64 protein-coding genes and 1 pseudogene (1 of these 65 running past the window's edge) are annotated in these 57,671 nt (G+C 29.4%); 10 read left to right on the forward strand and 55 right to left on the reverse strand.

Features of this window, described 5'->3' with window-relative positions; translation table 11 throughout:
- Window positions 1-208: 208 nt before the first annotated feature.
- The 13 genes from RR409_RS05960 to RR409_RS06020 form a co-directional block, all read right to left on the reverse strand.
- Complete coding sequence (locus RR409_RS05960; protein WP_332556818.1) at window positions 209-2,002, reverse strand: hypothetical protein; 1,794 nt, start codon at window positions 2,000-2,002, stop codon at window positions 209-211.
- 14 nt (window positions 2,003-2,016) lie between these two features.
- The gene (locus RR409_RS05965; RefSeq protein WP_332556819.1) at window positions 2,017-5,097 is read right to left on the reverse strand and encodes a hypothetical protein; all 3,081 of its coding nucleotides are present in this window, start codon (window positions 5,095-5,097) and stop codon (window positions 2,017-2,019) included.
- Between the two features lie 236 nt (window positions 5,098-5,333).
- Window positions 5,334-5,804, reverse strand: coding sequence for a hypothetical protein (locus tag RR409_RS05970; RefSeq protein ID WP_332556820.1), 471 nt, complete (start codon window positions 5,802-5,804; stop codon window positions 5,334-5,336).
- 57 nt (window positions 5,805-5,861) lie between these two features.
- Complete coding sequence (locus tag RR409_RS05975) at window positions 5,862-6,236, reverse strand: hypothetical protein (protein WP_332556821.1); 375 nt, start codon at window positions 6,234-6,236, stop codon at window positions 5,862-5,864.
- 201 nt (window positions 6,237-6,437) lie between these two features.
- On the reverse strand, window positions 6,438-7,085 hold the full coding sequence (locus tag RR409_RS05980) for an ATP-binding protein (protein ID WP_332556965.1): 648 nt from the start codon (window positions 7,083-7,085) through the stop codon (window positions 6,438-6,440).
- Window positions 7,086-7,113: 28 nt separating this feature from the next.
- Window positions 7,114-8,088, reverse strand: a complete 975-nt coding sequence (locus tag RR409_RS05985) for a phage replisome organizer N-terminal domain-containing protein (RefSeq protein ID WP_332556822.1) — start codon at window positions 8,086-8,088, stop codon at window positions 7,114-7,116.
- A gap of 327 nt (window positions 8,089-8,415) precedes the next feature.
- Window positions 8,416-9,309, reverse strand: a complete 894-nt coding sequence (locus RR409_RS05990) for a recombinase RecT (RefSeq protein ID WP_332556823.1) — start codon at window positions 9,307-9,309, stop codon at window positions 8,416-8,418.
- A 22-nt stretch (window positions 9,310-9,331) separates the two neighbouring features.
- The gene (locus RR409_RS05995; protein ID WP_332556824.1) at window positions 9,332-10,396 is read right to left on the reverse strand and encodes a YqaJ viral recombinase family protein; all 1,065 of its coding nucleotides are present in this window, start codon (window positions 10,394-10,396) and stop codon (window positions 9,332-9,334) included.
- 3 nt (window positions 10,397-10,399) lie between these two features.
- Window positions 10,400-10,573: a hypothetical protein gene (locus tag RR409_RS06000; protein ID WP_332556825.1), complete on the reverse strand. Its 174-nt coding sequence runs from the start codon at window positions 10,571-10,573 to the stop codon at window positions 10,400-10,402.
- A 141-nt stretch (window positions 10,574-10,714) separates the two neighbouring features.
- Window positions 10,715-10,873 (reverse strand): hypothetical protein, encoded by a 159-nt coding sequence (locus RR409_RS06005; RefSeq protein WP_332556826.1) that lies wholly within the window; start codon window positions 10,871-10,873, stop codon window positions 10,715-10,717.
- A gap of 118 nt (window positions 10,874-10,991) precedes the next feature.
- On the reverse strand, window positions 10,992-11,117 hold the full coding sequence (locus tag RR409_RS06010) for a hypothetical protein (RefSeq protein ID WP_332556827.1): 126 nt from the start codon (window positions 11,115-11,117) through the stop codon (window positions 10,992-10,994).
- Window positions 11,095-11,925, reverse strand: a complete 831-nt coding sequence (locus tag RR409_RS06015) for a phage antirepressor KilAC domain-containing protein (protein ID WP_332556828.1) — start codon at window positions 11,923-11,925, stop codon at window positions 11,095-11,097. The genes RR409_RS06010 and RR409_RS06015 overlap by 23 nt, the downstream gene beginning before the upstream one ends.
- 38 nt (window positions 11,926-11,963) lie before the next feature.
- The gene (locus tag RR409_RS06020) at window positions 11,964-12,188 is read right to left on the reverse strand and encodes a helix-turn-helix transcriptional regulator (protein ID WP_332556829.1); all 225 of its coding nucleotides are present in this window, start codon (window positions 12,186-12,188) and stop codon (window positions 11,964-11,966) included.
- 210 nt (window positions 12,189-12,398) lie between these two features.
- Here RR409_RS06020 and RR409_RS06025 point away from each other — a divergent pair, with 210 nt between their 5' ends.
- The 6 genes and pseudogenes from RR409_RS06025 to RR409_RS06050 form a co-directional block, all read left to right on the forward strand.
- Window positions 12,399-12,878, forward strand: a complete 480-nt coding sequence (locus RR409_RS06025; protein ID WP_332556830.1) for a helix-turn-helix transcriptional regulator — start codon at window positions 12,399-12,401, stop codon at window positions 12,876-12,878.
- 21 nt (window positions 12,879-12,899) lie between these two features.
- Window positions 12,900-13,358, forward strand: a complete 459-nt coding sequence (locus RR409_RS06030; RefSeq protein WP_332556831.1) for an ImmA/IrrE family metallo-endopeptidase — start codon at window positions 12,900-12,902, stop codon at window positions 13,356-13,358.
- Window positions 13,359-13,429: 71 nt separating this feature from the next.
- Window positions 13,430-13,615 carry a hypothetical protein gene (locus RR409_RS06035; RefSeq protein WP_332556832.1) on the forward strand — a complete coding sequence of 62 codons (186 nt, stop codon included), beginning with the start codon at window positions 13,430-13,432 and terminating at the stop codon, window positions 13,613-13,615.
- 277 nt (window positions 13,616-13,892) lie between these two features.
- Window positions 13,893-14,111: a hypothetical protein gene (locus RR409_RS06040; RefSeq protein ID WP_332556833.1), complete on the forward strand. Its 219-nt coding sequence runs from the start codon at window positions 13,893-13,895 to the stop codon at window positions 14,109-14,111.
- A gap of 334 nt (window positions 14,112-14,445) precedes the next feature.
- Entirely contained in the window at window positions 14,446-16,065 is a 1,620-nt protein-coding gene (locus RR409_RS06045; RefSeq protein ID WP_332556834.1) for a recombinase family protein, read from the forward strand.
- 51 nt (window positions 16,066-16,116) lie between these two features.
- Window positions 16,117-16,401: pseudogene (locus RR409_RS06050) on the forward strand (hypothetical protein); the annotation flags it as partial.
- Window positions 16,402-16,455: 54 nt separating this feature from the next.
- Here RR409_RS06050 and RR409_RS06055 read toward each other — a convergent pair.
- On the reverse strand, window positions 16,456-17,478 hold the full coding sequence (locus RR409_RS06055) for a homoserine dehydrogenase (protein WP_332556835.1): 1,023 nt from the start codon (window positions 17,476-17,478) through the stop codon (window positions 16,456-16,458).
- Window position 17,479: 1 nt separating this feature from the next.
- On the reverse strand, window positions 17,480-18,583 hold the full coding sequence (locus tag RR409_RS06060) for an iron-containing alcohol dehydrogenase family protein (RefSeq protein ID WP_332556836.1): 1,104 nt from the start codon (window positions 18,581-18,583) through the stop codon (window positions 17,480-17,482).
- Window positions 18,584-18,739: 156 nt separating this feature from the next.
- On the opposite strand from RR409_RS06060, the gene RR409_RS06065 reads away from it, so the two are divergent.
- Window positions 18,740-18,898, forward strand: coding sequence for a hypothetical protein (locus RR409_RS06065; protein ID WP_332556837.1), 159 nt, complete (start codon window positions 18,740-18,742; stop codon window positions 18,896-18,898).
- Between the two features lie 56 nt (window positions 18,899-18,954).
- Here the strand turns inward: RR409_RS06065 and RR409_RS06070 are convergent, their stop codons facing one another.
- Window positions 18,955-20,064: a D-alanyl-D-alanine carboxypeptidase family protein gene (locus RR409_RS06070; RefSeq protein ID WP_332556838.1), complete on the reverse strand. Its 1,110-nt coding sequence runs from the start codon at window positions 20,062-20,064 to the stop codon at window positions 18,955-18,957.
- Between the two features lie 210 nt (window positions 20,065-20,274).
- On the opposite strand from RR409_RS06070, the gene RR409_RS06075 reads away from it, so the two are divergent.
- Both RR409_RS06075 and ytfJ read left to right on the forward strand, forming a co-directional pair.
- On the forward strand, window positions 20,275-20,865 hold the full coding sequence (locus RR409_RS06075; protein ID WP_332556839.1) for a DUF2953 domain-containing protein: 591 nt from the start codon (window positions 20,275-20,277) through the stop codon (window positions 20,863-20,865).
- Entirely contained in the window at window positions 20,858-21,325 is a 468-nt protein-coding gene (gene ytfJ, locus RR409_RS06080; protein ID WP_332556840.1) for a GerW family sporulation protein, read from the forward strand. The genes RR409_RS06075 and ytfJ overlap by 8 nt, the downstream gene beginning before the upstream one ends.
- Window positions 21,326-21,365: 40 nt before the next feature.
- Here the strand turns inward: ytfJ and scpB are convergent, their stop codons facing one another.
- From scpB to dapF, 39 genes are all read right to left on the reverse strand, one after another.
- Window positions 21,366-21,962 (reverse strand): SMC-Scp complex subunit ScpB, encoded by a 597-nt coding sequence (gene scpB / locus RR409_RS06085; RefSeq protein ID WP_332556841.1) that lies wholly within the window; start codon window positions 21,960-21,962, stop codon window positions 21,366-21,368.
- Window positions 21,955-22,704: a segregation/condensation protein A gene (locus RR409_RS06090; RefSeq protein WP_332556842.1), complete on the reverse strand. Its 750-nt coding sequence runs from the start codon at window positions 22,702-22,704 to the stop codon at window positions 21,955-21,957. Before RR409_RS06090 ends, scpB begins: the two co-directional genes overlap by 8 nt.
- A 329-nt stretch (window positions 22,705-23,033) precedes the next feature.
- A complete protein-coding gene (locus RR409_RS06095) occupies window positions 23,034-24,233 on the reverse strand; it encodes a D-alanyl-D-alanine carboxypeptidase family protein (RefSeq protein ID WP_332556843.1) in 1,200 nt (399 codons plus the stop codon).
- Window positions 24,234-24,337: 104 nt separating this feature from the next.
- Window positions 24,338-25,642 carry a pyrimidine-nucleoside phosphorylase gene (locus RR409_RS06100; RefSeq protein WP_332556966.1) on the reverse strand — a complete coding sequence of 435 codons (1,305 nt, stop codon included), beginning with the start codon at window positions 25,640-25,642 and terminating at the stop codon, window positions 24,338-24,340.
- 63 nt (window positions 25,643-25,705) lie between these two features.
- Window positions 25,706-26,524 carry a purine-nucleoside phosphorylase gene (locus RR409_RS06105; RefSeq protein ID WP_332556844.1) on the reverse strand — a complete coding sequence of 273 codons (819 nt, stop codon included), beginning with the start codon at window positions 26,522-26,524 and terminating at the stop codon, window positions 25,706-25,708.
- A 115-nt stretch (window positions 26,525-26,639) separates the two neighbouring features.
- On the reverse strand, window positions 26,640-27,458 hold the full coding sequence (locus RR409_RS06110; protein ID WP_332556845.1) for a purine-nucleoside phosphorylase: 819 nt from the start codon (window positions 27,456-27,458) through the stop codon (window positions 26,640-26,642).
- A gap of 31 nt (window positions 27,459-27,489) precedes the next feature.
- Entirely contained in the window at window positions 27,490-28,665 is a 1,176-nt protein-coding gene (locus RR409_RS06115) for a phosphopentomutase (RefSeq protein WP_332556846.1), read from the reverse strand.
- A 467-nt stretch (window positions 28,666-29,132) separates the two neighbouring features.
- Window positions 29,133-29,774, reverse strand: coding sequence for a stage II sporulation protein M (spoIIM, locus tag RR409_RS06120; protein WP_332556847.1), 642 nt, complete (start codon window positions 29,772-29,774; stop codon window positions 29,133-29,135).
- A gap of 260 nt (window positions 29,775-30,034) precedes the next feature.
- Window positions 30,035-30,850, reverse strand: coding sequence for a sporulation transcription factor Spo0A (gene spo0A / locus RR409_RS06125; protein ID WP_332556848.1), 816 nt, complete (start codon window positions 30,848-30,850; stop codon window positions 30,035-30,037).
- 208 nt (window positions 30,851-31,058) lie between these two features.
- Window positions 31,059-32,237, reverse strand: coding sequence for a SpoIVB peptidase (spoIVB, locus tag RR409_RS06130; RefSeq protein WP_332556967.1), 1,179 nt, complete (start codon window positions 32,235-32,237; stop codon window positions 31,059-31,061).
- A 511-nt stretch (window positions 32,238-32,748) separates the two neighbouring features.
- The gene (gene recN / locus RR409_RS06135) at window positions 32,749-34,446 is read right to left on the reverse strand and encodes a DNA repair protein RecN (RefSeq protein WP_332556849.1); all 1,698 of its coding nucleotides are present in this window, start codon (window positions 34,444-34,446) and stop codon (window positions 32,749-32,751) included.
- Window positions 34,447-34,457: 11 nt separating this feature from the next.
- Window positions 34,458-34,910, reverse strand: a complete 453-nt coding sequence (locus RR409_RS06140; RefSeq protein WP_332556850.1) for an arginine repressor — start codon at window positions 34,908-34,910, stop codon at window positions 34,458-34,460.
- A gap of 3 nt (window positions 34,911-34,913) precedes the next feature.
- Window positions 34,914-35,768: an NAD(+)/NADH kinase gene (locus tag RR409_RS06145; RefSeq protein ID WP_332556851.1), complete on the reverse strand. Its 855-nt coding sequence runs from the start codon at window positions 35,766-35,768 to the stop codon at window positions 34,914-34,916.
- Window positions 35,765-36,589, reverse strand: a complete 825-nt coding sequence (locus RR409_RS06150; RefSeq protein WP_332556852.1) for a TlyA family RNA methyltransferase — start codon at window positions 36,587-36,589, stop codon at window positions 35,765-35,767. Before RR409_RS06150 ends, RR409_RS06145 begins: the two co-directional genes overlap by 4 nt.
- Window positions 36,590-36,602: 13 nt before the next feature.
- Window positions 36,603-38,468: a 1-deoxy-D-xylulose-5-phosphate synthase gene (dxs, locus tag RR409_RS06155; protein WP_332556853.1), complete on the reverse strand. Its 1,866-nt coding sequence runs from the start codon at window positions 38,466-38,468 to the stop codon at window positions 36,603-36,605.
- 99 nt (window positions 38,469-38,567) lie between these two features.
- Entirely contained in the window at window positions 38,568-39,434 is an 867-nt protein-coding gene (locus tag RR409_RS06160) for a farnesyl diphosphate synthase (RefSeq protein WP_332556854.1), read from the reverse strand.
- 26 nt (window positions 39,435-39,460) lie between these two features.
- On the reverse strand, window positions 39,461-39,676 hold the full coding sequence (locus RR409_RS06165; protein WP_332556855.1) for an exodeoxyribonuclease VII small subunit: 216 nt from the start codon (window positions 39,674-39,676) through the stop codon (window positions 39,461-39,463).
- A 1-nt stretch (window position 39,677) separates the two neighbouring features.
- Complete coding sequence (gene xseA / locus RR409_RS06170) at window positions 39,678-40,880, reverse strand: exodeoxyribonuclease VII large subunit (protein WP_332556856.1); 1,203 nt, start codon at window positions 40,878-40,880, stop codon at window positions 39,678-39,680.
- A gap of 151 nt (window positions 40,881-41,031) precedes the next feature.
- Window positions 41,032-41,430: a transcription antitermination factor NusB gene (gene nusB, locus RR409_RS06175; protein ID WP_332556857.1), complete on the reverse strand. Its 399-nt coding sequence runs from the start codon at window positions 41,428-41,430 to the stop codon at window positions 41,032-41,034.
- A gap of 429 nt (window positions 41,431-41,859) precedes the next feature.
- Window positions 41,860-42,246, reverse strand: coding sequence for an Asp23/Gls24 family envelope stress response protein (locus RR409_RS06180; protein ID WP_332556858.1), 387 nt, complete (start codon window positions 42,244-42,246; stop codon window positions 41,860-41,862).
- A 74-nt stretch (window positions 42,247-42,320) separates the two neighbouring features.
- The gene (locus tag RR409_RS06185) at window positions 42,321-42,806 is read right to left on the reverse strand and encodes a SpoIIIAH-like family protein (protein WP_332556859.1); all 486 of its coding nucleotides are present in this window, start codon (window positions 42,804-42,806) and stop codon (window positions 42,321-42,323) included.
- A 40-nt stretch (window positions 42,807-42,846) separates the two neighbouring features.
- Window positions 42,847-43,533: a stage III sporulation protein AG gene (spoIIIAG, locus tag RR409_RS06190; RefSeq protein ID WP_332556860.1), complete on the reverse strand. Its 687-nt coding sequence runs from the start codon at window positions 43,531-43,533 to the stop codon at window positions 42,847-42,849.
- 38 nt (window positions 43,534-43,571) lie between these two features.
- The gene (spoIIIAF, locus tag RR409_RS06195) at window positions 43,572-44,180 is read right to left on the reverse strand and encodes a stage III sporulation protein AF (protein ID WP_332556861.1); all 609 of its coding nucleotides are present in this window, start codon (window positions 44,178-44,180) and stop codon (window positions 43,572-43,574) included.
- A gap of 56 nt (window positions 44,181-44,236) precedes the next feature.
- Window positions 44,237-45,385, reverse strand: a complete 1,149-nt coding sequence (gene spoIIIAE, locus RR409_RS06200; protein WP_332556862.1) for a stage III sporulation protein AE — start codon at window positions 45,383-45,385, stop codon at window positions 44,237-44,239.
- Window positions 45,386-45,394: 9 nt separating this feature from the next.
- Window positions 45,395-45,778, reverse strand: a complete 384-nt coding sequence (gene spoIIIAD / locus RR409_RS06205) for a stage III sporulation protein AD (RefSeq protein ID WP_332556863.1) — start codon at window positions 45,776-45,778, stop codon at window positions 45,395-45,397.
- A 9-nt stretch (window positions 45,779-45,787) separates the two neighbouring features.
- The gene (gene spoIIIAC / locus RR409_RS06210) at window positions 45,788-45,985 is read right to left on the reverse strand and encodes a stage III sporulation protein AC (RefSeq protein ID WP_332556864.1); all 198 of its coding nucleotides are present in this window, start codon (window positions 45,983-45,985) and stop codon (window positions 45,788-45,790) included.
- A 10-nt stretch (window positions 45,986-45,995) separates the two neighbouring features.
- The gene (gene spoIIIAB, locus RR409_RS06215; RefSeq protein WP_332556865.1) at window positions 45,996-46,514 is read right to left on the reverse strand and encodes a stage III sporulation protein SpoIIIAB; all 519 of its coding nucleotides are present in this window, start codon (window positions 46,512-46,514) and stop codon (window positions 45,996-45,998) included.
- The gene (gene spoIIIAA, locus RR409_RS06220) at window positions 46,511-47,434 is read right to left on the reverse strand and encodes a stage III sporulation protein AA (RefSeq protein ID WP_332556866.1); all 924 of its coding nucleotides are present in this window, start codon (window positions 47,432-47,434) and stop codon (window positions 46,511-46,513) included. The genes spoIIIAB and spoIIIAA overlap by 4 nt, the downstream gene beginning before the upstream one ends.
- 349 nt (window positions 47,435-47,783) lie before the next feature.
- On the reverse strand, window positions 47,784-48,341 hold the full coding sequence (gene efp / locus RR409_RS06225) for an elongation factor P (protein ID WP_332556867.1): 558 nt from the start codon (window positions 48,339-48,341) through the stop codon (window positions 47,784-47,786).
- A 320-nt stretch (window positions 48,342-48,661) separates the two neighbouring features.
- Window positions 48,662-49,051, reverse strand: coding sequence for a hypothetical protein (locus RR409_RS06230; protein WP_332556868.1), 390 nt, complete (start codon window positions 49,049-49,051; stop codon window positions 48,662-48,664).
- Complete coding sequence (locus RR409_RS06235; protein WP_332556869.1) at window positions 49,038-49,487, reverse strand: hypothetical protein; 450 nt, start codon at window positions 49,485-49,487, stop codon at window positions 49,038-49,040. The genes RR409_RS06230 and RR409_RS06235 overlap by 14 nt, the downstream gene beginning before the upstream one ends.
- Before the next feature lie 3 nt (window positions 49,488-49,490).
- Entirely contained in the window at window positions 49,491-50,156 is a 666-nt protein-coding gene (locus RR409_RS06240) for a hypothetical protein (RefSeq protein ID WP_332556870.1), read from the reverse strand.
- 122 nt (window positions 50,157-50,278) lie between these two features.
- Window positions 50,279-50,719 carry a hypothetical protein gene (locus RR409_RS06245; protein ID WP_332556871.1) on the reverse strand — a complete coding sequence of 147 codons (441 nt, stop codon included), beginning with the start codon at window positions 50,717-50,719 and terminating at the stop codon, window positions 50,279-50,281.
- Window positions 50,691-51,176 (reverse strand): hypothetical protein, encoded by a 486-nt coding sequence (locus RR409_RS06250; protein WP_332556872.1) that lies wholly within the window; start codon window positions 51,174-51,176, stop codon window positions 50,691-50,693. Before RR409_RS06250 ends, RR409_RS06245 begins: the two co-directional genes overlap by 29 nt.
- A complete protein-coding gene (locus RR409_RS06255; protein ID WP_332556873.1) occupies window positions 51,151-51,594 on the reverse strand; it encodes a prepilin-type N-terminal cleavage/methylation domain-containing protein in 444 nt (147 codons plus the stop codon). The genes RR409_RS06250 and RR409_RS06255 overlap by 26 nt, the downstream gene beginning before the upstream one ends.
- Entirely contained in the window at window positions 51,575-52,018 is a 444-nt protein-coding gene (locus tag RR409_RS06260) for a prepilin-type N-terminal cleavage/methylation domain-containing protein (RefSeq protein ID WP_332556874.1), read from the reverse strand. The genes RR409_RS06255 and RR409_RS06260 overlap by 20 nt, the downstream gene beginning before the upstream one ends.
- Window positions 52,018-53,217, reverse strand: a complete 1,200-nt coding sequence (locus RR409_RS06265; protein ID WP_332556875.1) for a type II secretion system F family protein — start codon at window positions 53,215-53,217, stop codon at window positions 52,018-52,020. Before RR409_RS06265 ends, RR409_RS06260 begins: the two co-directional genes overlap by 1 nt.
- Window positions 53,207-54,751: a GspE/PulE family protein gene (locus tag RR409_RS06270; protein ID WP_332556876.1), complete on the reverse strand. Its 1,545-nt coding sequence runs from the start codon at window positions 54,749-54,751 to the stop codon at window positions 53,207-53,209. Before RR409_RS06270 ends, RR409_RS06265 begins: the two co-directional genes overlap by 11 nt.
- Window positions 54,752-55,133: 382 nt before the next feature.
- The gene (dapF, locus tag RR409_RS06275) at window positions 55,134-55,967 is read right to left on the reverse strand and encodes a diaminopimelate epimerase (protein WP_332556877.1); all 834 of its coding nucleotides are present in this window, start codon (window positions 55,965-55,967) and stop codon (window positions 55,134-55,136) included.
- 462 nt (window positions 55,968-56,429) lie between these two features.
- On the opposite strand from dapF, the gene RR409_RS06280 reads away from it, so the two are divergent.
- Window positions 56,430-57,671, forward strand: the 5' portion of a protein-coding gene (locus RR409_RS06280; RefSeq protein WP_332556878.1) for an NFACT RNA binding domain-containing protein. The gene runs 504 nt beyond the window's last position; only the first 1,242 of its 1,746 coding nucleotides appear in the window; the start codon lies at window positions 56,430-56,432; its stop codon lies off the right edge, out of view.

A 57,671-nucleotide genomic window follows, 5' to 3' on the forward strand; every position in this document is an offset into this window, starting at 1 on the left:
TTTCAGTCAGCACTAAAAATACTTTCATATCTCAAAAGGAAATTTTAGACAAGCTGTTCAACTGCTGGTTTCTTAACCTTAAGAAAACCTTGTAATGCAGCTCAAAAGCTTGTCTAAAATGATTTGCTTAAACTTTTCATTGTATTTTCAAATCGCAATTACTTCAGGATACAAATACAATATACCTTCATGGGAGACTTCTTTTCTATCAAATCAGATAAAAAAGTTCTTTTAAAACTTCATTTTGTATACACTCATCTATATTAGGATTTAAAGTAAAAACCTTTATCGATGGTGTCAATTGGTTATTTCTTTCTTCAAATCTGCTATTATAGAAATTAAATAAATATTTTTGTTGATTTTGTGTTTCCTTGCCATTGATAATCCAAATCTTATTAATTACGTCATTAGGATTAATAGTACTAATAGAAAGGGCATAATTATAAGCAATTCTCTTAATACTATGGTCAAAAACAGAGTTTACACTAGACCATTTTGCATCTAGTATTAGAAAGTTAGAAAAGCCATTTTCACTTATTTTAATAACATAATCCGGTGTATAATATTGTCCTCTTTCTCCATCAAAACTAATGTCATTATTTCTAAATAATCCTATATTATTATCATAGTGAACATGTTCATTGTAAATAACAGGTTGATAATATACTTTTAAGCTTGTTTGTCCTTTTTCAAATGTAAAAGTATTTTCATGTTTTGTGTTTATATATTTAGTGCTTTTTCTGAATTTGTAATTAAATTTAACAGATTCCTTCAAACTATATTGATTTTTTGCAATATAATTATTAATTCTCAATAGGGTATAGTATTCATATATTTCACTAGCCTCAGAAAAAGTTAAAATCATTTTTTCATTACGAAGATCATAATTACCACCTTCATACCAATCTCTTATTACCTTATATATTTTCCTATAATGTTGTACTCTCATAAATATATCTGATGGTTTAGGAATATAATTTAAAGATACTTCATCACACTTTAAAATCTGCCTATACATAAAATAAAGTTGCTGAATTTTTACCCTTGTGCTCTCCAATTTATCTTTATATTTTTCTAAGACTTTATTTATCTCCTTATATATTTCATTAGATGAAGAACTATATTCCGTTCTAATAGAGTAGCCTTGCTGTCTATATATATTGCTTTCAATATCATTAATTTTGTTGGACAGCGAATTGTAAATACTCTTTAAAAACCCTAAAATAATTTTATTTTCATATATATTATAGGAAATCTTGTTTTTATTTACTAAAGTTTTTTTAGGCTGCAAGTTTAATTTATTATACACAATACCTGTATTATAATTTACAGGTACTAGGTTTTGTGGATTACTAAGTATATGTTGTATTGTTTGTTTATTTACTTCTTTAACCTTTTCAAAATCGTCTACTACAAAATCATCTTCGATCCTGTACTTAGTATTGGATTTAAAATACTTAAAATTACTTTCATATTCAAATAATATACTTTCTAATATTGAAATTTCAGTATCAGTATTTTTATTTTCACTTTTTTTAACATCAGCGAAATCTTTTACATTTGAATCCTCATTAAATAGGTACTTTTGTGAGTTATTAGATATATAGGACACCATTTTTCTGATAAGCTCACTAGAGATATTATCTCTGATTGCCACATCTAAATATTTTGAATAAAACTCATAACTAGTAGTTGCAGTTTTAATATTAATAGTAAAGCTCACATATCCAAAATAATTTAAGAAAATTCGTTTATCCAAATATTCCGGTGCCTGAAAAAATATTTTTCCATTATTATAGAAACATTCTCTTAACGTATCATTTATATATATTTTTATATCTTCAATTTCCTCACTAAAAATTATCGTTGCATCATATTCCATGTCACTGTAAACTACTCCACCAATTGAACTATTAAGTAATAAATTCTTTTCAGTAGTTTCTGTTAATAATATACTTAAGTCACCAGCAAATTTAGTTTGTAATATTAATCTACATTCCATTTAAATAACCTTCTTTAGGAGAAAAATTGATAATACTGCATATTAGTATCACCTTTTTTTATTATATTACTTACTATATTTTTACACTTAACCATATTATTCTTATCAAAATTCTCCTCTAAATCTTTGAGAAAATTCTTATATTCTTCTCCATAGCCATTAATCTTAGGTAGCAATTTTTGTGCAACCGCATAGTCTAATGCAACAAATTCAGGTGATGAAGTACTTTCTGTTTCTTTAAATAAAACACATCCTACTTTTAAATATTTTTTAATCATATTGTCTATTCGTGGACTTATACTTATATTGTTTTTGTTAAATTTTTCGTAAATCCCCCTTAACTCTTCGTACATTTTGCTTGAAAAATCTGCTTCCTCTTTTAAATAAGATAAAAAGGAGAAACTTTCTTCTAAATCTTGAAACATGATAATATCTTCAGAATTTTGTTCATACATAGTATCAATAATTGAATTTGAATTATAGTCATTGCTTTCTAGTAATATTATCCAAGCTCTATCTAGCAACCTTGGTGATAGTGCTTCAGTCGTGTGATCATAGTTTATTGTTGCTAAAAATCTTAAAGTCCTTGGTATGTTATAGATGTAATCATCACCTAAGTTTATACATCTATTCTTTTTATCAAGATCGCAAACATTCATAAAGTCTGCCCAATAATGTTCCATCGAGCTTAAATTTGCTTCATCTAATAAAATATAATAAGGAAAATCATTTATTTCTCTTTTATATTCTTGATGTAGTATGTTAAATGTTCTAAAAAGTAATCCGTTATTTTTATCAAATGATTTAGTTAATGGGTTGTAATAACCTATTAAATCTCTTTTAGAAGTCCAACCATTTTCAACTGAGATTTCAGTAAAACGATTATAATTAGCATCATTGTTTGATAATCCTAATATATTTGCAATAATATTACAAGCTGAGGTCTTCCCCACTCCTGGCTCTCCTGCAAATACAGTTAAGAACCCTTGATTTATGCATATCATCATATTTATAACATCGTTCTTACTATAATTTCTAAACTTCTTAAACTTATCAAATATATAGTCTATGAGGGTTACTTCTTTAAATGTTTTAACCCCTAAAACCTTTTCCACATTTTTTCTTGATGCAATTTGATTTTCAAAGCTCTCTGTATATCTTTTTTTGCTCCATTTTGCCGCTGATTCTAAAATTTCATTAGCAATTATTCCATCAAAAGCAACATCAGAATACTTGCTTATACTAGTAACATCATCTAGTTTTTCTTTAATCTCTTTCTGTATAGATTGACTTTTTCTACTAAACACATCGTATTCTTCTTGTACTTTCTTTGCATCGTCTTCGATTGCTTCCTTTCTTAAAATTAGTCCCTCTATATCATTGGCCAAATTATATTTTTTAGTTAACTCATTAATATTTTTTTCTATTCTTTCTCTTTTATCTTCTAATTCTTTTATTTCTGATTTCTTTTTTTCCATCAATTTTTCTTCGTTTTTACTACTACTATTTTCTATTTCTTGCAAAAGATTTTCTAACTCTTCCTTTTTGTTTTCTAATTCCTTATTTTTACTATCTATTTTAGCTTGTACTAACTCAACATTTTGTAATTTTCTTAAAATCTCGTTTTGCTCTAATATTTTTTCTGATATTTTATTTCTTGTTTCTTTATCATCTAATAATAAATTTATAAGATCAATTAAATAGTTATCAATAAATTCTTCTGTTTTTTCAGTATGAGTTATAAAATCCTTAATTCGTTGCCTTCTTTCCCCTGGAAGAATATTATTAACCATAGAAGTAATATTTTTTCTTATTTTTTCAACTTCTTCCTTTGAATACTGTATATTTTTTGTTATGATAGCCCCTCTGAGTTTATCGATTAGTTTTTCATTACTTATTGTATCTATACTCTCTTTGCTTAATTCTTGTTTATTATGAAAATATACAGCTTTCACATAAGAATTACTATAATCATAAGGATTTTCTATTTCAATAATGCTCATATAATTTTCATTATCTTTTAAAGAATACTTATCTATAATATAATCGGCACTTCTTTTGTTGACAAAATAGCCACCCCTTCTAATGTTAGGTTCATATTCAAAGGGACCATAAATATACCTATTATCTTTAATATAGACTTTATCTTTTATAGGTTTGTTTTTTATTTCAAATTCTTCATTACATAGTAATTCATCTAAATTTACATTATCCTTAAATAATTCAGCTACTTCATATATTCCTTCACTGTTAATATCATATATATCATTATTACTAATTAGTTTATTGCCATCAATTTTAAATTTAGTCTTACTTCCAGTTTCCTCTAAATCTTCTTCATTGAATTTACATATCCATAAGGGACTGTCTATATCAAACCTTTTACTGTCAAATCCTGACCATGGATTTACATTTATGTTTCCATAATCCGGATAATCGCTTCGATCCACTTTGGTTAACTTGCTACCTTCAAATTTATATAATGGATATATATTATAAAAATTATTTTTTTGTTCTACAGTAACTATAAATTTATTCATGTTCTTTTCATCTTTTATCATATTATCATCCTTATTATTCCTTATTTTACTTATACTATCACCATCATTGCTAGAAAAATTATTATTAGTTGTTCCATTAACATCTGTTGTCTGTATTATGTTACTTTCTACGTTTAAATTAATAATTTCATCTTTTATTTCCTCGTCAATGGTTATTTCGCTTTTCATATTACCCTTTTGTTTAATTATTTCTATAACTTTTTCTCCAAGATTTTTGTATTCCATAGAATCTCTAGTAACTAGATAAATAATTTGCTCAATAGTTTTTTCTTTGTTATTAATATCAATAAGTGCCTCAATCTGCGTTATATCCTTATCTTGAAACTCTTTTTCTACATTTGATTTATCCGATAACGTTTTCAAAGGATTTAATACCTCATTAGCATTCTTTAACAGATTAGGTATCATCATTGGTTTAGGATATTTTTTTATACTTCTAAATCCTGATATCTTTATATTTAATATTTTGCATATATCCTGCAGTCGTTCCTCATTTAACTGATTTATTATCCAACTTATTGTGTCTTTGTCCACTTATACTACCTCCTAATTTACTATTTATATTTATATCAAACACTAGTGTTCTGATATGAGCGTAATAATTAATATATTTCTACACAATAATGTAAATTCCTTTGCTACTATAGTAATATTATTAATTTAACATCAACCCTAATAATACCTTTATAACAATTTTATTGATTTTTTAAGTACTATTTTAAATTTAAATAAAAAAGAAAGATAATTAGCAATCTTTCTTTTTTATTTATCTAGATTTTAATATTATGTTTTTTAAACAATTTATTAAAAAAATCTCCCAAATAGTCCTTTAATTCTATGTCATTCCTATTATTTATATCTTGATTCATAAATTTATAAATTTCATATCCTTCTAAAACTAAATCTCTTTCGATTTTCCTCTCATTTGTTATTCTAACAAAATCCGTATTATAATAATTCCCATTAACATTAGAGTAATGTTCAGGTCCATCAATCTCAAATAATATTACCTTTCCATTCAAAACCATTCCAAAATCTATTCTATGAATTACTGTTCTTAATCCGCCACTCTCTTTTATTGTTTTAACCCTATTTTTCAATGCAAGTTGTGGTAGTAAATTCGGATACTTTCCTTCATAAAATACCTTCTTATTGCTATATAAATCCTGTATATAACCCATGTAAGCGTCATAAAATCGCTTTTCTATATCAGTTGAAAATTGTAAAATTCTATCATACAAATTCTTACAATAGCTCTTACAAAAGCACTTGCACAGATCATCCCAAGTTATTGTAGTCTATGAGTCTTTGTTATAAATTAGATATTTATTTATATCTTCTACAACTGTTATTTCATTGTAACTAACGTCCAATGTAGTATCTATTTTATCACCTGCTGCAAATATTACTCTATTAATTGGCCTTATACTTCCGCTAACAAACCTTTGAAATTCATCGAATGATTCTTTTTGCATACCTCCATACTCGTAAAAATCTTTAACAAAATTTTTGATGACTTCAACTGAGTTATTAAAATCTTTATTTTCTTTAATTATTTCTTTTACAGTCTTGTCTTTGTTTTCTATCTTGAAAAACTGGCATAATTTTGCTCTTATTCCACTTTCGCTTTGAAATATTTGTATCATCTTATTGTATAGCTCTAAAAACTTCATTTAAGTCCATCCCCCATTTACTTGTTATAATTATCTGTTATTTAACTCGTCTTAAGTATATTCATATTTTCATCGATAATTACCAACAATCATACAGCATGTAAAAATTTCCATATTTTTTACTTTTTTAATATATTTATTACTTTTAAAAATCATCTATTCTGTTTGAATAAAAATTATACTTCCTTATGAACTACTAAACTATCTCAACCTCCAATTCCCCTCCCTTCCCCTCTCTATCTCCACCACATAGTCCTTACACATCTCATATATCCTGGACCCCACTGCTTCATCAAAACTCAATAAATTCTCCACCACAAATTCTGTGCTTATTATCAGTGGAAGATGATTAAGATATCTATAATTCAATATCTCAAACATGATATTTAAATCAGATTCAGTGATTTTCCCTTTAAACAAGTCATCTATTAAAAGAACTTCACAGGTTTGGTACTTTGCTATAGTTTTTCTATAGTATTCATCATCCATCATGTTTTGTTTAATTCTAGTGATTACATCACGATAAGGCATATAAACTACCTTTATGTTTTTCTTTAAAAGGTTTAAAGCTAATGCTACGGATAGGTGGGTTTTGCCCCCACCCACCTGTCCACAAAGTAATATGCTGTTTTTTCTACTGTTTTTAATGTTTTTAAATTCTTTAAAGTACGAAATAGCAGTGTCTTTTGCCCTCCTTGAACTTTCGTTCCAGACTTCAAAGCTGGTGAAGGTTTGCTTGGATATCTCAGGATTTATCCCTGCAGCTATCCATCCGTTTTTAATTTTTTCTAGCTCCCTACATTCACAGCTTACTGCTAATGGCGAATATCTCTCCTGTTGCACTAAAATCCATCCAGTATCGCAACAAGTACTGCATTTATAGGAGCTCTGACTCAATTTCCTTTCGTTCTTCGTCACTGAGCTGTCTAGGCCCTTGTGGCTTAAATCCCATATACTCTGTTGTATTCTTGCCCCTACCGCTAACACTGCTTCCATTTTTTATTCCTTCCCCTTCCTTTGGATACCCTTCTTTAGCCCAATTTCTTAGTATTCCGTTTATATAAATCATGGTTGGTTTATTCTTTTCTAGTGCTCTATTTATGGCTTTTTTAACATTTTCATATCCATGTTTTGATATAGCTACCTTTATTGCACCAAAGTTTAACCCTCCAATAAGTCCAGTTGTATTTTCAAAGTATTTAAGAAGATCAACAGACATACTGTGTAGTTGTTGTTTTATTTCTATATCTTTTGGTGTTACTTTAGCATCTTTTTCTTGCTCTATTTTTAACTCTTTTTCTCTTATCTCTGTCTCTCTCTCTAACTCTTTATCTCTATCTCTTTCTCTATCTCTATTCTCTATCTCTGGTGGACGTTTCACCAAAAATGTCCCATAATTACTTGGAGAAATGTCCGGACATTCCTCGGACATTTGTCCTTGATCCAATGGAGTTTTTTGTCCAAGCATTAGCTTTTCTTCTTCTATCTGCTCTCTATAAAGCCTCTTTCTATCAGCTTCAGAGCTGGATTTTCCTATAAAGCTTTGAATACTCATCATGTACATTGTGCCATCATCAAGTCTTTCTATTAACTTCATAGATGACAAAACTTTCAGCCCACTTCTCACTACATCTATATTTAAATTTGTAATTGTTGCAATCATATTTTCATCATAAGGAATGAAATCATTAAATCTTAGGGCTCCATTAAACTTTAGTGATTTAAGATAAAGTTTAATTAAAAGGTTGGAATAAAAAATTCCGTTAGGTAAGCTCTCTAATATCTTAATTTCCTCTGTATCAAAGAAATTGTCTTTTAACTTTAAATAGTAATATCTCTTGTTATCTGACATCCCTGTTCCTCCCCACGTATTTTCTTAAGCCCTCCCAGGTGGGCTTTATTTCTTTAAGGCTGCAGTATTTTATAAAGGAAAAAAGAATTTTAATGTTCACTGCCGCATCTCCTTAACTTTCTTAATAGCCTGTGATATATTAATGGTAAGAGCTTTGCCGAGCTCTTACCAATTTTAATAGTTTAACAACTTACTGAAAGCTTAGTGTTTCTTCTCCTTTATTCAATTCCTCAAAATAGAATTTGGGAAGCTAATCACTTTTAGAAGATGTTAAACATAATGATTTTTCATTTTTAATCTTGAGAGTACCCTTTGCCGAGGGTACTTTTACTTTTCATCCTTTTCTTCTTGAATATCTACTACCTGAGTTTCATTTACTACATAGGATTTATCTATATATGCATCCCCAAAGTTTGCAACATTAGGTTCCTTAACCACCATGGCACTATTATCTCTTTGAAGTCCTTCCATAATAGTTTGATTTTCTTGTTGCTCTATGGACACTGGCATATACTTAATAAGTTTTAGTATCACAGTTTTAAGTGCCATGCTCACATAGTGATCCTTCCAAGGTCCAAAAACTTCCCCTTGTTTATTCTTAGATTTAGTAAATTTATCTCTATGTTTTTCCATCTGACTTCTAGTCATTACCACAAACCCTGTACCCCCATCTTTTAGCTTATAGCAGCCATAGAAGTGAGTTATTTTTGCTTCATCATCTTCTCCACTAGGTATATGAATAAGCTTTTCCTCTAAGCCATAGCTATACTCGAACTTATCTCCTTCATAAACCTCATGGGCACTTATGGTGGACACTGCTCCAGTTCTTCTAATAAGGTCCAATGCACCCTTATAACCTACTTGAAATTGAGCTTCCATCTTCCCACTTTTGTTATTCCAAAAGGGAACTATATAAGCATGACCTAGTAAATTTGGCTCAAGTCCTAGAGTTGCACAGTTTACTATGGCTCCCACAATGGTTTCTGGAGTGCAGCTTAAAAGTTGTGGATTTCTGCTTGCTGCATTAAGTCCTATCCTGCAAAGTCTTTCAGGGGTTACATGCTTTGGCACCAAACTCTGAATTGCCTTAAACTGGTGCTGCAGCTGCTTTGTTAATACACCCTGAAAAGACATATCATTTTGTGGAGTTACTTGTTGTGTTTGTATCTGTTGCTGAAGGGCATTTTTAACACTTGTTGTAGTTGCTTTTGTTGTTGTCATAATTAATTTTCCTCCTTTGATTTCACTTAATTTCAAACTTTCTAAATGTAGAAGTTTTTGTACATTCTTCATATATTGATGGATATTTTTCCTTTAAAGTTTTACTGTCCACTGATGTCCTTCCTTGTGTCTTCCATATGACTTTTTTATCTAGAGCTATGCCAATTTCATTATCCTTTAGTAAATCTTTTAATTTGTTTTCATACTCTCCTAGTTTCAATTCAAGATCCTTTGCATGACCTTTCAGTTCTTCTCTCTTTTCAATTAGCTCTATAGCCTCCTCTGGAAGAATTATTTCCGCATTTGGTTTGCTTGTAGGGTATAAGGTTTTCAATAATTCTGTTGAAGCATATGTACCTTCTATCATAGGTGGATTCTTAGCTAAAACATGATTTTTCCAGAAACTTTTTGCAAGATTCTTTACCATTTCTATAAGGTCATCATCCCTCTGAACATATTTTTGTACATACTTATTACCACCTATAAGAGCAGCAAAATAACCATAGCTGACTCCTGTAACAAACATATACCATTGAAGTTGAACCATATATTGCACCGGAACTTCTTCACCTTCCCATAGGTTTTTAACATATTCAGATGCTGTCTTAATTTCAAGGATTCCTTTTTCTCCCTCACTGTTAGTAATAAGCCTATCTGCATTTCCTATTGCCCACCCATACTCAGGATGTTTTAGTATTGCATTAACTTTACTTACCTTCATACCATTCCTACTTTGAAACTCTTTAGCAATAACATCTTCCATCACTCTTCCCCAGTACATCATTTCGTTATCTTCAACTGGTTCAAGGTGCCCAACTTTATCTAAATAAACCTTCATTGGTGTTGAATATTTACTGACCCCTGCTATTCCTCCAACATCAGTTCCAGTGATACCTAATTTTCTAGCTTCTAGCCACTGCTCATGAGTTAAATCCTTTGTACTAACTAAGATGTCACACTGTAGGCCGTAGTATCTCTTTACAAATTTTTGTCCATCTGTAATTCCACTTCTTCTCTCCTGAGGCATCAGTTGTGGGGTAAGCTGAAAGGCAATTAGTGGATCCTTAGCATAAGCTACACTTTCCAAATCCTATCCCTCCAATTTTTCTAATTCTGCATCTAGCTCTGCAATCTTAGCTTCTAAATCTGCAATTTCCATCTTAATTTCATCAATCCTGGTTTCATTTTCTATAGGGCAAAGTGTGCTGTTTAATGTGCAATCACCAGTAATTTGATTTTCATGGACGCATCCAACTTGGCACATAATCTTTTCCTCCAATTTCATTTTTTGGTACTATTCTCAAACCTCTTGCATAGAATATATTGAGAAAGTATTTTTCATTTTTTAAAAAGTAGTTTTAAATTAAAGGCTTTACAGCCTGTTTATCAGATGTTGGTTAGTAGTTTAATTAGCTTCCTTTAACTTCTCTATAAGTATATCTAACTGCCTCGGAGATAGTTTCTCTGCTAGTATACAAGCCTGTTCTCTAGCAATTCTTTTGCTTAGCTCTTCTAAATCAACTTCATGAAGATTACTTATTGTTACAGCTTTAATTTTAGACATGATTACTACCTCCTTTTTCCATTCATAATATTCAAAACCTTATAATTCTGTGACATTTATTCTAAAATATATGGATAAAACTCAACACCATTCAATACTTCAACAATGCTAATTTCTTTTAAAAATTCTTCTCTTCTGTTTTTATACACTGCTCAAAGAGTTTATTCCAATCATTGACTATTACCGCAGTTGTGCAAGGCATATTAACTCTGTAGATTTCATCACCTAGTACACGCCACTTCATCCAAAGCAGTTTCTTCTCCTCTCTCTATTAAAGGTAAAATTCCTTCCTGCTTTAAAATCTCATAAATGAACAATCTTCCTTTTTGAGTCCACTTGGTATTCATTTTCACTGCTTTTGTGCCATCTTTATGTGTAATTGGTATGGTTTCAGAATGTGTATATCCCTTACCATGATGATGGCTATATAAAAGCCATTGACCACTTTGCTTATACTGAACTTTAAAATAATGTAGGGTTTCATTCATTTCTGTTCCACTGATCCCATAATCCTTAGCTATTTGGGTTATAGTTACAAGACCCTTATTCTTTAAGATAGAATCTGTATAGTCTGCCTTTGGTTTAAGCTCTCCCAGTAGTTGATCCTTCTTCTTATTCTCTAATTGCAGGACTTTCTTTTCTTCTCTCTCCTTTTTAAGCTCCGTTAAAATCTTAATCATGGTATCTGGATTTAAAAGCACCTCTTCTAGCTTCTCAGGAGTCATGTATGTTCCATGTTTTCTAATGCTCGGTAGTACTTCTACTGCTAACCAGTGTTGGAATCTTTCAGCTATTTCATTACTAGCTTTAAATGCTAGTTTGTAAACTGCTGATTCTGTAATGAAATCACCTCTCCCTACTTCTTTGGGAAACTTTAAATATTCATTTACTCTTGACCATCTGATATTTTTATAGGTTCTGCCATGTTTGGCAGAAGTACTTATGAACCCTAAGCTTCTCGCAACTCTTTCCGCATCAAATAAAACTTCTCCATTATCTAACTTAAGAGCCACTTCAAATAAACCTTCTTTAAAAATCTGTATATTGCTCACTTTGCATCCTCCTACTAAAAATGTATAAATTGGTTAAACTAAGCTATGATACTTTGTTTTGTGCTACGCAGATCATTTTCTGGGAATAGTTCGCTTAAGGGAACCTCTATTGTATTAGCAATAATTCGTGCATTTTCAAGGCTTGGCATTGAGTTGCCATTCATAATCTCATAAAAGGAAGATTTTGAAAGACCAGTTTTTGTTATCACATGAGTTATTTTCAAGCCTTTTTCTTTTATAACTTGCCTTATGTTATTATTCATAATGTCACCTCCTTTACATAAATATTACCACTATACCGAACGTATAGCAAAACTTATTTTACCTCATAACCGAACTTTATTTACCTTTATACCGCACCGCGTAGTATTATCTACGTTTTTCTTAAAAATGCTCTAATTTTCGTGTTTACTTCACCGAACCATATGATATAATATGAGTATGGTTTACCGTACCGAATGGAGGAATTAAATATGTCACTAGGTCAAACTATTAAGAATATTAGAAATTCCAAAGGTTTTTCTATTATGAAGGTTAAAGAATTGACAGGATTATCTAAATCTACTATTAGTGATTTAGAAAACGATAAAAGCAGTCCAACAGCAGATACACTGCAAAAGTTAGCAACAGCACTAGAAGTACCTGTAGAAGAGTTCTTTAAAGAAGGAAATGATACTGAAGATATATCAAAAGAAGATAACGCAGTAACTCCAAATACTAATGCAGAACCTTCGCCCTTGCATTTAACCATCAAAGAGCAAGAACAAATAGGTGAAGAAGGCCAAAAAATACTGAGAGAATTTGCTCTTTCTTTATCCAAGGAAAAGAACAATTTAAAAGAAGAGGATTATATGGTATTAGGTGCAAGTATAATGTCTGCACTAGAAACTATAAAGATTAAAAACAAAGTGAAATATTCATCTAAAAAATACAAAAATAATGAGGAGAAATAAGGGGTAAAGGGGTTTATATTTTTGTATATTGAGAAAAATATTGAGAAAACTGTGAATAGACTTATAAAGAAGAATAAAACAAGTAACCCTGAGGAATTAATCAGAAGTATGAAAAATGTAGATTTTGCATATGAACCTCTTACTGAAAATCTCCATGGTTATTACTTCTATATTAGTGAAAAGAGACAAATTGTGAGAGTAGATGAATTTTTGAATTATTTTTCAAAGCAATATGTTTTATTTCATGAACTAGCACACATTATATCAAAACATAGAGGTACCATACTATTCGATTGTCTTAATACTGTGAGTAATCTAAAAGAAGAATACGAAGCGGATTTAATAGCTACCTATATGTTTGTGCGCCACAATGAAATTACTGCTTCTAATGTAGATGACTTTGTGCTTCCTAAAAGAGCTTCTGAATTAGTACATAAGTTTATTTTAGATACAGGTAATCAGCATAAAAATTTCAAATAGTTATATTGGGGACAAGCAGTCATGATTAAAACTTTAAATTAATACACTAATAGATAAATAGATGGATATAAATGGATAATGATAAAATATTTGATTTAATTAGTAAGATGTACTGTGAGATGCAAGAAGGTTTTAAAAAAGTAAATAAGAGACTAGATAAAATTGAATCTAAGCTGGAAAATAACACAGTGCTACTTGAAAATGCAAATGCTAACATAAAAACATTAGCTGAAGTGCAAGGAGCATTTTCTGAATAGCTAGACAGAGCCAAAGATTAAGATGGTAAAACTCTTGGTGAAAGATTAGATGTTATAGAACTTGCAGTTACAAGTACTACTAAATTAGTTGCAAATATTGCTGACACTGTAGAAGTTCTCAAAGTAACTACTGGTAAAAATGAAATAGATATAAAAATATTAAAGAAAAGTAGAATTAGTTCCACGGCTAAATATGGATATATAAATAATTGGCACACTGGTTGTGTTAATTTTTTTAAACGTCAAAGAACATACATTCGATAAGGAGATGGATATAATGAATAAGAAAAAAGATAATAAATTAGATGGATTAAAAAAAGTAGATTATGAAACCACAATTAACTTTGTTAATAATATGGCTAAACTCGGTGAGGGAAATCATATTCTAGAATGCCCAGTATGTAGTAATGATGTGCTTGCCAGCACCATAATGAGCTATGGATCTTTACATGGTAGAGCTAAATGCACAAAATGTGATTTTACAATTCTGCTATGATTATCTCACAAAAACTAGCTATATTAGTTGCAATATTATTTGCACATTATAAGATAATTTTAAGCAACTTATATTAAAAAGAATGCAAAATAGAACTATATTTTTATGTAGTATATTTATTGCATTCTATATATTACAAAAATCTATAACTTAAAACACAATATGTAGTAGCATTTTCATACTTACTTCTACTACATGTAGGATAAAAATCTCACATAATACTTTTTGTGGTTTAATCATGCTATAGAAAGTCTAAAAAAGCTCTTTTAAATTGGAATATTATTCTCGTAGTTTTAATAATAACTTAGTATTAGAATTAAATTGAGGTGATACTGTGAAAGCGGCAATTTATTCAAGGAAGTCAAAGTTCACTGGCAAAGGTGATTCTGTTGAAAATCAAATACAAATATGTAAGGAATATGCTAAGTTACATTTCGATAATATAACTAATGATAGTTTTGAAATATATGAAGATGAAGGGTTTAGTGGTGGTAATACCAATAGACCTATGTTTCAGCAGTTTTTAGAAGATATTAAATTAAAGAAATTTGATATTCTTATGTGTTATAGGCTAGATCGTATTTCTCGTAATGTTGCTGATTTCTCTGCCACACTAGAAACACTGCAGAAATACAATGTGGAATTTGTATCAATAAAAGAGCAATTTGATACGTCTACCCCTATGGGACGTGCTATGGTATATATCTCTTCAGTTTTTGCACAGCTTGAAAGAGAAACTATTGCTGAGCGAGTTAGAGACAATATGCTTGAACTTGCTAAAACAGGCAGATGGCTTGGAGGACAAACTCCCCTTGGGTTTAATTCTGAACAAATTACTTATTTAGATGCTGAATTCAAAGAGAGAAGTATGTATAAATTAGCACCAGATACTGAAGAACTTGAAATTGTTAAGTTGATATATAGTAAATATTTAGAATTTCAGTCATTGAGAAAAGTCCATACTTATTTACTAAAAAACAATATTAAAACTAAACAAGGCAAGGACTGGCTTGCAAGCTCTTTATCAAATGTACTTACATCCCCTGTTTACGTTAAAGCTACCTCTGAGGTTTTTACTTACCTTGAAAGTAGAGGAATTAATACTGTTGGAACCCCAAACAACATTAATGGAATTTTGACATACAATAAGAAAAAGGGTAGAAGCCAACATAGAGATGAAGAAGAATGGATTGCTTCTATAGCAAAACATGAAGGTGTTATAGATGGTGATACCTGGTTGAAGGTACAATATATGCTTGAGGAAAACAAATCAAAAGCGCCTCGTTTAGGTAAAACACATAATGTTTTACTTACAGGCATACTCAGGTGTGAAAAATGTGGCTCAAATATGGGCGTAGTTCACGGCAGGAAGGATTCTAATGGTAATAAGATCTATTACTATGCCTGCACAATGAAACAGGATTCTAGGGGCACAAGGTGCAATAATGAGAATGTTAGAGCTGATGAATTAGAAGAAATGGTTATTAGCAAACTAAAACTTCTCTATAGCAACCGTGGTGAGTTAGTTAAAGAGCTTAATGGTAGAAAAAAGTTAATCAGTATAAATAAAGATAAAGAAACCTTAATTGCGAATACTAAGAATTCTATTGTTGAAATAGAAACTTCTATAAATAACCTAATTGAGCAATTAGCCACTACCTCCCCTGCTGTTTCAAAATATATTATTGCAGATGTTGAAAGAAGAACTGAGCAACTGGAAAAACTAAAAATTAATCTGTTAGAACTTCAGAAAGAAACTATTGAGCAAGAAGAAGAATTAGTTAATATTAATTTACTTATACAAGGACTAAAGGATATCAGCATGTATATTGATACCGCAGATCAAGATACGAAAAAGAAGCTGCTAAGTATATGTTTAGATCAAGTAACCTGGAATAGTGAAACTGGAATAGTTGATTTTAACCTTTGGAATGAAGGTAGTAAAAAAAAATAAAACTTCTCCCTCCAAAAATTGGAAAAGTGTTGCAGTTTGTAATGTCGAGCAGAAGCAATATCAACGGGTTCTCTTGCAGGTCACAATGCTGTTAGAAGTCAATTAGGCATGCCTTTATTGATTCTTCCACGATTATTAGTAATCGGTGATATCATTGCATATGCTAATGAAAAAGTTATGACAAAGGATGGTCGAAGAAATAGATACACTTTTGCTGGTGCAGAATATTTTCAAAGAATGAAAGACTTAAACCTATATTCATTAGACAATGAAGAAATTCATAATAGAGTTAAAAAGTTAAACTTAGATAATATTTTTAATCAAAAATTATTATAGAAATTATAAGAGAGTTAAGGCAGGTTCCTAACTCTCTCATTTTTATTAATTTGGTTAATTTATTTTGTTCTTCATATTAACAATATCCCTAAGCAGGGACGCCGCTGCCGGAATAGTACCCGAAGCACCACCCATAATAGTTATATCTCCTAAAGTATCAGTAGTATATTTTACTGCTTTATTTTTTCCATCTACATTGAAAAATGAATCGTCACTATAAATTTTTTGTAGTGAAACTGAAAGTTCCCATTTTTTGTAAACCTGTTTAGCTCTACCAACAAGTTTGTATTTATAATTCTGAAGCTTTCCACTTTGAATTTGCTCTTTTGTAATATCTTTAATTCCACTTATTTTTACATCCTTAAGATCTTTGTTATCATTTAATATAGAATTATAAATAATAACTAGTTTAGTTGCAGTATCGTATCCCTCTATATCCAATGACGGATTGCTTTCTGCTATACCTAAAGCTTGTGCTTTTTTAAGTGATTCTTCAAAACTCAAGTTATTTTCTTCCATTTCGTTGATAATATAGTTTGATGTGCCATTGAATATTCCTTGAATTTCTAACACCTCTGAACCCGCAATATCAAAAATTCCAGCATTTATAGCTGGCAGTGCGCCACCTGTTGTACACCCTATATATAAATCACAGCTATTTTCCTTTGCTAAAGCCTTTAATTTGTTATGTTCCAAAAGAATAGGTCCCTTATCTCCAGTAACTACATTTATTCCCTTTGAAAGCAATTTAGTAATGTAGGCTAATCCTGGTTCTCCAGTGTATATATTTGTTGGTGTAATTATTATTGCAGTATCTACACCTCCATTTTCAATAACATAGTCAATATCAATTTCTGATGAAAAAGAAGGTGAATCTTCTAAATTTTTATTGCCATCTATAATACTCATTAATTCATCAATAGGAAATCCACCTGGATTATAAATACATCCTTTAGAAGAAAAAATTGAAATAACTTCCAAGGAAATGCCCTTATTTTTAAGGAATTTTTTTTTATTATTTAGCAATCGAATAAAGGCTCTGCCAATATTGCCAAATCCCATTAATACTACTCTCATTTTAGACCCTAATTAAACTAGTTCTATATATATCTAAAATATCATCTCTTGTCACTTTAGATGGATGATTCCTTAGCTTTGACTCATTACTAGCCATATACGATGCATACTCATAGATTTCTTCATCTGTTATTGCTATAGGTTCTCCTATACAATCCATTAAAAAGTCTCCAAATTGATTTAAATTGTTAAACCCAATTAGTTCCAAAATAGTTTTTACCTTCAGTTTATCTTTACAAAAATTCATATAAGATTTTAAAAATACTCCGTTTGCTTTGCCATGAGGAACACCTTTATTGTAAGTTAAAGCATAGCCCATACCGTGAGGAAGTGAAGTTCCAGATTGAGAAATAACCATTCCTCCAATACACGATGCTATCAAGAGCTTTTCACGGGTTTCAAAATCGAGTTTTTCATTTTTTACTTCATTTATACATTGCCCCATGAGCTTTAACCCGCTTTCAGCTAACCCATCACTATAAATATTAGCATTAGCAGATAAATACCCTTCTATTAGGTGCGATAGTGCATCTACTGATGTATTTATAGTTACATCTACAGGTGTATTCATTAAGTATGTTGCATCTAAAAAACAGATTACTGGAAATACCTTTTGCACTATACCACGTTTAGTTTTTACTTCATGGTCTGTAACTATTGCATAAGGTGTCACTTCAGTTCCAGTTCCTGCAGTGGTAGGAATAGCTACTATGGGTACTGATAATAACATAGGTGATGCAAACAAGTCTTTCCTTGTTGCCTCTATATTTTTCATTAGAACTCCTGCTGCTTTGCAAGCATCTATTGGAGAACCTCCTCCTACACCGATAATAAAATCAACTTCCTTATCCCTACCCAAACAAGAAATTTTTTCTACAGTTTCTACTGAAGGGTTTTCTTCTACTTCATCAAATAAAAAGTAAGTAATCCCCACTTCTTGAAGTAGTTCAACTAAATCCGCCAAAGACCCATTATGTTTTGAAGAGCTTTTACCAGTAACAATTAGTGCTTTTTTGCCTAAGGCTGATACTGCTATACCATGATTTTTTAAGGCGTCCTTTTCTGCAATAATTTTCGTCGGCATATAAAATATAGGATTATTCATAATAATTCCTCCGTTTTTAAACTTATTATCCTTAATATAACATTTGCATATACATTTCTCAATATTATTACTTTTATTTCCATGGAAATGAAATGTAAACAGTTTGGAGTATAATTTTTCTTAAAAAGATAACTCTATTACAAGGAGGTGAATAATATGGCTCAGAACAAGCAAAAACAACAAAATAAATTACAAGGAATGAATAATCAAAAACCTACATCTAATCAACAGTCTTATATTAGTGATGAAAGCAAAACCATCCATGGTGGAGCAAAGGATACTGAACCAAACACAAAAGAAAATCAACTTAGATAACTAAAAAGAGCTATTTCATAGCTCTTTTTCTTGATACATTTTCATTTTTAATATTTTTAATCAAGAATTTTCTTAATAAAGTCGGTAACCTTTTTATTATTAACACTATTGCTAGCCTTCATTGGGTATTTCATAAGTACTTCTTTGTCACTACTTATAACTAAAATTCCAATTTCATCTCCTTCTTTTACAGGTGCTTTTATAGCATATTTAGGTACTCTTACTTCCTTGTTTATACTTCCATCATTTTTCACAGGAACAATTATGTCCTTATCAATTTTTAGCTGAACTTTACTTCTATTATTCTCTACATAAACTTCCCCTAATATATCATCTTTAGAAACAACTTTTTTAAAGGTATAATTTTCCTTAACGTAATCATAGATTTTTTTTGTTTGATTCCATCTATCGTTACAATTTAAAGTTACAATTATTATATCGCTATTATCATATTTAATAGAACTTACTAAACATTTTCCAGCATTACCAGTATATCCTGTCTTAACTCCATTTGCTTCTGGTATTTGATATATAATCTTATTTATATTTTGAAAACTTCTTGTGAATCCATTTTCATTTCCTTCAACTAATTTTGCAGAAACTATTTCATTAAACTCTTTTATTTCCTTTGCTTTCATAGTTGCTATTGCTAAATCATATGAAGAGGAATAATGATAAACACTATCAAGCCCATGAGGAGACTCAAAATGACTATCCATAAGTCCTATTTCAAAAGCATACTCATTCATTAAAGCACAAAACTTTTCAATAGACCCACACATACCTTCTGCAATTGCTATCGCACAATCATTACCAGATTTTAACATTAATCCATATAATAATTCTTTTAGAGTAACTTTTTCCCCACTTTTATAGCCTACCTTTGATCCTCGAATTGTAGCTGCATTTTTAGATATTTGAATTTCTTGATTTAAATTTCCGTACTTAAGTGCAACTAAGCAAGTTATTATTTTAGTTGTACTAGCCATTGGAATAACTTTGTGAGCATTTTGTTCAAAAAGTACAACACCTGTATTACTGTCTATGGCAATTGCTGAAACTGCATTTACTCTAAGTGACTTCCCGTAAACTATAGGGGAAAAAACTGTTACTATCATGGTAACAATGATAAACATTGAGAATAGTTTTAAAAATTTATTTTTCATAATTTCACTCCTAACACTAGATTTTTAATGACATTTCAGAAGGATATATTACTTACTTATTGACATATTCATATGTAAAAATCATTTCCTTCTTGAAGTGGTGGAATAAAATAAATTTATGCGTTATTTTAAAACAGTAATTAGTAGAAATTGTATATTAAAACTTTAAATGGATAGAATTATAAATACAAAATTTATGGAGGGATTACGTTGAAAATTTTCTTAATAGTGTTAACTATAACATCATTGATATTATTATTACCTATTCCTCTTAAAATAACACTATCTTATTCTGGTAAAAAAGCACACATTAAAATATATAATAAGGAAATCAATATTACTAAAAGAGTGAAAAAAAAGATAAAAAAGACAACTGTAAAAGTAACAGATAAGATTGAAGAAGATGTTATACACAAAGATTTTTTTAACCCACATAACATTAAAAAAATCTTGAAAATTCTTAAAAGAAATAAATTTAAATTTAATTACAAAAGTAATATATCAATTACTTACTCCTTGGAAGACGCTGCTCATACAGCAATTATGTATGGATTTTTAAATCAGTTACTGAGTTATTTACATGGATTTTTAGCTATGTTTTTAAATGTAAAAGATTATAAATACAATATAAATCCGCAATACAACAAATACTACTTAAATTTCGAAATAACTAGTATAGTTTTTGTAAATTTAGGAAAACTTATATATATATGTATTATTATTCTTCATGCTCTAAAATTTGGTCCAAAAAAATTAAAATTACCAAAGGTTCAATATAAGGAGGAAATGCAAAATGGATAATCATCATCCAATAGAAAACTTAATGAGAAGCACCATGGAAAGTATCAAAGATATGATTGATGTTAATACGGTGGTAGGCGAACCTGTCACTGCCTATGATGGAACAGTGATAATACCAATTTCAAAGGTTTCCTTTGGATTTGCATCTGGAGGAACAGAATTTGAAAATACAAGAGATTTAGACAAGTGTGATAGACATCCTTTTGGTGGAGGTTCAGGTGCTGGTATTTCTATACGACCTGTAGGATTTTTAGTCGTAAAGGGTGATTCTATAAGAATGTTACCTGTAGACCAAACCAATACTTATGACAAAATTGTTGATACTGTACCTCAAATTATTGATATGTTCAAAGATATGTTTAAATCAAAAGATGATGAATGTTGTGTTGAGAATGAAAATGAAAAAAAGGAACCTTGTGTTGATAAAGTTCCTTTTGATCCTTGTGATCCTCCTGAATAAGTTTCATAGTAAAAAAGATTGCCTATCATGGCAATCTTTTTTATATTAAATTAATTTCATCTTCTAATTCAATATCCTTAATAAAGTTATCCAAAGAAGGCAATTGTTCTATATTATTAAAATTAAAATGTTTTAAAAATTCTTCTGTAGTACCATACAGATTCGGCCTTCCCACTACATCCTTTTTCCCACTTTCCTTAATTAAACTTTTTTCAATTAAGGTAGTTATGGCTCTATCACTTTTAACACCTCTTATCTCTTCTATTTCAATTCTTGTGATAGGTTGTTTATAAGCAATAATCGCCAGGGTTTCTAATGATGCCCTTGATAATGATTGTCTAATATTTGTTTTAAGTAACTTTTGTATCTGATCACTATTTTTAGGCTTTGTGACCATTTGATATTCACTATTAATATTTACTATTCTAAGTCCCCTGCTTCTATCTTCATCATAAATTTTAATCATTTCATCTAAAAGCTGTTCAGTAAAATTAACTGTACATTCAATTATCGATGCAATTGTATTAATGTATAATGGATCTCCTGTTGCAAACAATAAAGATTCTATTATAGAATAATAAGTTTTTCTTATCGAAATTTCATCAAGTTCTAATTGTTCTAGAGTGACACTATTCATCTTGTTCTATCCTTTCTATATAAATGTCCTTAAAATTCCCTTCCTGAATAACCTTTATATCCCTTAACTTTATGAGTTCAAGTAATGCTAGAAAAGTTACAATAATCTCTGTTTTACTACTATAATTTTTTAACATAGAAGTAAAATGAACTTTAGAGGTAACTTTTATTAAAGATTTAATTTCTACCATTTTATCTTCTATTTTATAGGTTTCCATTTTTATTTTATCTTCAATATTAGTCTCAGTATTTATTTTACTCATATAATTGTTTATTAAATCGTTATATATATTATATAAATCAAGCATTGTAATATCCTTTAGTATATCTACTGTAGTATCCTTGTTACTCTGCTTTTCTTCAATGATCTCAGGCTTTTTAGTAAACATTATTCCTACTTCTTTTTCTCTTTCAAGTAAGAATTCTGCAGCTAATTTAAATCTTTTATATAATAAAAGTTTATCTAATAGTTCTTGTGCTATATCTTTTTCATCCTCATCATCTTCCGTTTTAGGTTTGGGTAAAAGAAGCTTGGACTTAATTTCAATTAAAGTAGCAGCAATAACAATAAATTCAGAAGTTATATCTAAATCCATGTTCTTCATTTGCTTAAGAAAATCTAGATATTGGTTAGTTATTTCCAAGATTCTTATATTATATATATCCATTTCATTTTTTTTAATTAAATGCAATAATAAATCAAAAGGTCCTTCAAAGTTGGTTATCTTAATACTAAGTGACATAATTTGCTCCTTGTTATATGAATTTGAAAAGTCCATCAATTGTTATGAATAAAAATCAACAACTAACTTTAATTATGAAAGGAATTTATTTATCTTAATAATTATCATAACTTATTTTAAGGCATCTGAAATGAAATAACAAGTCAAAGATGTGGTAGACATTTGCATTGAACAAAAGCAAGTTGAATACGATTCAAGCTATGGATATGCAAAACTCCTTTATTACCTGATAAAACTAGCATACCACTGACTAATTTATATGATTATCTAATCTGAAATTATCTAGACATAGAAAAAAGCCTATTAAATAGGCTTTTTTCTTTAAATTACTATATTGCATGATCGAAGATTTCTATAAATATATTTTTTAGGTTATTCAAAAATTGAGATTGTTTTACTTCTCTATCACTATAAAGTTCTGTTTTATTAACAAGTGTATCCCCAATATATAGTTCGCATATTCCAACTATATCTCCTTCTTTAATACTCTTTAAGTTTGGATCTATGGTCACTTTTTTATTTATTTGTTCTTCAGTACCCTTTTCAATTGTAATTCTGATATCATCTTTTGCTTTAGCTATATAGAATTTATCTCCACTTTTATTAAGAGGGACTTTCTGAACTTCTTCATCTTTTCCTACTAATTTCTTACTTTCAAATTTAGCAAACCCGTAATCCATAAGTTTACTAGCATCAGCATTTCTTTGTTTATAGCTTGGTGCTCCCATAATTACTGCTAACATTCTTACATCATTTCTGAGTGATGTAGCAGATATACAGTACATTGCTTCCTGGGTAAATCCAGTTTTTAAACCGTCACAGCCCTTATAAAATCTTACTAATTTATTATGATTAACAAGCTCTATAGGACTTTGTCTTCCTTCGCTTATAGTTTCCATATAAATAGATGAATATTTGAGTATAGTTGGGTGTTTTAAAAGTTCCATTGACATTATAGCAATATCATTGGCGGTAGATAAGTGCCCATCAGCACTTAATCCAGTGCAATTTTTAAATGAAGTATCCATCATTCCTAAAGCTTTAGCTTTCTCATTCATTTTAACAACAAAAGCTTCTTCACTACCCTCTAAAAACTCACCCATGGCAACTGCAGCATCATTACCAGACGCTATAGCAATACCTTTAAGTATTTCTTCAACGGTTCTTACCTCACCAGTATCAAGAATCATACTGCTTCCACCCATTGACTTAACTTTTTCACTACATACGATTTTATCACTAAGCTTAATTTTTCCACTATCTAAGGCTTCCATAGCAAGAAGCATAGTCATTATTTTTGTTACAGATGCTGGAGCAAATTTTTCTTTTGAATTCTTTTCATATAGAACTTTTCCAGTGGTTGGCTCAATCAACAAAACAGATCTTGCTTGTGGTTCAAAGCCAATAGTCCCTTGTGCCCCATTTTTCTTGTTATCTTCGGGAGCTAATGCCTTTACTGGCAACACAAAGAATTGCAATGAAAATACTATTGATAATAATAAACTAAATATTGCACTATTTTTTCTCATAACTTACCTCCATAAAACTTTTTTATAGAGCTATTTTTACCAACAATCTCAAAATTTATCCAAAAAAAAATTAAAAGGTCAGATAAGAAATCTGACCCAAACTTTTATTCTACTATATTGTGTATTAGTGGAATGTTATTAACAAAGTCCAAAGAAATTACATAGTTGTTTAAAACATCTTGTTTTGCTTTTTCTATATTGCTTTCGTCATTACTATGTATATATGCTAATATATCACCTTTTGAGACTTTATCTCCTCTTTTTTTATTTAAAACAATTCCTACCGCTAGATCTATTATGCTTTCCTTAGTAGCTCTTCCTGCCCCAAGTTCCATTGCAATTAATCCTATACTTTCAGCATGAATTTTTTCTACATATCCTTCTTCATCTGAAATTACAGGAATAACATATTTTGCTTTTGGCAGCAAGTTCGTATCATCTATGCAACTAGCATCACCCTGTTGTGCTATAACAAATTCCTTTAATTTGCTTATTGCAGCTCCTGAGCTAATTGTGTTTTGGAGCATTTCCCTAGCTATTTCTACATTATCAGCCACTCCAGCCATAGTAACCATATAACTACCTAAAGTTAAGCAAAGCTCTAGTAAATCTTCTGGACCATTTCCTTTTAAAGCATTTATTGCCTCTTCAACTTCCAAAGCATTTCCTATGGCAAGACCGAGAGGTTGGTCCATATCAGAAATTATGGCTACAGTTCTACGTCCAACATTGGTACCAATACTAACCATCTCAGATGCAAGTTCATGTGCCGCTTCAGGGGTTTTCATGAAGGCCCCTTCACCAACCTTAACATCAAGCACAATACAATCTGCACCAGATGCGATTTTTTTGCTCATAATACTCGATGCTATTAAGGATACATTATCAACTGTAGCAGTAACATCTCTTAATGCATAAAGCTTCTTATCTGCTGGAGCCAACTCTCCTGTCTGGCCACCAACTGCAATTTTAATATGGTTAACATTATCGATAAATTGCTTTCTTGGTATTTCTACTGAAAATCCTTTAAAGGATTCCAATTTATCTATAGTTCCACCTGTATGACCAAGCCCTCTTCCTGACATTTTTGCAACAGGTACTCCCAGTGCTGCAACCATTGGTCCTAATACTAAGGTAGTAGTATCTCCAACGCCTCCAGTACTATGCTTATCTACCTTTACACCATTTATTTCACTTAAATCTAAAGTATCCCCTGAATTAACCATAGCCATAGTTAAATCAGCAGTTTCTCTTCCATTCATTTTTTGGAAGAAAATCGCCATTAATAATGCAGATACTTGATAATCAGGTATTTCCCCATTGGAGTATTTATCAACAAAATAATTTATTTCTTCTGTTGTTAATTCATTTCCATTTCTCTTTTTAATGATTAAATCATACATTCTCATAAGTATTGTTTTTAGTAGAACTAAAAACACCCACCTCCTATCTAAACACAAAATCAAGTTATATTACAAATTACTTATTATTTCTTTCACAAGTGATATAAACTTAGTCATAGCTTTATTAGCTGTTTCAACAACTCTTAAATGGTCAAGTGGTTCTAAACTATCTGCAATTGCCATATCAGTTATGCAAGAAATGCCTAAAATTTTCATCGACATATGATTAGCAACTATTACTTCAGGTACTGTTGACATTCCAACAGCATCTCCACCGATAAGTCTTAGCATTTTTAATTCTGCTGGTGTCTCGTAAGTTGGTCCTGAAACTGGACAGTAAACGCCTTGTTGTACTTTTATATTTAATTTTTCTGCAGCTTTTAAAGCTGCTTCTCTTAAGTCTTTACTATAGGCACAAGACATATCTGGGAATCTTGGTCCTAACTCTTCAAAGTTCTGTCCAATCAACGGATTATCTCCTATCATATTAATATGATCTGTAATAATCATTAAATCTCCTGGTTCAAAATTAGGATTCATTCCCCCTGCGGCATTAGTAACGATAATTTGATTTATTCCAAGTGCCTTAATCACCCTAACTGGGAAAGTAACTGTTTGCATATCATATCCTTCATAGTAATGAAATCTGCCGTTCATAGCAAGTACTCTCTTGCCACATAAATCCCCAATTATCATTTCTCCTGCGTGACCTTTTACAGTAGATTGTGGAAATCCAGGAATATCCGAATACTTAATAACTTTTTTATTTTCTATATCATTGACAATGCCACCAAGTCCACTTCCAAGTATTATAGCGATATCAATATTTGAATTATCCTTATCTATAATATATTCTTTTGCATCTCTAATGCGTTGTAGCAAATCCATTATTATCCTCCTCATTTTCACCCTTAACTGAATTTTAAAAATAAGTGTAATAAACAATATGTTGTGCCAGCAATTTATAATAACAAAATAAATTTTGCCAGCACAACTATTTAAATTATTGCATCTTCTCTACAATTCCATTTACCAAAGAGATAAACTTACTTTTCACTTTTGTTGATGTTTCAATCACTTCTTCATGATTTAAAGGTTGATCTAGTATACCCGCAGCCATGTTTGTAATGCATGAAATTCCTAAAACCTTTAGTCCACAGTGTCTTGCAGCGATTACTTCTGGTACTGTTGACATTCCTACAGCATCTGCTCCCACTATTCTAGCCATTCTTACCTCCGCAGGTGTTTCATAAGTTGGACCTGTAAACATCATGTAAGTTCCTTCTTTTAATTCTACATCTAAGGATTTACCAACTTCTCTAGCTAAGATTCCATATTCTTTATCATATGGAGTAGACATATCTGGGAATCTTGGACCAATCTCTTCATTATTTCTACCTATAAGTGGATTATTTCCTGCAAAGTTTATATGATCTTTGATTATCATTAAATCTCCAGGAACAAAATCTGTATTTACTCCACCACAAGCATTGGTAACAATAAGTGATTTTACACCAATGTATTTCATAATGTATATTGGTAATGCAAGTAAGGACATAGGATGACCTTCATAATAATGAAATCTTCCTTGCATCATAATAACTTTCTTATTTCCTAGCTTTCCAACCACAAACTGTCCTGCATGACCTTGTACAGTAGAAACTGGTAAATTTGGTACTTCTGAGTATTTAATTACTGTTTTTTCATCTAATGTATCTGCCATATCCCCTAGTCCAGAACCTAAAATTATACCAATTTCTGGTTGAAATTTCAATTTACTTTTCACATATTCAACACTTTCATTTAAAATATTTAAATCCATAATTATCCTCCTAAAAAGTTAATCTCTTATTCTACTTTAGTATTAAATTAGCAAAACTTTCTCCTGCTAAGTCGTTATCTATTTCTAATAGTTCTAGAATTGTTTTACCCATATCGCTAAAACTATTACGAATTCCTATATTTACGTTATTTTTAACACCTTTTCCATAAACTAATAAAGGTACATATTCCCTTGAGTGATCAGTGCTTTCAGTGGTTGGGTCACAACCATGATCTGCAGTAATCATAAGTATGTCATTTTCACCTAAAGAATTAATTATTTCTGGCATTCTCTTATCAAACTCTATTAACGCATTAGCATATCCTTCAACATCATTTCTATGACCAAACTTCATGTCAAAGTCTACAAGGTTTGTGAAGATTAATCCAGTTCCATTATTTCTCATGAATTCAAGAGTTTTGTCAACTCCATCCATATTATTTTTAATGGTTACTGAATCTGTAACTCCCTTTCCAGTAAATATGTCTTTAATTTTTCCTACTGCCATAACTTTTTGTCCAGCTTCACTTATATACTCAAGCATTGTTTTATTGAAGGGTTCCAATGCATAATCATGTCTATTTGATGTTCTAGAAAAGTCTTCCTTTTTGGTTCCAATAAATGGCCTTGCAATTACCCTACCTACCATTTTATCCCCAACTAGCATTTCTCTTGCAATTTCACACATTTTATAAAGCTCTTCTAATGGAATAATTTCTTCATGAGCTGCTATTTGAAAAACACTGTCTGCTGAAGTGTATATGATTGGATACCCTGTTTTCATGTGTTCTTCTCCAAGTTCTTCAATAATAGCAGTTCCTGAAGCTACTACATTTCCTAAGGTTTTTCTTCCAATTTTACTTTCAAATTCTTGAATTATTTCTTTTGTAAATCCATTTGGGTAAGTATTTAAAGGTGTTTCCAAAATAACTCCACCAATTTCCCAATGTCCAGTAATTGTATCTTTGCCCTTAGACAATTCTGCACATTTTCCATAGGCTCCTTGAACATTGTCCTTTTTATCAAAACCAATGCTATTATCAATGTTTCCAAGACCTATGTTTTCTAAGTTCGGTAATGAGAATCCTTTTACTTTCTGAGCGATATTCCCAAGTGTATTGCTTCCTTCATCACCGTATAATTTAGCGTCAGGCAATTCGCCTATACCTACGCTATCAAGAATAATTAATGTGATTTTTCTATTCATAATATCTTCCTTTCACTTACTATTGATAATTTATTATTTAGTATTACTATGCACCTGTAATAGGTTTTACATTCATATTAGAAATTTCCTTTTATTTTTTTATCTTCTTAAGTATCTATATCAAAAAGATTTCAATAAATAAATGATGTGCCTATCAATTAATTATTTGAGTATTATAAAAAATAACTCAAATAACTAATAGTGGCACTCTCTAAGTATCATCTATATTATTTTGTTAACTCTATCTTATCAACACCTTAAATGTATAAAGAAAGTTATACAATATTTTTAATTGTTTATTTGTTGATTTTGACACTAGAATACTATTGTGATATATCGTTGAATCTTTAGTAATATAAAATAATAAAGTATCTATTAAGTATGGTAATATTATACCCATAATTACTAAAATAAGTAAAGACTGAAAATATAAAATCAAGAATCTCTTACTGTCTTCGTTCATAGAATTACACTCCCACAGTTTTTAGTGCAAATCTTATAAGGTTTGGTGTAATAAATGCTTCAAGTAAAAATCCTATTAACATAACAATAATAAAAACTATAAAGCATAATGTGTAATTTACTATACTGTTTTCGTTGCATCCCTTATAATTTTTATTAACTTTATCTCTTAACATACTAAAGGAAAATTGAATGGATAAAACTGAAGCCAGTATTATACAAGGAATATATATAATATTCTGCGGTAAAACCCCTAAAACAGCTAAGATTAAACCCTTATCTTTCAAGCTATGAATAAAAAAACTAATTGTAAACCCAATGGAAAACCCTTTAAAAACGCTTAAAATTAAAATTACCGGAATTCCTACTATAGTTAAGCCTAAGAACCAATAACCAATGATAATGGGTAAATTACTTTTTATTGCTTCTAGGAATATTGCTTTGTTATCAATACTTTCCAAGGTAGTTGATTTACTTAAAGATGTAATATAATTTATTAAACTGTTTTTATCACTATCACTCATGTATTTCACACTATAAATACCCAAAATTGCACCTGTAGAAAGGAAAAGTATCGTTATAAGATATATCCAAAAATTATCTCTAAAATGTTTATTAAAATTATCCATAAGTTTTTTTAGTGTCATAATATTTCCCCCTTGGTTTTTAATCTATGAATTAGTTCATATTTATGATATCCAGTGTAGGAATATGACTATAAGTTTTATTTGCAAATTAAGATCTTAATGATTTTTTATTAATGAAAAAATTCCTCCTACCTGCTAAAAAACAAATAGGCGGAATTATTATTAATCCTTAAATATTTTCTTAGTACTCTAAATAATATAAATTTAAAATTTAATACTCTATTTCATTAAATTGAATAGCCTTATTTATCATCTCTTTACTAACTTACTTTATTTTTTAATCTTAATTTATCTGCAACCATTGCAATAAATTCAGAATTTGTTGGCTTGCCTTTATCATTGTGAATAGTGTATCCAAATAGCTTGTTAATTGTTTCTACCTGACCTCTGCTCCAAGCTACTTCTATAGCGTGTCTTATTGCTCTCTCGACTCTACTTGCAGTAGTATTGTATCTTTTCGCAATGCTTGGATACAACTCTTTTGTCACCGCTGATAAAAGTTCTATATCATTAACAACTAAAGTTATAGCTTCTCTTAAATACATATATCCTTTTATGTGTGCTGGTACACCAATTTCATGTATTATACTTGTAATTTCAGCCTCTAAATCCATTGGCTCGTTATTAGATTTAATTTTAATCTCTGATGAATCATTTATCATTATAGATCTTTTAGTTTCATCTCCACTAATTGTATTATTAAACATTTGTCTTATTCTTTTTGTAAATACATCCATATCAAATGGTTTCACAACATAATAATCAGCACCTAAAGTGATTGCTCTTTGAGTTATCTTATCTTGTCCTACAGCTGATAATACAATAATTCTTGGCATTGGGTCTATATTCATGCTATTCAACTTTTCCAATACCCCTAATCCATCTAAATGTGGCATGATTATGTCTAAAACCACTAAATCAGGATTTTTTTCTTGTATTAATTTTAATGCTTCAATACCATCTTTAGCTATAGCAACTACATTAATATCTCTTTGACTAAGTAAGTAATCATTTAAAATATTACAAAACTCCTTATTATCATCAGCAATCAACACATTTATATAATTTTGATCCATACCCTAACTCCCCTTCTACTAGAAATTACCATTTTCATACATATATATTTTCGACAAAAGTAAATTAAATCCTTCTTTAAATCATAACTTTTTTATTTTTTCTATTTTTTATTTTTTAAATAAAAATTATATCATATTAAATAGTAAAAGATGTTAAATTATAGTTATATAATCTAACATCTCTTATTTTACATTATTTTCTGAACATTTAATAGTTATTTTTTAAAATTTCAGCATCTTGTAACATCCAGTCCATATATATTCCATAACCTGTATCAGGTTTATTTATCAAAACATGGGTAACTGCGCCTACTAATTTGTTATTTTGTATTATTGGGCTTCCGCTCATACCTTGCACTATTCCACCTGTTATCTCTACAAATGCAGGATCAATAATCTTAATGATCATACTTTTTGATCCAGGTGTTTCTTGAGGCAATAATCTTTCTATAACTATATCATAAAGTTTTGGCTCATTACCTTCCACAGTGGTTAATATTTGCGCTTTACCAACTTTAACTTCATTTTTCAAAGCTACTTTCATTGGCTTGTTAAACTTTTTATTTATCAATGCTTCATTTCCTACACCGAAGATTCCGCATTCAGTATTATTTTTTATTATCCCTAAGGATTGTTGCTCATTAATAAATATTCCCCTCAATTCTCCCGGATTTCCTTTTACACCTTTTCTTACTGATACTATATTTGAAGCGATTACTTCTCCATTTTCAACTTCCATAATATCACCTGTATCTACATCAGTAATTGGGTGACCTAGTGCGGCAAACCCTTTTGTTTTAGGATCATAAAAGGTCAATGTTCCCACACCAGCTGTTGAATCTCTAACCCAAAGTCCTATTTTATACTTATCATCATTTTTACTTAATACTGGAGATACTTTAAAATTAAGAATTTCTCCTTTTCTACTAACAGTTACATTTACATCTTTTCCATTTGATCTGTTAACTAATGTTGCAATATCTTCGGAACTTTTTATATTAACATCATTTATTTCTAGTACACTATCACCAATTTGAATACCTGAAAGTGATGCTGGACTTTGCACTTTATTATTCATTGTCTCAATATCTGATAGTGCAATTACAAGTGCTCCTTTTGTACTCAATTTAATCCCAACTGGTTGGCCTCCGGGGTAAACCATAATATCAGAGGCTTTTGTATAAGCTAAATTCCCACTGGTGAAGCTTCCTTGAGAAGTTTCTAATGAATCTTTATTATCACTTTTGGAATTTAGTTCTATAACTTCATTTATTTTTTTTAGTTTTGTAATTGTAGGAGTATGCTTTATGAAATCATAATTACTAAAAATAAAAAGTAGTATCGGTATTAATATCCAGTATAAAATATTCTTACTTTTTCTCATGATGCTATACCTCCTATAATCTTTATGTCATGGAATCTAAAATTAAAAATATCTTCAATTTGTCACTGATATTCTATATTAAATAAAAAACTTAATTTTTTTATCAGTTATTTCTATTGATTGACTATGCTAGAAAAAACACTAAGATGCTATTAATTTTGTTATTAAAGATATCTAATTTTAAATTGCCCCATTTTGAACTTTTTATGTTGCTATTATATTTCAATAATAGCCAAAAAAACTTGTTCTTAACATTATTTAGAATTATTTTATTAATTATTTTATATACATTTGAATTAAGGCTGTTATATTATGCAGTGCAGAACAATGGAATACATCCTTGTAATATTAACTTAGATAATGATAACCTATCAATCTATTACATTAGAATATTGTTTAATACCATAATAACTTATATACAATATAATTATGCAAAAAAACTATGAACTGATAAATATTTCAGTTCATAGTTATATCTTAGCGTTATTAAAAAATTTTATGTATAATAAATAATTTATTTTAATACATTTTTCTTTAGCTCAGACGCTAAATCAATCATTTCCTTGGCATTTTCAATAGTTAACTTAGTTACCTCACTGCCGCCAATCATCCTAGCAATTTCAAATTCAACTTCTTTAAATGAAAGTCTTTTAACTTTTGTAAATGTTGTATCTTCAGTCCATTGTTTCTCAATAAGGTAGTTAATATCAGCCATAGTAGCAATTTGTGGCAAATGAGTTACGCAAAAAACTTGATGATTTTTTGAAATTAAAAACATTTTTTCTGCTACTCTTTGTGCTATTCTACCACTAATTCCAGTATCAATTTCATCAAAAATAACTGAAGGAATTTCATCTTTATCAACAAAAACAGTCTTTAAAGCTAACATTATTCTTGAAAGTTCGCCCCCAGAAACAATTTCCTCTAATGGTTCCAAAGGTTGACCAGGATTAGTTGAAATTATAAATTGAACCTTATCATTTCCATTTTGCATTAATTCTTCAATTTGTTTTATATCTATTTTAAAGGTACTTTTGTCAAGTCCAACATAATCTAATTCTTTTTTTACCTTTTCTTCAAGGTCGATACTAATTTCACATCGGATTTCATGAATCTTACTAGCAATCAACTTCATGTTAGTAATAATATTTTTTCTGTCACTTTGAAGTTTTTCTATTATCACGGTGCTATTTATTAATTCATCATGTTTTATTTGAATTTCTTCTTTATATTTCAATACATCTTTAATTGTTTCACCGTATTTCTTTTTACAATTGGATAATTGATATATTCTTGAATTTATATAGTCTAATTCATTCTCGTCATAATAAATATTGTCTTTTATATCTCTAACTTCATCAGTATTTTGTTGAATTAGATAATATACGTCTTGTAAAGAGTCAGCTATATTTTTAATTTTTTCTTTATGCTTTTCTATACTTCTTAACTCTCTAATAATATGTGTTAATGAATCCATTACGGAACTTCTTTCCTCATCACTGTCTTTCAATAATTTATAAGAAATGGCTAAGCTTTTTTCAATTTTTTCAGCATTAGAAAGCATTGAAAACTTCTCTTCCAGCTCTTCATCTTCACCAACATTAGGATTAACATTATTAATTTCATCAATTTGATACTTTAAATAATCAATATTTTTTTCTCTTGCTCCACCTTCACCTTGCAGTTCATAAATCTTATTTTGAATTAAGGAAAGTTGTTCATAATGCTCTTTATACTCTTTCATCACATCTTTTAATTTAACTTCCCCAAAAGAATCTACATAAATTATATGATTATTATTGTCCAATAAATTTTGATTCTCATGTTGCCCATGAATATCTAAGAGAGTTTCGCTAATACACTTTATCTTTGATAAAAGTAATGTCTTACCATTTACCTTTGCCACTGTTTTTCCTGATTGAAAGCTTTCTCTACTGAGAATGACTAAATCATCATAAGTTATTTCGAGCTCATTTAGTACGTTTTTAGTCCTATCATTTTTTATAGAAAACACTGCCTCAACAACAGTTTTATCTTCTCCTATTCTTATGAGGTTTTTATTAAATTTCCCTCCAAGAACAAAATTAATTGCATCGATTAAAATTGATTTACCTGCTCCAGTTTCACCTGAGAGCACATTAAATCCTTGTTGAAAATCAATAGATAAATTCTCGATAAGCGCAAAATTTTTAATATTTAACTGCAAAAGCATTAACTACCATCCTATTCATTAATCATTTTTTTTATTTCTTGAAGCAGTTCTTCTGCTTTCTCATCCGTTCTAACAGCTATAAAAATAGTGTTATCCCCTGCTAAAGTTCCAACCACGCCATCCAAATTAAAGGAATCAATAGCTTCCGCTGCAAGTGATGCTGAAGCTGAAATGGTTTTCACTACCAAAATTTTATCAACTCTTTCAATAGAAATAGCAGTATTTGAAAAAATACTAGCCAGTGCACTTATGTTTGTATTCTTATTTTGAGATACCTGTGCATATTTATATTTGCCATTATGTGATAATATTTTTATTAAATTTAACTCTTTAATATCTCTTGATACTGTGGCTTGAGTTATATGAATACCCTTATTTCTTAATTCATCTGCTAGTTCTTCTTGAGTTTCAATTTCCATGTTTTTAATAATCTCTAAAATCTTTTCTTGACGTTGCTCTTTCATAAATTAAAACTTCTCCCCTTCGCAATCTTTAGATCTTGACAGTATCTTCTTTCTAAGAACCTTAAAATAATTATAGTCATCAAACTTAACAAAGCTACATTTTCTTGGAAGTACTTGAATTAAAACTTCCTCATCACTATTTAATTCAAGAACCATTTGTCCGTCTGTAGTTAAATAAACACTTTCTTGATTTGGCTTTATCCTTATACTAACCTTATTCTTAGAATCTAAAACTATTGTCTTTATTCCGAAAGTAATTGGGCAAATTGGAGTTAAAGATATTATATCCAAAGTTGGATATATAATAGGTCCTCCTGCTGAAAGAGAATACGCCGTAGAACCTGTTGGAGTAGCCACTATTAATCCATCTGCCCTATATTGTGAATAAAGTTTATCATCAATATATATATCAAAATTTACAACTCTAGATAAAGGACCCTTACTTATAACAATATCATTTAACGCAACATAATAGGTTTTGTCATCTCTTCTTGGTAAGGTACATTGTATCATTATCCTCTGCTCAAGAACATACTTTCCAAGCTTAAGTTCTTCTAGGGCTGCTTCCAAGTGGTTCATTTCCGAACTAGCTAAAAACCCAAGATTGCCAATGTTAACTCCAAGTATAGGCACATTATATTTTTCCAGGGCTCTCGCTACTCCTAGTATAGTGCCATCTCCACCAAGAGCAATAACTATGTCCAAATCTTTGCTAGATTCTTCATTCAGTTTCACCGAGTCCTTATAAGTAATAAGCTCACTATCTGGAAAATGCTTATTTACATTATTACAAACACCTTTTAAAACTTTTCCATCATCATCTTTTGTTGAATTAATGTTTATGCCTATTTTTCTCATACTTCCTCCGAATTCAGTTCTTTATGAGATTTGTATACTACATCAGAGATGTAACTAGTATTAAAACTTTCAATAATCTTTGAATCTTTTGTAAAATATATTAAGTACTCTATATTTCCATTAGGACCTTTTATACTTGAGAAATCTAAACCCATTATTTTTATATTGTTTTCTTTTAAAAACGTAACAAACTTATATATAACTTCAATATGTAAACTAGGATCTTTAACGACTCCCTTTTTACTAACCTTACCCCTACCTACTTCAAACTGAGGTTTTATTAATGCCACTACCTGTCCCTGATCCTTAATTAAATTCAAAACATTTGGAACTACCTTATCAAGAGATATAAAAGAAACATCTATAGATGCAAAATCACACTTTTCTCCAATTTGTTCGTATTTGAGAGTTCTGATATTTGTATTCTCCATGGATATGACTCTATCATCATTTAACAAAACTGTGGCCAATTGGTTACTCCCTACATCTATGGCATAAACCTTACTTGCACCAAATTCTAACATACACTGAGTAAAACCACCTGTGGAAGCACCTATATCTATACATGTGTTATTTTTTAAATCAATCTTAAAGCTTTTTATGGCCTTTTCAAGTTTAAGCCCACCTCTACTTACGTATGGAATTGCATCACCTATCATTTCAATCGTGGCATCTTTTTTAACTTTTCTACCACACTTTCTTTCCACACTTCCATTAACAAGTATTTTGCCACTTATAATGTATTCTCTGGCTTTTTCTCTTGAAGTAGCTATATTTTTATTAAAAACAAGCATATCCAATCTAATTATATCTTCTATCATACTGTCTCCTTGTTTATAACATATTTAAAATGCTATTGTATATCCCATCTACATCCAAGTTGTATAGTTTGTATAATATATCTACATTTCCATGGGTGATGAATTCATCTTTAAAACCAAGGTTTATGACTTTAATCTTTGAGCACTCATTATGTATAAATTGCAGTACTAAGGATCCTAGTCCTCCTGTAATTACATTATCTTCTATAGTTACAAAACTGTACCCTTCCTGGATAAACTCTCTTATTAAAACTTTATCAATTGGCTTAATAAAACAAGCATTAACAATGGTGCAATTAATTCCTATTTTAGATAATTTTTCTTTTACCACTACCGCATTTTGAACCATCTTGCCTGTAGCAATCAAAACAATTTTCCCTTGTTTTTCCCCAATTATTTCCCATTTGCCTTTTTTAAAATTATTTATAGGAGATAGGTGAACATTGCAACCGTCTCCACCTCTAGGATATCTTATGGCAATGGGATAATTTTGATTAGCAGCAAATGAAAGCATATTTTTAAGTTCCTCTGTACACTTAGGACTCATTATAGTCATATTTGGCATATGACTTAAATAAGAAATATCAAAAACCCCTTGATGTGTTTCACCATCTTGCCCTACTACTCCAGCCCTATCAATAGCAAAAATCACTGGTAGCTTTTGTAAAGCTACATCATGTAATATTTGGTCATATGCTCTTTGTAAAAAGGTAGAATAAACTGCAAATATCGGCTTTAATCCCTGTGCAGCCATTCCTGCAGCCATTGTTACTGCATGCTGCTCTGCAATTCCTACATCAAAAAATCTGTTTGGATATTTTTTTGCAAATCCGTCTAATCCTGTACCTTCTGGCATTGCTGCTGTAATAGCTACGATATCCTTGTTTCTTTGTGCCAAATCCATCATGGTATCACCGAATACGGAAGAATAAGATTTATTACCACTACCACTTACTTCTCCACTATCACAATCAAAGGGACCCACCCCATGAAATTTATGTGGAAACTTTTCTGCAAATTTATAACCTTTTCCTTTTGTAGTTATTACGTGAATTAATACTGGTCCTTCGACTTTTTCTGCTTTCTTAAATACCTTACTTAGTTCCTTAATATTATGTCCATCAATAGGCCCATAATACTTAATTCCCATATCCTCAAAAAGCATCCCTGGAACTATTAATTGTTTTACGGAATCTTTGATTTTATTCATGGAAGTTACCATGCCTTTACCTACCCCAGGAATCTTTTCTAAAGTTGCTGTAAAATCATTTTTAAATCTATTATACATGGTGCCCATTCTTATTTCACTTAAATATGTTGAAAGTCCACCTACATTTTTTGAAATGGACATTTGATTATCATTTAAAACTACAATCATTTTTGTCTTATTGTACCCTACATCATTTAGCGCTTCAAAGGCCATTCCTCCAGTTAGAGCACCATCCCCAATTACAGCTACAACATTATAATTTTGTCCTTGAAGATCTCTAGCTCGTGCCATACCTACTGCTGCAGATATTGAGGTACTACTATGTCCAGTGTTGAACATATCATATTTACTTTCTTCCTTTTTAGGAAATCCACTAAGACCACCAAAATTTCTTAAAGTGTCAAATTTATCTTTTCGCCCTGTAAGGATTTTATGTATATAGGATTGATGACCTACATCCCATATAAGCTTATCGCTATCAAAGTTAAATACATTATACAAACTTATAGTAAGTTCAACTACACCCAAATTAGACGCAAGATGTCCTCCAGTTTTAGAAACCTTATCTATCAAAAACTCTCTAATTTCTTCTGCAAATGTATTTAGTTCTGTTATATTCATACTTTTAATCTGACTAAAATCCTTGTAGTTCTCTAAATTATTTGCCATTGTTTCTATCCTCTTTTTATAAAATATATTATTTTTACTATTACAATTAAAGTGTAAAACTTCAAACATAAAATACCTTCAACTAATTAAAATATACTACTAATATTCTCTTTCAAGCAAAAATTTAGTGATACTTTTTAACTCTTCAGTATCTTTTGTTAGCTTATTAAGCAGTTCATAACACTGAGTTGTTAAATCCCCGCAAATCTCCTTACATTCTTCTAAGCCATACATTGTAATAAATGTAGTTTTTTCATTATCTTTATCACTTTGAGTTTTTCCTAAAAGCTCAGCATTTCCTTCTATATCCAAGATGTCATCCTTTATTTGAAAAGCTAATCCTAATTTTTCACCAAATTCCTTTAGAATCTCAATCTCCTTTTCATTTGCATTGCCAAGAATTGCACCTGCCAAAATTGATGCTTTGATTAATTGTCCTGTCTTATTTTCATGCATATTTAAAAGGGTTTTTTCATCAATTTTTTCCCCTTCACTTTCAATATCTATAAATTGCCCTTTAATCATACCTTCTGCCCCTGCAGAATTTGCAATAACATTACTAGCATTTATCTTAACTATGTCACCACCAATACATTGATTAAACATAATAATCATTGCTTCGTTCAATAATCCATCCCCAGCTAAAGTAGCAATAGCTTCTCCATAAACCTTGTGATTAGTGGGTTTACCTCTTCTTAAATCATCATCATCCATACAAGGTAAATCATCGTGAATAAGAGAATATGTATGTATCATTTCCATTGCTGCTGCAAAAGGAAGCACCAAATCTTCACTATTACCATACATATTATAAGTGCAAATCATAAGAATAGGCCTTATTCTTTTTCCACCTACTCTCAAACTATATTTCATAGGTTCAAAAAATCTCTGGTTTTCTTTTGGTTTACTAATAAAGTACTGTTCTAACCATTGTTCAACTTTACTTTTATAAAGATTTAAGTTCATTTTTACTCCTCTTAAAATAAAATAATCTATTCTTCTATAAAATCTACTTCTTTTTCATCATTAAGAATCTTAATTTTTCCTTCTGCATCACCTAGCAATTTGTACAATTCTTTATATAGTTTGATACCTTCCTCATATTTCGTCATTGATTCATCTAGTGTTAAATCACTGTTTTCCATCTGAGATAAGATTTCTTCTAGTTTCTTTATTTTATCTTCATAACTTTCTTTTTTTTTAGCCATGTTACTCCTCCATGTGGTGAATGTTTAAAATGACTTTTCCATCTTTTAAAATAGCTGTTATACTATTTTTTTCTTTTAAATCTTTTACAGATGATATAATTTTATTATTATTATCCTGAAGAATGCTATAACCCTTATTAAGAATATTTAAAGGGTTATGCACATTTAAAAGTTCATTCATATTGTTTAATTTATTTCTTTCATTGCTAATCATTATCTTCATAATAAAATCTAACCTATTTTTCATATTGTCAACTTTATTGTACTGATTAACTACATAATTATATGGGCTATATAGTTTTAAACTTCGCAAATCCATATTAAGTCTATTAAATTCGCTTTGAATAATTTTTTCCATGGAGTTTTCAAGTCTTTGACTTAAGTTATTTAACTTATAGATTATTTCTTCAAGACTATTCACTACTATTTCAGCAGCCTGAGAAGGAGTGGCACCTCTTATGTCACTAACAAAATCAGCTATAGTGAAATCTGTTTCATGCCCTATACCAGTAACAATAGGTTTCTTTGAATTTGCTATGGCTCTTGCCACTTTTTCTTCATTAAATGCCCATAGTTCTTCTATAGACCCTCCACCTCTTGCTAAAATTATAACATCTACTTCATTAATATTATTGAGTATGCTAATGCCATTTGCAATATCCTCAGATGCATTAATTCCTTGAACTAAGGATGGATAAATTAAAAGATTAACATTTCTATTTCTTCTTTGTGATACATTTATTATATCTCTTATTGCCGCTCCAGTTGGTGAGGTTATAACGCCAATCCTCCTAGGAAACATAGGTAATGTTTTCTTTCTCCAAAGCTCAAATAGTCCTTCTTCTTCAAGTGTTTTTTTTAACTTTTGAAAAGCAATAAAAAGCTCGCCTTCTCCTTCAAGCTTCATTGAATTGCAATAAAGCTGATATGTTCCTTCTTTTTCATACACAGATATATTCCCAGAAACAATTACATTCATTCCATCCTTTGGCGTAAACATAAGCTTACTTCCATTACTTTTAAACATAATGCAATTGATTTTGCTAAAATTATCTTTTAGTGAAAAATAAATATGACCACTGCTATGAATTTTCACATTAGACAGTTCACCTTTAATATTTGAATTATTTAAAATAAAATCATTGTCTATTACCTTTTTAATATAATTATTTACTGCTGTTACAGAAAGTATCTTCGCATACATCTTTAATCACGCCTCACAAGCATCTTTAATTATTATGATAATTGTTTCACCTAACTTTTTTCAGTAAAGTTCATGTTCGATAATACTTTTACACTAATAATCTTTTATCTTGCTTTCCTTATTTCAGCATTCTAATAAATTTCTGTATAAACTATTTAACTAAGTTATTTAAAACTGCATTGATAAAAGAGGGCGCATTTTCATCTCCATAGGTTTTTGCAAGTTCAATAGCTTCATTTATTGATACTCTTTCCGGAATATCTTCATCAAATAATAATTCAAAGGTAGCTATTCTTAATATAGCGAGACTCATTTTAGGAAGTCTTTCAAACTTCCATTTCACTAAATATTTATCAATAGTTGAGTCTATTTTTTCCTCATTATTCTTTATACCACTAAGTAATCTTGTTATGTACTCAAAATCAACACCACTTAAATCCGTATCCGTATTTTCCTTAAAATTTTCTATAATAGTATCGTGGTCTTCTTTATTTATTGACATTTCAAATAATAATTTCATTGCTACATCTCTAGATTTTCTTCTATTCATAATTTACCTCCATATATTACAATGTCTACACATATTTTTAATTACTATGTTTTTAAGTTTCTTTATACTAATAAAATATTTTTGTTTAAATTAACAATTACTATATATAGTATAGCAAAATTTGTATGTATTGTATGTAAAATTAAAGTGTAGAGTTTATTTAATTTCATAATACACTAATTAATCTGCAAAAAACTACTATATCTAGTATCTTAACCATAACTTCAATTAAATTATCAATTAAAATATACTTTTATAAAATAATCATAGGTTGATTAAATAACTTAAAATCTCCAGACACTTTAGTATTGCATATAAACTTCTATTAAGATTGGGTTATGACCTATATACTTATCAAGGTATCTAAGTCAAATCAAAAATAAAATGTAAACATGGAAACACCCTCTGAATCCAGAGGGTGTTTATCTATTAATCTATTGCCTCTTCTTTATCTGGTTTTGGGAGTATAACATTTTGTATATAAATGTTAACACCTGATACTTCTAAGCCAGTCATGGTTTCAACAGTCTTCTTTACATTAGCTTGAACCTTTTGAGCAAGTTCTGGTATCCTAACTCCATACTCAACTACTGTATATAAGTCAATAATTGCGCTGTTGTTTTCTACACTTACCTTTACACCCTTCGAAACATTCTTTTTGCCTGTAAAAATTTGACTTATCTCTCCAACAATACTAGCACTCATGCCTGCAATACCTTCTACTTCAGCTGTTGCTAATCCTGCTATAACGCTTACTACTTCATCTGAAATCTTTACTATTCCAACTTCTTGTTCATTATACATGTTTTCTTCCATATCAGTACCCCCTTATTTTATTAGGTAAAAGTTACTAATACTATTATATCAGATAGAAAATAATTTTACAAATACTATTGAGCAACCTTAATTTCTATGTTTTTTATGTCAGCTTTGCTCATTACCACATCTCTTATTTGTCTTGCTTGTTGATCGCTTAACTCTTGCTCTGATTTAACAATAATTGTAGCCTTATCCTTGTCTAATGTACAAAGAGCTTCTTCATAACCTTGAGCTTTTAATGCTAATTCAATATTAACTTCTTTTTCTGGTTGAAGCGCTAGAGTTTTATACTCTTCAGCTGCTTGAGCCTTTTGTTCAGCTGGAATGTTTTCATCGTCTATTAAAGTTTTTAATGTTTGTATTGCTTTAACTTGTGCTTGGTCACGCTCAATTACTGCTTCTGTGAAGAAATTATTTTTAGTAGAAGTTTTTGCAGTTTCTCCAACAAATTGATCATCAGTTACATAAAGTGGTCCATTTACTTGAGTTGCTAAGTACCCAGCAAATACGATTAGTACTAAAAGTACAGAAATAATTATAGTTTGTTTTTTATTCATTTATTTTCCCCCCAATTTTTTATTTCTAAAACATTATATGCTACTTTTTCATAGGATATACCTGAACTTTATTATCAGATAATCCAAACAACGCTGTTACTGCTTGACGCACCCTAAGCTCAGTAACTTTCTCACTTGCTCCTTCAGCTACGATACACATCCCAGTAATTTTTGGATGATATGTTTTTACGATTAATGGTTGTTGTTTACTACCATCACCTGACATAACAACTGTATCTCCCTTGTTTTCTTGAGTTATTTTTCTAGTTCCCCCTGATGGATCTTTCTCATCTGTAGTATTCGTAGAATCATTAGTGTTAAAGGCAGGTACCTGCTCTTCTCCTCCTTCAAAGTAAATCATCACTTCTACTTTACCAACTCCATCAATATGTTCTAGTGTGGTTACTAATTCATTTTCAACTTTTTCTTTGTAAGAGCTATTAATAGTAGAGCTATTTAAACTTTGGTTATCAGCTTGGACAGCGTTATCTTGTGGTTTACTTCCCATAGTTGGTATAATATCTGGTTTAAATATACTGCTAACAATTACTAGAAGTATTCCTGATAAAAACAAAATCATCATATTAAAAAAAGTATTTTTCCCAGGCTTAATCTTTAGTTTTTTCTCTTCTTTACCCTTATCTCCGTTGCTTTCTGGCGAACTTTTAGAAACTTTTAGTTCACCTTTAATAAACATAGTTACCTTATTTTTTAGCTCCTCAAACATTTATTTACCTCCCTTTCTAATCATGTGTTTTAAATTATTTAATTAATTTTATATACAGAATTTGATCTATATATATAAATTTTATTTTTAGAAATATCATATTTAGAACTAATATATTCTTTTATTTCTTCTGCCTTCTCACTTTCAACAATTTTTGAATTGTCAACTGGTGTACTTTCTTTACCTATCTCAACTTTTTTTATTTTCTCTATTGAACTATCATTTATTCCTACTTCTATGCTTTCAATAACAAAAATATTATCACTTTTACTATAAGCTGCATTTACTTTAGCAGTGTATTTATCTTTACCAAAAGTATCTACCAAATCTTTAACACATTGTTTTTCAAGATTGACTTTAAAAGTTGCTAAAGTATTATTTATATTAGCATCTCTATATTCTTCAATGTCACTTTCATATTTTTTACTAGATAAGTATGATGATGATGTTTCTATTAAATCATTGATATTCACATTTGGATTAAATATTTGAACTATTGGATTTAGCATTACCACTAAAATAATTAGCCCTAACACAAAGTTACAGTACTTTTTAAGTGCATTATCTGGAAGTATCATTTGAACTGCAGTAGTAAAAAAAACTGCAGTACAAATAGTTATAATCCATGTTTTTAAAGCTTCAATCATATTCTCACCTTCTCTTAATAACACTTGATATTTTGAAAGATTAGATCCTCCACTATTTAGGCAAGTATTAATCCTTTACCTGTGGACGCTATAATGGTTATCATAATAAAGAACATTATGGTAACACTTATTAAGCAAGAGCCTAAAAGCGTCAAGGAGTTACCTGCAGAATCAATTACAGCAGTTACCTTTTTATCACTTACTGGTTGTAACAATGCAGCAGTGAGCTTGTACATAAATGCCATGATAGCAATTTTAATAATTGGAGTTAATACTATACCAATTAATACTACAACACCTAGAATGCTCACAGAACTTTTTAAAAGCATAGTATAACTAGCGACAGTGGTGATTGCATCAGATAGTGTTTTCCCAACTACTGGAATGAAACTATCCACTGCAAACTTTGCAGTCTTAGTTGTTATTAAATCTAAACTACTTGCAGCAATACCTCTTATGGTTATTATTCCAACAAATATAGTTAAGATTATTCCTTGAGCCCAAAGTGCAGATTTTCTTAAAAGACTTGTTAGATTATCAATGTTATATTTATCAGAAATATTATTTACAAAATCTAATACAAAACTCATGGATATTATAGGAATTATAATTGAAGCATAGATATTGGCTCCTAAGGTGCATGCACCCATTACAATGGGATCCATCACAATTGCTTCTGTAAAACTCCCTACACTAGCTAGCAAGGCAATTAATACCGGCATAAGTGCTGCCATGAAATTGCTAATGCTTATAATCACATCATGTACTAAATCCACGCCTACATAAAATCCCTTAGCTATTATTGTTATCATCACTGCATAGCAGGCAAAATAAGCAATATTAGATAAACTATCATTACTAAACGCATTTTGTAGATTATTAAGCAAGGCACAAACTACAGCGATAATAATAAGTCCTCCCACTAGCTTAAAAGATGCTACTACCTCTTTAAATATATATGTCATTACAAGCTTAGTTACATCCTTACCATTTATGTCACCTTGTCCATCTTCCATATATGCTTCAACAAATTCCTTAGGTGACATGTTTCTTAATAGCTCATGTTCATTTTGCATATTAGAAATATAATTATATAATCCATTTATCTTATTCATTTGGTCTTCATCTATTTGAACATTATCCAAAGCTTTTACATTCCAAGGTATCCAAAGTATCATCATTAGAATCAATACTATCTTCTTCATAATCTACCTCTACATTATTTTTAATATTGTTTGCATTACTGCCATTAGAATTGGTATGGCAAGAGTAAGTATTAAAATTTTTCCTGCAAATTCAACCTTTGCCGCAATACTACTTTCACCCGCATCCTTACATATTTCACTACAGAAAGAGGATAAATAAGCAATTCCCAATATCTTAAATACAGTATCAAGATATATCACATCTATATTCGCCTTATTTGAAAGACTTTGAAGAAAGTTAATTACAATTGTAAGTTTGCTAAGCATGAACATAAAAATCATTATTCCAGCAATTAGGCTTAAAAATACTGCTATATCACGTCTTTCATCCTTAACTACCATCACAATTAAAAGAGCAATTAGTGCAAAGGCCACAATTTTTATTATTTCCATATTACCCTCCTAAAAGTAGAATAAGGTTTGTATAGAATTAAATAACTTACTAATTAGGCTAACAACAAGCATTAATATTATTATTATCCCCGCTAGGTTGCTTATTACAGCATATTCTGATTTACCTCCACTATTTAAAAGTTTTTCTAGAATTATCATAATAATCCCAACCACTGCTATTTTAAAAATTATACTAACATCTAACATGTTACCCCTCCTAAATTAAAATAATTGCAACCATGGCTCCAAAAGAAAAACCAAGAAATCTATACATCTTTATATTTTTATCTAAATTACTTTCCGCTTCATTTATAGCCTTGTTTAAGTTTTCCGACACTAAATTAAACATATCATTATGACCTTCAACATCCATTTCCCCCAAGCTTTTGCACAAATCCAAAAATATATTTAAATCCTCGTTTGTAAGACTTAAAATTTTGCTATTAATTTCTATAGATTTTTTAAAGCTTCTAAATACATCTACCTCTTCGTTTTTTAAAAGTATGTCGGAGGTTGTCCTGAAAATTTTATTTATAGAACCTGTACACTTTTCAGAGACCTTAACCAATGCTTCTGGTAAGAGAGACTGCATAAAATTAATCTCATTTTTTAATACATAAATTCCTCGTTGCAATTCTTTTAGTTCTCTCACCCTTTTTCTCATTCCATCACCATAGATAAAACCTATGACGGTGGAAGATCCTACTATCAATAACAAACCTAAAATTTTAATCAATAATAATCTCCCCTCACTTTCTCTCCTTTAGTAAAATCATATATATATTCTATGGTGGCAATTCCTTTTCTATTACTTAAAACTATACCTCTTTCAAAAACTTTATTATCTATCACATCCTTGAACACAGAACGTCTGTATAAGTCCTCTATATCAAACCCATGTATTGTAGTTATTAAACTAACCCCTGAGTTCAACGCCATAATTATACTATCCATATCTTTAGGTGTACCTATTTCATCACAAGCTACTACTTGTGGTGCCATACTTCGAATTGCCATTATTATGCCCTCATTTTTAGGGCAATTGTCCAAGACATCTGTCCTTAATCCCACATCCATTTGTGGCACCCCTTTATAACAGGATCCAATTTCGCTTCTCTCATCAATTACTGAAACGCACTTTCCTGTTAAGTTATATTTGTATGCACCATTAGAAATGATTCTTACCAGATCCCTCAAAATAGTAGTTTTCCCACACTTTGGTGGAGAAATAATTATTGTATTCATTACTCTGTCTTCATTTATGATATAAGGTAAAATATTACTACTACAGCCAAGCACCTCTCTAGCAACTCTAATATTAATGGAAGAAATATTTTTCATTGTTTTTACTGAGTTTTTATCTATAACACAACTACCACAAAGTCCCACTCTATGGCCTCCCTGTATAGTTATATATCCCTGTTTAATTTCATCTTCAAAGGCGTAAATAGAATAATTACTTATTCTTTGAAGAATCATTTTTATATCCTCTATAGTTGCAATATAAGTTAATTTGAATTCTTGATTGTTACAAACTAAAAATACAGGTTTATCTATTTTAATTCTAATTTCCTGCAACTTATCAAGATTTTTGTTTTGTTTTATTTCATCTTTAATAACATTTGGTAATATATGCAATATATCTTTAGTTAACATAAGTATCACCCTTTCTTACTTAATTGTTATTAACTAAGCCACTTAAATATTACAAAAATATAAATAATTTATAAAAGAAAAGAAGTTACCTAAGAAAAAAATTTATGATTTTCATTAAATATAATAAAAGCACTATGAAAACTTACTGAATTTCAATAAGTTTTCATAGTGCTTTTTTTCTCTAAAAATTTTGAATACAATCTTCTCAGTAATAATGGACTAATAGCCGATCACTTTAATATCAACGAATTTCGATTACTAGATAACGGTTAAGAAAGATTAATTGCTTATGCTAAAAAGTAAAAAAAGATTAACTGAATAAAATTCAATTAATCTTTAAAAGAAAGCTTTAAACTCTTTCCATATATTCTCCAGATCTTGTGTCTATTCTTATTGTTTCGCCTTCATTTACAAACAGTGGAACGTGAACAATTGCTCCAGTCTCAACAGTAGCTGGTTTTAAAACGTTACCTGAACTATTTCCTTTAGCACCTGGTTCGCAATGAGTAATTATTAATTCAACAAAGTTTGGAGCTTCAACTGAAAAAGCTTCTCCTTTATAGAATTTAATAACGGCATACATATTTTCTTTTAAAAACTTTATAGCTTCTTCAACTTTTTCATAGTTAAGAGGAATTTGCTCGTAAGTTTCTTGATCCATGAAGTAGTATAACTCTCCATCAGAATACAAATATTGCATTTCTTTTCTTTCAATAACTGCTTCTTGTAATTTTGCTGTAGGATTAAAAGTTGTCTCAGTAACTCCACCAGTTACAGCATTTCTTAATTTTGTTCTAACGAAAGCAGCTCCCTTACCTGGTTTAACATGTAAAAAGTCTATAACTGTATAAACTTGTCCACCCTCTTCAAAAGTTGTACCTTTTCTTAAATCTCCTGCTGATATCATCAGTGTTACCTCCTGTATAATTGCATTGTTAGTTACGTTTATTATAACCTATTAAAATAAATTAATACCAAATGAATTTTTGTGTTAATTACCTATCAAAGTATTATCGTATATTTGATTTTTTAAACACCTTGTTTTTTCGCTAACAAAACTATTTTATCAAAACTTGTGATTATTTGCAAATATATTCTTTTATATTACAATAAGTTGCTCAATATTTTTATATAACTATGTTAAAATAAAGTTTATATTTTTTATAGTGTAAAATAATGGGTAATTAAAAATTGTTTGTGTGATATAATTACTGATATTTCTATATTTTATTTATAGAGCATAAATTTCACACTAAATCTTGCGTTATTTTCATTCTTATTAATAGAAATATTGCTGATTTCACTAACTTGTTGTATTTTTGATAGTTTTTGAAGTATATCATCTAATATGCTGATATCTCCATTATAAATAATTTCAAAATGGCATGTATTTTTTTCTTCTAAATTAATTTTTTCTATAACTAACATATCATACTTATAAATTTCGTTTAATGCATCATATAAAGTATATTTAATTTTAGGTTTTACATTAACTGTCATATCTTCTTTGAATATTTGTTCATTAATTTTAAAAACTAATCTATTATTTACAATTAAAGTTGAACTGCATAAAAATAATAATATTATTATAGATAACTTATATTTAATCATCTTCATTTTTTATTTTCACCTTCACTTCAAAGTACTTTCCGTTATCGCTTTCGATAATATTAGAAATATAAATAATGTCTCCACAGTGTTCCAAATGTTTTATATCACTTAAATATTCATTTCTATCTTCCAAGTCGATATTCATTGTCACAACATTTGCATCTACTATAATACTTCTCGTTTTCATTGGACTATTTATAATGCTTTGTTTAATATTAGTGAAAGTTTCCAGTGTCAATTTATTATTTGCATTGATAGTTTCTTCATCTACGGTATTATTACTTTCATTAATTAATCCTTTGTATGTACTCAAGTTATTTAAAGTTATTATAGAAAATATAAACACAATAACAATTAATATCAGAGTAAAAGACTTATAATATTTTTCTTCCTTTTTTTCAAACTTATTAATATACCATTGTGGAAAATAAGCTTTTCTCATATTCTACCCCTTTAAGATTATATGGTTTAAAAAATCTTTTGTGATTATATCCTTTAACTTTATTACAATAAATTTCTCTAATTGTGTATTCGATAACATCAAATTCACAGTATAAATTATATTGATATAACTAAATTCTTCTTTATAACTTTCAATGAATCTTGACAATTCCTCAGTATGATTTAACAGATTATTATCCATTGCTATTACTTTATTAGCAATTATGTTTCCTTTATTCACCAATAAAAAGTAAATATTTCTCTTATATCTAAATACAAAAAAATAGTTATCTTCCTTAATAAACCTTTTTAGATAACTCAAAATGTAATTTTGAACTAAATTAACTTTTGAAAAAGTGACTCTATCATCATTTTCATCATTTAATACATGGAAATTGCCTATGTTAACACAATAAACAATGATTTCTAAAGAAATTTCATTTTCTTGGATTATATTGTAATCAAATATTATATTATCAATACTATTAAATTTACATATTAGTTCGTTTTTTATGAGGTCATATATTTTAAAATTTTTAACTTTAGGTATAGTTATAATATTAATGTAAATTTCTTCACCTTCTATGATAACAATTAATTTTCTATTTTTTATCTTTGCTAAAAAATCTCTATCAACAAAGCTTTCATTAAAATACCTTATCTTATTCAATATAGGAGCCTTTTTAAACGGTATTGCCTTAACGGAATTGTTATTTATTTGAAATATAAAATTGGATCTAATGATAGTTACCTCCCTTTTCAATGCTAACGTCATAGTAACTCTTTTATAATTTAAAATTTATACTTAATGGTATTTTCACTCACTTCTACAATAAACTTATCAATTACAACATTACTTCTTTCTACTATAGTCTCTATAAAAAACTCTTTTTTCAACTTATCATATCTTATTCTTGCATCCTCATAAGTAACTATAGATAAATCATTGAACTTCATGAAAAACTCATGAAGCTCTTCTTCACTTGTTCCTACAAAATTTAGAGTTAGATAACTATTAAATCTAGACATTAAATATTCTCGTTTTTTTGATATAGCGTCTTCCTTTAATATAAACTTTGATAAATTACTATTATAAAAGCTCATACTCTCAACTTTGCTAATTAAATATAGGCTCAAAAGCAAGATAAGGTTTCCTATGATTAAAGTAAGTAATAACACGCTACCTTTACTCTTATTTTCTATATTAACCTTTCTTGAAAAAAGCTTTTTCACAGATAGTTCCATCCTTAGATTGTATTTTTATAAATAACACCTTATTGTTTTCCTCTAATGTAAAAGATTCTACATCATATAGTAAAGGCTGGGCTTTGTACCCTCCTGAAGAAATATCATAAAAATAAAAACTTAATGTTGTTCCATTTTTAGAAATCTTATTTGCTTTAGACCACTGTATTCCACTGTTGGAAATAGTCTTCCCAAGAAATAAGGTACTCGCCTCAATTTTTACACCTATACTATTTTTATCTATCTCTGTTTCAATAAATTCTAGAGTTTCCTTGATACTTATGCTAGTTGTAGAATAACTAGATACAGACTCATAAATGTTTAAATGAGTTCTAAGAGTGCTAAACAATAGTGATATAATTATAGTTAGCAAAGTTAATGAACCCACTACTTCTATAAGCGTAACCCCTTTTGTCTTTTTAATACTTTCCTTTATAAAAAACATAGACTAAGTTATCTCCTTCATTATCACTTAGTATGTAGTTTAAAGTTATCTTAATAACATCATCAAAATTGTCTTTAAGGGCACTTATTCTTAAAAAGGGATATTTCCCTCCTGAAACTGAGGAAGATATGCTTATTATATTATTGTATTTAAATGACCCAGTATCTATAGAACTACTTTTCACATATCTTACATTATTGCCAAAAAAACTCAAAACTTCATCGTAGGTTAAATTTTTTATTATAATTTTACTTGTAGTTCCCATAACCATGATAGCTTTATCTACTTTAGCTTGCCTTACTTTGAAATTTAAAGCTAAAGTTTCGGAAGACATAAATGCTGTTAGAATTATAGATAAAATAAATAAACTTACTACTATTTCAATAAGACTAAACCCCTTATTTTTTTTCACTAACATACCAAGTTCCTACCTTTAAGGTGATTGACCTTATATTTTCCATTTCATTAATCAAAGTTATGGTGCAAGCATCATTAGTAACACCAAAATTATCAATATGTATGGCATTGTCTACTGTATTGGGATTAAATATAGAAATTCTTATTCTTTCTGGTAAAGAATAAAATCTAATTTTGTTATTACCTAGATACTGGCTTATTTCAGTGTTATTTCCTTCCCTTTTAATCTTAGTTGATAATGAATTACTTCTAGAATAGCTTTTGCATCCATTAATAAATTCCACTATGGAATTTACCGCATGATCCATCTCAATTTCTGATTTCAACCCATTAAATGCTTTAATAGTAGGAAATGAAATCCCTAACAAAATTGCAATTAATCCAATTGTGGTAATTAATTCTATTAAGGTGAATCCCTTTTTCACTATCTAATTCCCCCTGTGGATAAGTTTAAAATCGGTATCATTATAGCAATTATAATTGTACCTATGAAACTTCCCAATAAAAGTATGAGAATTGGTTCAATGAGTGTAGAACCCTTATCTAAAGCAGAATTTAATTCTTCTTCAAAGATTTCACTAGAGGTTTTAAGCATTTCCTCTAAAGTTCCATTTTCCTCACCAATACCAATCATAGTAATAAAAAATTTAGGAAATATTCCTATATAATTTAAAGCTCTATGTATTGATTCTCCTCGTTCAATGACATGAGCGCACTTCATTAACTTGTTTTTGAAATAACTTGACTTTTCATAGTTAACAATTATATTTAAAGATGAAATAATACCTATACCACTACTGGTCAAAATATACATAGAGTAACTAAACTTAGTGTAGAAGATTCTTTTAACAATTGATTTCACAAAGGGAATTTTTAATATAATAAATGATATATCTTCTATGATGAAGAAGCTTTTTAAAATATAATAAATAAATCCTAAAGTAATAATAATTATTGGTAGCACTATTATTCCATAAAGATTTAAGAAATTTCCTATATTTAAATACAATTTAGTAATATTTGGAAGTTCTCCGCCTAAATTTGCTAGTTGACTTACAAATTTAGGTAGTATTTTAGTAATCATAAAAACTCCAATAGTCACAGAGAATATGAATACAAGGGAAGGGTACACTAATGAATTGATGATTTTCTTATTCCTTTTGTATTGAAATTGGTAATAAGATTCTAAGTTTAAAAATATGTCTTGTAATTTTCCGGTTTCTTCTCCTAAATAAACCATTCTTCGTAGAAATACTGGAAATATTTTTGGAAAACTGTCTAAAGCTTCATTTAAACTATAACCATTTTCGATGCTAACTCTCGCTTCAATTAAACAGGTAGATAAAATTTTATTATTAAATTGAAGTGAAATTAAATTCAATATATCACAAATATTCATTCCTGCTTTTAAGGATGTATTCATATATTTGCAGAACAGTGCTAAATCTTTTGAAGAAATAAATGAGAGGGCTTTGTTAAATATATTTATTCTTTCTGTCTCATAACTTATACAAAATAAATTTTCTTTTCTTAAATTTATAATTAGTTCCTCATAATTTTTAGCTTTCTTTTTCCCATTTTTATATTTTCCTTCTATAGTGGTAGCTCTGTACTTAAATTGCATTATGTACCTCAGTAACTCTTTGTGGATTAAATTCCTGTATGTTATATAAATATTCCTCTACAGTTGTTTCCCCTTTAACTACTAATTCCTTAAAGTAATCCTTAAGGGATTTCATCCCATTATTTTTTGCGTATTTTCTTAAATCTTCACTATTGCTACTACAACAAATAATCTTTTTGTGCTTTTCATCCATTACCATTAATTCATAGGCTACAGTTCTTCCCTTATACCCAGTATCATTGCATTTAGAACATCCCGTACCTTTATAAAGAAATTCTCCCTCTTTAAGATTTAAGAGCATTCTTTCACCATAATTAGGGTTATAGCTTACCTTGCAAAATTCACATACCTTTCGTGCTAATCTTTGAGCAAGGACTGCAACAATTGAATCGCTTATTAGATATGCTGGGATATTCATATCTGTTAATCTATTAATAGAGCTTGCAGCGTCATTTGTGTGTAAAGTTGTAAGAACCAAGTGTCCAGTTAAAGCAGCTCTAATGGCAGTCTCTGCAGTAATTTCATCTAATATTTCCCCTACCATTATCACATCAGGATCTTGTCTTAAAGTTGCTTTTAGAACTTTGGAAAAGGTTAATTCACTTTGGTTGTTCACATTTACTTGATTTATACCCTCTAGCCGATATTCTACAGGATCCTCAATGGTAATTAAATTTCTATCTTCTGCATTAATTTCTTTAAGCATCGTATATAAGGTAGATGTTTTCCCACTTCCAGTAGGACCAGTAATTAATATTAGTCCTTGTCTATTCTTCAGTATCTGCTTTAAAACTTCAGAATCTTTAATCTGAAATCCAAGACCATTGAAAGTTAAGACGTTGCAATTTTTATGCAGGATTCTTATCACAAATTTTTCTCCATTAATAGTTGGTAAGGATGAAACTCTAAAATCATATTCTTCTCCATTCACGGTTTGAGAAAACTTTCCATCTTGTGGTATATGTTTACATGCAATATTCATTTTGGAAATGATCTTCACTCTTGTACATAGCGAATCATAAATGTTTTTTGAGAAGGTATTAAAAATTTTTAGAGTTCCATCAATTCTAAATCTTAGAGTTACATGTTCTTTGAAGGGTTCTATGTGAATATCACTGGCATGATGCATTACTCCATTATTTATAATTGAATCTATAGCTTCGATAGCAGGTCCAATAACTTCATTCAGATTATCTTTACCTTCCTTATCAACTTTTAAAGTTGACGTTTTCTCCTGCTGTAATTCTTTTAAAACTTTATTTGTATAATCTTTGCCATAATAATTATTAATGTAATTAACTATGCTTACCCTAGAGGTTGTAAAAAATTCTAAGTCTCTTTTTGTAATAAATTTAAGTGTATTGACTATGTCTTTGTGTAATGGATTTGCTATAGCTATAAATAAGGTGTTTTCTACAATTTTATATGGGAAAACCATATACTTTTCACACTGCTCTTTGGTTAAACATTTTATTGACTGAGCATCGATTGTGACATCATCCAAGTCCAGATAAAAACTACTATATTCCAACATACGCTTCTCTATACTCCTTTAATAACTTGCAGTTATCAGTAGAATCCATTTATAAATTCTATTAATATACAAACTATCTCTTACTTTGTCCAAACTTAAATATATTAAACTGCTAAGTTGTAAAAAAATTATAAACATATTAATTTTCAATAACTTAAATTATTAAAGCATTTAATCTTATATAAAAATAAAACTGGTTTTTTTAATCCTTGATTGCATACATTAAAAAGAATCCTCGCTAAGTGGAGAGATAATATAGAATCCCAAAAATTCTTGTCCTATATATGCTAAAAACACTATGAACATTTAATTCATAGTGCTTTTCTTTAATTATAGAAATAAAAGAATAAAACTTTTACAAAATTTCATTCTAAGGTAACACTTATAACAGATCTAAAGTTTCTCCATGGAACACATTCACTGCAGGTCCTGTCATCATAACACCCTCACTCTTAATCTCAATAGTTAATTTTCCTCCTGGAATATTAACTAATACCTTTTTATCTACTAAGTTTAAATCATAACATGCCACCACTGATGCTGTAGCACCAGTACCACAAGCAAGAGTTGCCCCAGCACCTCTTTCCCAAGTTTTAACCCTTATTTCACTTCTAGATAAAACCTCACAAAAGTTTACATTAGTTCCCTCTGGAAAAATCTCATATTTCTCTATATGTCTTCCTTCTTCTATATCATAATTTGATAGTTTATCAATAATAACTGTGTGAGGAACTCCAAGAAGCATAGAGTTTATAACATATTCTTTATTCTTAATCGTAATAATTTTCTTCTTTATAACTTCATTGCTTAAAGCTGGTATGTTGTCAGGTTCATAAGATGGTACTCCCATATTAATAGTGACTTCTTGTACCCTACCATCACTTACAGTTAGCTCTGCTATTTTTATGCCATCACCTGTTTGTATTTTAATCTTCTCTTTAGATATGATTTTTTTCTCATAAATGTATTTTGCAAAACATCTTATACCGTTACCACACATGGCAGCATAGGAACCATCTGCATTTATAATAATCATTTGAATATCAGCAATATCACTGTTTCTCACAACCAAAATTCCATCTCCACCTATGCCAAAATCTTTATGACATAAGGTTTTAGCTAAACTATTTAAATCCATATATTTCTCATTGAAATCTTCAAACACAATAAAATTATTCCCTGCACCATGCATTTTTGTAAACTTTAAATTTTCCATGCTACCACCCTTTAATTTAGATTTTATATCTTCAATAATATTATACTTTAAATATTACCATATTTTATATTACTTAAAACTAATAATATTGTTAACAAATTCATAATTAATCTTTCCAAAGATTAAGCTAATTCTTTTCAAATTTTAAAATTATAATGTGCTTATATTTAATGTAGTAAACTTTATTTGAAAAAACTTCTTTATCTATCAAATCTCATTGAAAATTGGTTAAACTAAATGTAAGTTTAAATTATTTAACTAGTAATTAATAGATTAATAGTACTGTACAAATGCATCAGTAATTTTTATGCCTTCTATGTATAATGCAGATACTATTCTCAATATTTGTCTATAATGTTATACTATATATAATTAGCCACAATTTGTGCCTTTTAAGCCTTAGTAATACATAAATGTATTTTATAATACTACTGAGTTTTACCTATAGAAAGGATGATATATATGTCATTAGATGGAATATACCTTCGCAGCTTGCTGAAAGAGATAAATTCTGAGGTTCTTAATTGTAGAGTTGAGAAAATTAATCAACCAGAAAAAGATGAAATAATATTAAGTTTTAAAGTTAATAGAAAAAGTAAAAAACTACTAATCAGTTCAAGTTCTAACTATCCTAGAATCAATTTTACAAATGATTTAAAAGAGAACCCACTACAACCTCCAATGTTTTGCATGGTACTAAGAAAATATTTAAACACAGCTACTTTAGTTAATGTGAGGCAACTAGAAAGTGATAGAATTGTTATTCTTGATTTTGAAGGAACAGACGATTTAGGTTTTAACAGTGTATATAATCTCGTTATAGAAATCATGGGACGTCATAGCAACATTACCTTGGTTAGAGAACGGGATAATAAAATAATGGACTGTATAAAACACCTTTCATCTGATATGAATAGTTACAGGGTACTCTATCCTGGAATGGAATATATCTATCCTCCAAAATCAGATAAATTAAATGCTTTCAACTTTACAATAGAGGATTTTGAAAACTTAATAAACTTAAAGTATGATGAAAAACCTTTAGACAGCAAAGTATTTAGTACTGTTATTAATGGCGTTAGTGGTCCCCTTTCAAATGAAATGTTTTATAGGCTTGAAAAAAGTTCCATTAAATTTACTAAAGATAACTCTTCTGAAATTTTTAAATTTACTACTGATTTTTTCAATAATGTAGAAAGTGGAACTTCCAAAATCGGCTCTTATAGTAAAGACGGATCATTAAAAGAATTCCATTGTGTTGAACTTTTAAATCTTATTGATGATGGCTACAAATTTAACGAATTCTCTTCTCCAAGCGAACTAATCCAAAATTATTATTATGAAAAGGATAAGTTTGATAGGTTAAATGCTAAAAGTAATGACCTACAAAAATTAGTTAATAATAATTTAGATAGAGTAAATAAAAAACTTAATATCCTACAAGAAACTCTCACAGAATGTAACGAAAAGCAAAAATACAATTTATTTGGTGAATTGATAACTTCAAATATATACAATATTAATAAGGGTGATAAAGTTACAAAAGTTTTAAACTACTACTCTGAAAATGAGGAGTATATTGAAATTCCTCTTAAAATAAATAAATCTCCTTCAGAAAATGCTCAAGCTTATTTTAAAAAATACAATAAACTAAAAAAGTCTGAGGAGAATGCTACTATACAAATAAAACTAGCTGAAGAAGAG

The sequence above is a fragment of the Clostridium sp. genome (genome assembly GCF_036642255.1).
Classification (GTDB): domain Bacteria; phylum Bacillota; class Clostridia; order Clostridiales; family Clostridiaceae; genus Clostridium_J.

Bases quoted from the DNA above. Each gene is read 5' to 3' on its own strand.
- ytfJ (WP_332556840.1), top strand. From the start codon at position 20,858: ATGGATAATCATCATCCAATAGAAAACTTAATGAGAAGCACCATGGAA.
- RR409_RS05975 (WP_332556821.1), bottom strand. From the start codon at position 6,236: ATGAAGTTTTTAGAGCTATACAATAAGATGATACAAATATTTCAAAGC.
- RR409_RS06150 (WP_332556852.1), bottom strand. From the start codon at position 36,589: ATGATAGAAGATATAATTAGATTGGATATGCTTGTTTTTAATAAAAAT.
- RR409_RS06270 (WP_332556876.1), bottom strand. From the start codon at position 54,751: ATGTTGGAATATAGTAGTTTTTATCTGGACTTGGATGATGTCACAATC.
- RR409_RS05985 (WP_332556822.1), bottom strand. From the start codon at position 8,088: ATGTCAGATAACAAGAGATATTACTATTTAAAGTTAAAAGACAATTTC.
- RR409_RS05990 (WP_332556823.1), bottom strand. From the start codon at position 9,309: ATGACAACAACAAAAGCAACTACAACAAGTGTTAAAAATGCCCTTCAG.
- RR409_RS06110 (WP_332556845.1), bottom strand. From the start codon at position 27,458: ATGGATTTAAATATTTTAAATGAAAGTGTTGAATATGTGAAAAGTAAA.
- RR409_RS06020 (WP_332556829.1), bottom strand. From the start codon at position 12,188: ATGAATAATAACATAAGGCAAGTTATAAAAGAAAAAGGCTTGAAAATA.
- dxs (WP_332556853.1), bottom strand. From the start codon at position 38,468: ATGGCAAATAATTTAGAGAACTACAAGGATTTTAGTCAGATTAAAAGT.
- spoIIIAD (WP_332556863.1), bottom strand. From the start codon at position 45,778: ATGGAAATAATAAAAATTGTGGCCTTTGCACTAATTGCTCTTTTAATT.
- RR409_RS06010 (WP_332556827.1), bottom strand. From the start codon at position 11,117: ATGAAGTGGCGTGTACTAGGTGATGAAATCTACAGAGTTAATATGCCT.
- RR409_RS06000 (WP_332556825.1), bottom strand. From the start codon at position 10,573: ATGTGCCAAGTTGGATGCGTCCATGAAAATCAAATTACTGGTGATTGC.
- xseA (WP_332556856.1), bottom strand. From the start codon at position 40,880: ATGTATGCGAAGATACTTTCTGTAACAGCAGTAAATAATTATATTAAA.
- RR409_RS06065 (WP_332556837.1), top strand. From the start codon at position 18,740: ATGGCTCAGAACAAGCAAAAACAACAAAATAAATTACAAGGAATGAAT.
- RR409_RS06235 (WP_332556869.1), bottom strand. From the start codon at position 49,487: ATGAGAAAAGCTTATTTTCCACAATGGTATATTAATAAGTTTGAAAAA.
- RR409_RS06090 (WP_332556842.1), bottom strand. From the start codon at position 22,704: ATGTCACTTAGTATTAAGATAACCAACTTTGAAGGACCTTTTGATTTA.
- RR409_RS05960 (WP_332556818.1), bottom strand. From the start codon at position 2,002: ATGGAATGTAGATTAATATTACAAACTAAATTTGCTGGTGACTTAAGT.
- RR409_RS06250 (WP_332556872.1), bottom strand. From the start codon at position 51,176: ATGTTTTTTATAAAGGAAAGTATTAAAAAGACAAAAGGGGTTACGCTT.
- dapF (WP_332556877.1), bottom strand. From the start codon at position 55,967: ATGGAAAATTTAAAGTTTACAAAAATGCATGGTGCAGGGAATAATTTT.
- spoIIIAA (WP_332556866.1), bottom strand. From the start codon at position 47,434: ATGTTAACTAAAGATATATTGCATATATTACCAAATGTTATTAAAGAT.
- RR409_RS06140 (WP_332556850.1), bottom strand. From the start codon at position 34,910: ATGAAAGAGCAACGTCAAGAAAAGATTTTAGAGATTATTAAAAACATG.
- RR409_RS06165 (WP_332556855.1), bottom strand. From the start codon at position 39,676: ATGGCTAAAAAAAAAGAAAGTTATGAAGATAAAATAAAGAAACTAGAA.
- RR409_RS06185 (WP_332556859.1), bottom strand. From the start codon at position 42,806: ATGAATAAAAAACAAACTATAATTATTTCTGTACTTTTAGTACTAATC.
- spoIIIAC (WP_332556864.1), bottom strand. From the start codon at position 45,985: ATGTTAGATGTTAGTATAATTTTTAAAATAGCAGTGGTTGGGATTATT.
- RR409_RS06255 (WP_332556873.1), bottom strand. From the start codon at position 51,594: ATGTTAGTGAAAAAAAATAAGGGGTTTAGTCTTATTGAAATAGTAGTA.
- RR409_RS06035 (WP_332556832.1), top strand. From the start codon at position 13,430: ATGGATAATGATAAAATATTTGATTTAATTAGTAAGATGTACTGTGAG.
- spoIIIAG (WP_332556860.1), bottom strand. From the start codon at position 43,533: ATGTTTGAGGAGCTAAAAAATAAGGTAACTATGTTTATTAAAGGTGAA.
- RR409_RS06060 (WP_332556836.1), bottom strand. From the start codon at position 18,583: ATGAATAATCCTATATTTTATATGCCGACGAAAATTATTGCAGAAAAG.
- RR409_RS06105 (WP_332556844.1), bottom strand. From the start codon at position 26,524: ATGGATTTGCTACAACGCATTAGAGATGCAAAAGAATATATTATAGAT.
- RR409_RS06040 (WP_332556833.1), top strand. From the start codon at position 13,893: ATGAATAAGAAAAAAGATAATAAATTAGATGGATTAAAAAAAGTAGAT.
- efp (WP_332556867.1), bottom strand. From the start codon at position 48,341: ATGATATCAGCAGGAGATTTAAGAAAAGGTACAACTTTTGAAGAGGGT.
- spo0A (WP_332556848.1), bottom strand. From the start codon at position 30,850: ATGGATCAAAATTATATAAATGTGTTGATTGCTGATGATAATAAGGAG.
- RR409_RS06025 (WP_332556830.1), top strand. From the start codon at position 12,399: ATGTCACTAGGTCAAACTATTAAGAATATTAGAAATTCCAAAGGTTTT.
- RR409_RS06265 (WP_332556875.1), bottom strand. From the start codon at position 53,217: ATGCAATTTAAGTACAGAGCTACCACTATAGAAGGAAAATATAAAAAT.
- RR409_RS06005 (WP_332556826.1), bottom strand. From the start codon at position 10,873: ATGTCTAAAATTAAAGCTGTAACAATAAGTAATCTTCATGAAGTTGAT.
- RR409_RS06055 (WP_332556835.1), bottom strand. From the start codon at position 17,478: ATGAGAGTAGTATTAATGGGATTTGGCAATATTGGCAGAGCCTTTATT.
- spoIIIAE (WP_332556862.1), bottom strand. From the start codon at position 45,385: ATGAAGAAGATAGTATTGATTCTAATGATGATACTTTGGATACCTTGG.
- RR409_RS06100 (WP_332556966.1), bottom strand. From the start codon at position 25,642: ATGAGAATGTATGATTTAATCATTAAAAAGAGAAATGGAAATGAATTA.
- RR409_RS06230 (WP_332556868.1), bottom strand. From the start codon at position 49,051: ATGAAGATGATTAAATATAAGTTATCTATAATAATATTATTATTTTTA.
- RR409_RS06070 (WP_332556838.1), bottom strand. From the start codon at position 20,064: ATGAAAAATAAATTTTTAAAACTATTCTCAATGTTTATCATTGTTACC.
- RR409_RS06180 (WP_332556858.1), bottom strand. From the start codon at position 42,246: ATGGAAGAAAACATGTATAATGAACAAGAAGTTGGAATAGTAAAGATT.
- RR409_RS06160 (WP_332556854.1), bottom strand. From the start codon at position 39,434: ATGAACTTAAATCTTTATAAAAGTAAAGTTGAACAATGGTTAGAACAG.
- RR409_RS06095 (WP_332556843.1), bottom strand. From the start codon at position 24,233: ATGAGAAAAAATAGTGCAATATTTAGTTTATTATTATCAATAGTATTT.
- scpB (WP_332556841.1), bottom strand. From the start codon at position 21,962: ATGAATAGTGTCACTCTAGAACAATTAGAACTTGATGAAATTTCGATA.
- spoIIIAF (WP_332556861.1), bottom strand. From the start codon at position 44,180: ATGATTGAAGCTTTAAAAACATGGATTATAACTATTTGTACTGCAGTT.
- nusB (WP_332556857.1), bottom strand. From the start codon at position 41,430: ATGAATAGAAGAAAATCTAGAGATGTAGCAATGAAATTATTATTTGAA.
- RR409_RS06115 (WP_332556846.1), bottom strand. From the start codon at position 28,665: ATGAATAGAAAAATCACATTAATTATTCTTGATAGCGTAGGTATAGGC.
- spoIIM (WP_332556847.1), bottom strand. From the start codon at position 29,774: ATGACACTAAAAAAACTTATGGATAATTTTAATAAACATTTTAGAGAT.
- RR409_RS06145 (WP_332556851.1), bottom strand. From the start codon at position 35,768: ATGAGAAAAATAGGCATAAACATTAATTCAACAAAAGATGATGATGGA.
- recN (WP_332556849.1), bottom strand. From the start codon at position 34,446: ATGCTTTTGCAGTTAAATATTAAAAATTTTGCGCTTATCGAGAATTTA.